Source organism: Bacillus sp. P4_E1, from assembly GCF_056401715.1.
Window position 1 is genome coordinate 1 of the sequence record NZ_JBFUIV010000026.1, and the last position, 56,945, is coordinate 56,945.

At 39.0% G+C, this 56,945-nt stretch carries 72 protein-coding genes, 1 rRNA gene and 2 other annotated features (1 of these 75 running past the window's edge); of the genes, 2 read left to right on the plus strand and 71 right to left on the minus strand.

All coding sequences use genetic code 11. The features are described 5' to 3' along the window. Both AC1DS7_RS25565 and AC1DS7_RS25570 read right to left on the minus strand, forming a co-directional pair. Window positions 1-157: ribosomal RNA gene (locus AC1DS7_RS25565) — 16S ribosomal RNA — on the minus strand; the annotation flags it as partial. A gap of 224 nt (window positions 158-381) precedes the next feature. Further along, a complete protein-coding gene (locus tag AC1DS7_RS25570) occupies window positions 382-600 on the minus strand; it encodes a hypothetical protein (RefSeq protein WP_002139933.1) in 219 nt (72 codons plus the stop codon). A 192-nt stretch (window positions 601-792) separates the two neighbouring features. Here AC1DS7_RS25570 and pdaB point away from each other — a divergent pair, with 192 nt between their 5' ends. After that, window positions 793-1,557 (plus strand): polysaccharide deacetylase family sporulation protein PdaB, encoded by a 765-nt coding sequence (gene pdaB / locus AC1DS7_RS25575; protein WP_002029332.1) that lies wholly within the window; start codon window positions 793-795, stop codon window positions 1,555-1,557. A gap of 124 nt (window positions 1,558-1,681) precedes the next feature. Here the strand turns inward: pdaB and kbaA are convergent, their stop codons facing one another. Next, window positions 1,682-2,293, minus strand: a complete 612-nt coding sequence (gene kbaA, locus AC1DS7_RS25580; RefSeq protein WP_476999288.1) for a KinB signaling pathway activation protein KbaA — start codon at window positions 2,291-2,293, stop codon at window positions 1,682-1,684. Window positions 2,294-2,432: 139 nt separating this feature from the next. On the opposite strand from kbaA, the gene gerD reads away from it, so the two are divergent. Next, window positions 2,433-3,047: a spore germination lipoprotein GerD gene (gene gerD / locus AC1DS7_RS25585; RefSeq protein ID WP_002009716.1), complete on the plus strand. Its 615-nt coding sequence runs from the start codon at window positions 2,433-2,435 to the stop codon at window positions 3,045-3,047. 53 nt (window positions 3,048-3,100) lie between these two features. Here gerD and AC1DS7_RS25590 read toward each other — a convergent pair whose 3' ends face one another. The 68 genes from AC1DS7_RS25590 to AC1DS7_RS25925 all read right to left on the minus strand — a co-directional run. After that, window positions 3,101-4,168: an Mrp/NBP35 family ATP-binding protein gene (locus AC1DS7_RS25590; RefSeq protein WP_002029334.1), complete on the minus strand. Its 1,068-nt coding sequence runs from the start codon at window positions 4,166-4,168 to the stop codon at window positions 3,101-3,103. A 144-nt stretch (window positions 4,169-4,312) separates the two neighbouring features. Further along, complete coding sequence (gene cwlD, locus AC1DS7_RS25595) at window positions 4,313-5,026, minus strand: N-acetylmuramoyl-L-alanine amidase CwlD (protein ID WP_002009721.1); 714 nt, start codon at window positions 5,024-5,026, stop codon at window positions 4,313-4,315. 66 nt (window positions 5,027-5,092) lie between these two features. After that, entirely contained in the window at window positions 5,093-5,521 is a 429-nt protein-coding gene (locus tag AC1DS7_RS25600; RefSeq protein ID WP_002029335.1) for a DUF2521 family protein, read from the minus strand. A gap of 162 nt (window positions 5,522-5,683) precedes the next feature. Further along, window positions 5,684-6,076, minus strand: coding sequence for a 30S ribosomal protein S9 (rpsI, locus tag AC1DS7_RS25605; RefSeq protein WP_002009728.1), 393 nt, complete (start codon window positions 6,074-6,076; stop codon window positions 5,684-5,686). A gap of 21 nt (window positions 6,077-6,097) precedes the next feature. After that, on the minus strand, window positions 6,098-6,535 hold the full coding sequence (gene rplM / locus AC1DS7_RS25610; RefSeq protein ID WP_002029337.1) for a 50S ribosomal protein L13: 438 nt from the start codon (window positions 6,533-6,535) through the stop codon (window positions 6,098-6,100). Window positions 6,536-6,687: 152 nt separating this feature from the next. Next, window positions 6,688-7,431, minus strand: a complete 744-nt coding sequence (gene truA, locus AC1DS7_RS25615) for a tRNA pseudouridine(38-40) synthase TruA (RefSeq protein WP_002139934.1) — start codon at window positions 7,429-7,431, stop codon at window positions 6,688-6,690. 14 nt (window positions 7,432-7,445) lie between these two features. Further along, complete coding sequence (locus AC1DS7_RS25620) at window positions 7,446-8,240, minus strand: energy-coupling factor transporter transmembrane component T family protein (protein WP_002124692.1); 795 nt, start codon at window positions 8,238-8,240, stop codon at window positions 7,446-7,448. Beyond that, window positions 8,228-9,109, minus strand: coding sequence for an energy-coupling factor ABC transporter ATP-binding protein (locus tag AC1DS7_RS25625; protein WP_002124690.1), 882 nt, complete (start codon window positions 9,107-9,109; stop codon window positions 8,228-8,230). The genes AC1DS7_RS25620 and AC1DS7_RS25625 overlap by 13 nt, the downstream gene beginning before the upstream one ends. Beyond that, entirely contained in the window at window positions 9,085-9,927 is an 843-nt protein-coding gene (locus AC1DS7_RS25630) for an energy-coupling factor ABC transporter ATP-binding protein (RefSeq protein WP_016101318.1), read from the minus strand. Before AC1DS7_RS25630 ends, AC1DS7_RS25625 begins: the two co-directional genes overlap by 25 nt. Before the next feature lie 107 nt (window positions 9,928-10,034). Beyond that, window positions 10,035-10,397, minus strand: a complete 363-nt coding sequence (rplQ, locus tag AC1DS7_RS25635) for a 50S ribosomal protein L17 (RefSeq protein ID WP_000331490.1) — start codon at window positions 10,395-10,397, stop codon at window positions 10,035-10,037. 35 nt (window positions 10,398-10,432) lie between these two features. Continuing rightward, the gene (locus tag AC1DS7_RS25640; protein ID WP_002091540.1) at window positions 10,433-11,377 is read right to left on the minus strand and encodes a DNA-directed RNA polymerase subunit alpha; all 945 of its coding nucleotides are present in this window, start codon (window positions 11,375-11,377) and stop codon (window positions 10,433-10,435) included. Between the two features lie 180 nt (window positions 11,378-11,557). Then, entirely contained in the window at window positions 11,558-11,947 is a 390-nt protein-coding gene (gene rpsK, locus AC1DS7_RS25645; protein ID WP_002009745.1) for a 30S ribosomal protein S11, read from the minus strand. A 24-nt stretch (window positions 11,948-11,971) separates the two neighbouring features. Continuing rightward, a complete protein-coding gene (rpsM, locus tag AC1DS7_RS25650; protein ID WP_002091539.1) occupies window positions 11,972-12,337 on the minus strand; it encodes a 30S ribosomal protein S13 in 366 nt (121 codons plus the stop codon). A gap of 21 nt (window positions 12,338-12,358) precedes the next feature. After that, window positions 12,359-12,472, minus strand: a complete 114-nt coding sequence (gene rpmJ, locus AC1DS7_RS25655; RefSeq protein ID WP_000868344.1) for a 50S ribosomal protein L36 — start codon at window positions 12,470-12,472, stop codon at window positions 12,359-12,361. A gap of 35 nt (window positions 12,473-12,507) precedes the next feature. After that, window positions 12,508-12,726: a translation initiation factor IF-1 gene (infA, locus tag AC1DS7_RS25660; protein WP_001029884.1), complete on the minus strand. Its 219-nt coding sequence runs from the start codon at window positions 12,724-12,726 to the stop codon at window positions 12,508-12,510. A 68-nt stretch (window positions 12,727-12,794) separates the two neighbouring features. After that, on the minus strand, window positions 12,795-13,541 hold the full coding sequence (gene map / locus AC1DS7_RS25665) for a type I methionyl aminopeptidase (RefSeq protein ID WP_002139936.1): 747 nt from the start codon (window positions 13,539-13,541) through the stop codon (window positions 12,795-12,797). Beyond that, window positions 13,541-14,191, minus strand: coding sequence for an adenylate kinase (locus AC1DS7_RS25670; RefSeq protein WP_002063428.1), 651 nt, complete (start codon window positions 14,189-14,191; stop codon window positions 13,541-13,543). The genes map and AC1DS7_RS25670 overlap by 1 nt, the downstream gene beginning before the upstream one ends. Window positions 14,192-14,245: 54 nt before the next feature. Continuing rightward, window positions 14,246-15,547, minus strand: coding sequence for a preprotein translocase subunit SecY (secY, locus tag AC1DS7_RS25675; protein WP_002091534.1), 1,302 nt, complete (start codon window positions 15,545-15,547; stop codon window positions 14,246-14,248). Next, window positions 15,547-15,987, minus strand: coding sequence for a 50S ribosomal protein L15 (gene rplO, locus AC1DS7_RS25680; RefSeq protein ID WP_002009754.1), 441 nt, complete (start codon window positions 15,985-15,987; stop codon window positions 15,547-15,549). Before rplO ends, secY begins: the two co-directional genes overlap by 1 nt. A gap of 33 nt (window positions 15,988-16,020) precedes the next feature. Then, on the minus strand, window positions 16,021-16,203 hold the full coding sequence (gene rpmD / locus AC1DS7_RS25685; protein WP_001085231.1) for a 50S ribosomal protein L30: 183 nt from the start codon (window positions 16,201-16,203) through the stop codon (window positions 16,021-16,023). Between the two features lie 13 nt (window positions 16,204-16,216). Further along, window positions 16,217-16,717 (minus strand): 30S ribosomal protein S5, encoded by a 501-nt coding sequence (gene rpsE / locus AC1DS7_RS25690; protein ID WP_002063426.1) that lies wholly within the window; start codon window positions 16,715-16,717, stop codon window positions 16,217-16,219. 21 nt (window positions 16,718-16,738) lie between these two features. Next, complete coding sequence (rplR, locus tag AC1DS7_RS25695; protein ID WP_002009761.1) at window positions 16,739-17,101, minus strand: 50S ribosomal protein L18; 363 nt, start codon at window positions 17,099-17,101, stop codon at window positions 16,739-16,741. Between the two features lie 31 nt (window positions 17,102-17,132). Beyond that, the gene (rplF, locus tag AC1DS7_RS25700) at window positions 17,133-17,672 is read right to left on the minus strand and encodes a 50S ribosomal protein L6 (RefSeq protein WP_002139937.1); all 540 of its coding nucleotides are present in this window, start codon (window positions 17,670-17,672) and stop codon (window positions 17,133-17,135) included. A gap of 32 nt (window positions 17,673-17,704) precedes the next feature. Next, complete coding sequence (rpsH, locus tag AC1DS7_RS25705) at window positions 17,705-18,103, minus strand: 30S ribosomal protein S8 (RefSeq protein ID WP_002091529.1); 399 nt, start codon at window positions 18,101-18,103, stop codon at window positions 17,705-17,707. 29 nt (window positions 18,104-18,132) lie between these two features. After that, window positions 18,133-18,318: a 30S ribosomal protein S14 gene (gene rpsN, locus AC1DS7_RS25710; protein WP_001085700.1), complete on the minus strand. Its 186-nt coding sequence runs from the start codon at window positions 18,316-18,318 to the stop codon at window positions 18,133-18,135. A 33-nt stretch (window positions 18,319-18,351) separates the two neighbouring features. After that, window positions 18,352-18,891: a 50S ribosomal protein L5 gene (gene rplE, locus AC1DS7_RS25715; RefSeq protein ID WP_002091528.1), complete on the minus strand. Its 540-nt coding sequence runs from the start codon at window positions 18,889-18,891 to the stop codon at window positions 18,352-18,354. Window positions 18,892-18,917: 26 nt separating this feature from the next. Continuing rightward, window positions 18,918-19,229: a 50S ribosomal protein L24 gene (rplX, locus tag AC1DS7_RS25720; RefSeq protein ID WP_000558201.1), complete on the minus strand. Its 312-nt coding sequence runs from the start codon at window positions 19,227-19,229 to the stop codon at window positions 18,918-18,920. 38 nt (window positions 19,230-19,267) lie between these two features. After that, on the minus strand, window positions 19,268-19,636 hold the full coding sequence (rplN, locus tag AC1DS7_RS25725) for a 50S ribosomal protein L14 (protein WP_002063420.1): 369 nt from the start codon (window positions 19,634-19,636) through the stop codon (window positions 19,268-19,270). A 43-nt stretch (window positions 19,637-19,679) separates the two neighbouring features. Then, a complete protein-coding gene (gene rpsQ, locus AC1DS7_RS25730) occupies window positions 19,680-19,943 on the minus strand; it encodes a 30S ribosomal protein S17 (protein WP_002091526.1) in 264 nt (87 codons plus the stop codon). A gap of 20 nt (window positions 19,944-19,963) precedes the next feature. Continuing rightward, window positions 19,964-20,164, minus strand: a complete 201-nt coding sequence (gene rpmC / locus AC1DS7_RS25735; RefSeq protein ID WP_002091523.1) for a 50S ribosomal protein L29 — start codon at window positions 20,162-20,164, stop codon at window positions 19,964-19,966. Further along, on the minus strand, window positions 20,154-20,588 hold the full coding sequence (gene rplP / locus AC1DS7_RS25740; protein ID WP_002063419.1) for a 50S ribosomal protein L16: 435 nt from the start codon (window positions 20,586-20,588) through the stop codon (window positions 20,154-20,156). Before rplP ends, rpmC begins: the two co-directional genes overlap by 11 nt. A gap of 1 nt (window position 20,589) precedes the next feature. Beyond that, window positions 20,590-21,249: a 30S ribosomal protein S3 gene (rpsC, locus tag AC1DS7_RS25745; protein ID WP_002009771.1), complete on the minus strand. Its 660-nt coding sequence runs from the start codon at window positions 21,247-21,249 to the stop codon at window positions 20,590-20,592. A 3-nt stretch (window positions 21,250-21,252) separates the two neighbouring features. Beyond that, window positions 21,253-21,594 (minus strand): 50S ribosomal protein L22, encoded by a 342-nt coding sequence (rplV, locus tag AC1DS7_RS25750; RefSeq protein WP_002009773.1) that lies wholly within the window; start codon window positions 21,592-21,594, stop codon window positions 21,253-21,255. A 17-nt stretch (window positions 21,595-21,611) separates the two neighbouring features. Beyond that, window positions 21,612-21,890 (minus strand): 30S ribosomal protein S19, encoded by a 279-nt coding sequence (rpsS, locus tag AC1DS7_RS25755; RefSeq protein WP_000124452.1) that lies wholly within the window; start codon window positions 21,888-21,890, stop codon window positions 21,612-21,614. A gap of 60 nt (window positions 21,891-21,950) precedes the next feature. Continuing rightward, window positions 21,951-22,781, minus strand: a complete 831-nt coding sequence (gene rplB, locus AC1DS7_RS25760) for a 50S ribosomal protein L2 (protein WP_002063418.1) — start codon at window positions 22,779-22,781, stop codon at window positions 21,951-21,953. A 28-nt stretch (window positions 22,782-22,809) separates the two neighbouring features. Next, the gene (gene rplW / locus AC1DS7_RS25765) at window positions 22,810-23,100 is read right to left on the minus strand and encodes a 50S ribosomal protein L23 (protein ID WP_001205557.1); all 291 of its coding nucleotides are present in this window, start codon (window positions 23,098-23,100) and stop codon (window positions 22,810-22,812) included. Continuing rightward, window positions 23,100-23,723 (minus strand): 50S ribosomal protein L4, encoded by a 624-nt coding sequence (gene rplD / locus AC1DS7_RS25770; RefSeq protein ID WP_001127261.1) that lies wholly within the window; start codon window positions 23,721-23,723, stop codon window positions 23,100-23,102. Before rplD ends, rplW begins: the two co-directional genes overlap by 1 nt. Before the next feature lie 25 nt (window positions 23,724-23,748). Then, window positions 23,749-24,381, minus strand: a complete 633-nt coding sequence (rplC, locus tag AC1DS7_RS25775; protein WP_000160209.1) for a 50S ribosomal protein L3 — start codon at window positions 24,379-24,381, stop codon at window positions 23,749-23,751. A 34-nt stretch (window positions 24,382-24,415) separates the two neighbouring features. Beyond that, window positions 24,416-24,724: a 30S ribosomal protein S10 gene (gene rpsJ, locus AC1DS7_RS25780; RefSeq protein WP_001040595.1), complete on the minus strand. Its 309-nt coding sequence runs from the start codon at window positions 24,722-24,724 to the stop codon at window positions 24,416-24,418. Between the two features lie 400 nt (window positions 24,725-25,124). Further along, a complete protein-coding gene (tuf, locus tag AC1DS7_RS25785; RefSeq protein WP_002009778.1) occupies window positions 25,125-26,315 on the minus strand; it encodes an elongation factor Tu in 1,191 nt (396 codons plus the stop codon). A gap of 117 nt (window positions 26,316-26,432) precedes the next feature. Beyond that, window positions 26,433-28,511, minus strand: a complete 2,079-nt coding sequence (gene fusA, locus AC1DS7_RS25790) for an elongation factor G (RefSeq protein WP_002139943.1) — start codon at window positions 28,509-28,511, stop codon at window positions 26,433-26,435. 206 nt (window positions 28,512-28,717) lie between these two features. Next, entirely contained in the window at window positions 28,718-29,188 is a 471-nt protein-coding gene (gene rpsG, locus AC1DS7_RS25795) for a 30S ribosomal protein S7 (RefSeq protein ID WP_002139944.1), read from the minus strand. A 29-nt stretch (window positions 29,189-29,217) separates the two neighbouring features. Next, a complete protein-coding gene (gene rpsL, locus AC1DS7_RS25800; RefSeq protein WP_001142341.1) occupies window positions 29,218-29,640 on the minus strand; it encodes a 30S ribosomal protein S12 in 423 nt (140 codons plus the stop codon). 114 nt (window positions 29,641-29,754) lie between these two features. Further along, window positions 29,755-30,003: a 50S ribosomal protein L7ae-like protein gene (locus AC1DS7_RS25805; protein ID WP_000121833.1), complete on the minus strand. Its 249-nt coding sequence runs from the start codon at window positions 30,001-30,003 to the stop codon at window positions 29,755-29,757. Between the two features lie 113 nt (window positions 30,004-30,116). Then, window positions 30,117-33,728: a DNA-directed RNA polymerase subunit beta' gene (gene rpoC / locus AC1DS7_RS25810; RefSeq protein ID WP_002063415.1), complete on the minus strand. Its 3,612-nt coding sequence runs from the start codon at window positions 33,726-33,728 to the stop codon at window positions 30,117-30,119. Between the two features lie 37 nt (window positions 33,729-33,765). Beyond that, window positions 33,766-37,299, minus strand: a complete 3,534-nt coding sequence (gene rpoB / locus AC1DS7_RS25815; RefSeq protein ID WP_002113316.1) for a DNA-directed RNA polymerase subunit beta — start codon at window positions 37,297-37,299, stop codon at window positions 33,766-33,768. 291 nt (window positions 37,300-37,590) lie between these two features. Continuing rightward, window positions 37,591-38,190, minus strand: coding sequence for a class I SAM-dependent methyltransferase (locus AC1DS7_RS25820; RefSeq protein ID WP_002124684.1), 600 nt, complete (start codon window positions 38,188-38,190; stop codon window positions 37,591-37,593). Between the two features lie 76 nt (window positions 38,191-38,266). Continuing rightward, on the minus strand, window positions 38,267-38,626 hold the full coding sequence (gene rplL, locus AC1DS7_RS25825) for a 50S ribosomal protein L7/L12 (RefSeq protein ID WP_002009788.1): 360 nt from the start codon (window positions 38,624-38,626) through the stop codon (window positions 38,267-38,269). Window positions 38,627-38,693: 67 nt separating this feature from the next. Beyond that, entirely contained in the window at window positions 38,694-39,194 is a 501-nt protein-coding gene (gene rplJ, locus AC1DS7_RS25830) for a 50S ribosomal protein L10 (RefSeq protein ID WP_002009790.1), read from the minus strand. 39 nt (window positions 39,195-39,233) lie between these two features. Further along, window positions 39,234-39,379 (minus strand) — a sequence feature (ribosomal protein L10 leader region). A 49-nt stretch (window positions 39,380-39,428) separates the two neighbouring features. Beyond that, window positions 39,429-40,121 (minus strand): 50S ribosomal protein L1, encoded by a 693-nt coding sequence (gene rplA / locus AC1DS7_RS25835; protein WP_002009792.1) that lies wholly within the window; start codon window positions 40,119-40,121, stop codon window positions 39,429-39,431. A gap of 180 nt (window positions 40,122-40,301) precedes the next feature. After that, entirely contained in the window at window positions 40,302-40,727 is a 426-nt protein-coding gene (rplK, locus tag AC1DS7_RS25840) for a 50S ribosomal protein L11 (protein ID WP_001085872.1), read from the minus strand. A 168-nt stretch (window positions 40,728-40,895) separates the two neighbouring features. Then, complete coding sequence (gene nusG / locus AC1DS7_RS25845; RefSeq protein WP_002009795.1) at window positions 40,896-41,429, minus strand: transcription termination/antitermination protein NusG; 534 nt, start codon at window positions 41,427-41,429, stop codon at window positions 40,896-40,898. Between the two features lie 131 nt (window positions 41,430-41,560). Continuing rightward, window positions 41,561-41,740 carry a preprotein translocase subunit SecE gene (secE, locus tag AC1DS7_RS25850; protein ID WP_002009797.1) on the minus strand — a complete coding sequence of 60 codons (180 nt, stop codon included), beginning with the start codon at window positions 41,738-41,740 and terminating at the stop codon, window positions 41,561-41,563. A gap of 32 nt (window positions 41,741-41,772) precedes the next feature. Further along, window positions 41,773-41,919, minus strand: a complete 147-nt coding sequence (gene rpmG, locus AC1DS7_RS25855) for a 50S ribosomal protein L33 (protein ID WP_012260172.1) — start codon at window positions 41,917-41,919, stop codon at window positions 41,773-41,775. A gap of 128 nt (window positions 41,920-42,047) precedes the next feature. Continuing rightward, window positions 42,048-42,707 carry an RNA polymerase factor sigma-70 gene (locus tag AC1DS7_RS25860; RefSeq protein ID WP_002009799.1) on the minus strand — a complete coding sequence of 220 codons (660 nt, stop codon included), beginning with the start codon at window positions 42,705-42,707 and terminating at the stop codon, window positions 42,048-42,050. Between the two features lie 67 nt (window positions 42,708-42,774). Further along, window positions 42,775-43,287 (minus strand): NYN domain-containing protein, encoded by a 513-nt coding sequence (locus tag AC1DS7_RS25865; RefSeq protein WP_002009801.1) that lies wholly within the window; start codon window positions 43,285-43,287, stop codon window positions 42,775-42,777. 3 nt (window positions 43,288-43,290) lie between these two features. Beyond that, window positions 43,291-44,034 carry a 23S rRNA (guanosine(2251)-2'-O)-methyltransferase RlmB gene (gene rlmB / locus AC1DS7_RS25870; protein ID WP_002091503.1) on the minus strand — a complete coding sequence of 248 codons (744 nt, stop codon included), beginning with the start codon at window positions 44,032-44,034 and terminating at the stop codon, window positions 43,291-43,293. Continuing rightward, complete coding sequence (locus AC1DS7_RS25875; RefSeq protein WP_002009804.1) at window positions 44,031-44,438, minus strand: Mini-ribonuclease 3; 408 nt, start codon at window positions 44,436-44,438, stop codon at window positions 44,031-44,033. The genes rlmB and AC1DS7_RS25875 overlap by 4 nt, the downstream gene beginning before the upstream one ends. A 2-nt stretch (window positions 44,439-44,440) precedes the next feature. Further along, on the minus strand, window positions 44,441-45,838 hold the full coding sequence (cysS, locus tag AC1DS7_RS25880) for a cysteine--tRNA ligase (RefSeq protein ID WP_002091500.1): 1,398 nt from the start codon (window positions 45,836-45,838) through the stop codon (window positions 44,441-44,443). Next, the gene (cysE, locus tag AC1DS7_RS25885) at window positions 45,819-46,484 is read right to left on the minus strand and encodes a serine O-acetyltransferase (RefSeq protein WP_002091498.1); all 666 of its coding nucleotides are present in this window, start codon (window positions 46,482-46,484) and stop codon (window positions 45,819-45,821) included. The genes cysS and cysE overlap by 20 nt, the downstream gene beginning before the upstream one ends. A 137-nt stretch (window positions 46,485-46,621) precedes the next feature. Next, window positions 46,622-46,867: a binding site (T-box leader), on the minus strand. A 47-nt stretch (window positions 46,868-46,914) separates the two neighbouring features. After that, complete coding sequence (gene gltX / locus AC1DS7_RS25890) at window positions 46,915-48,372, minus strand: glutamate--tRNA ligase (protein ID WP_002091496.1); 1,458 nt, start codon at window positions 48,370-48,372, stop codon at window positions 46,915-46,917. Window positions 48,373-48,461: 89 nt separating this feature from the next. Further along, window positions 48,462-48,938, minus strand: coding sequence for a 2-C-methyl-D-erythritol 2,4-cyclodiphosphate synthase (gene ispF, locus AC1DS7_RS25895; protein WP_000488386.1), 477 nt, complete (start codon window positions 48,936-48,938; stop codon window positions 48,462-48,464). Window positions 48,939-49,051: 113 nt separating this feature from the next. Beyond that, a complete protein-coding gene (gene ispD / locus AC1DS7_RS25900; RefSeq protein ID WP_002009811.1) occupies window positions 49,052-49,732 on the minus strand; it encodes a 2-C-methyl-D-erythritol 4-phosphate cytidylyltransferase in 681 nt (226 codons plus the stop codon). Window positions 49,733-49,748: 16 nt separating this feature from the next. Further along, window positions 49,749-50,852 carry a PIN/TRAM domain-containing protein gene (locus AC1DS7_RS25905; RefSeq protein WP_002063406.1) on the minus strand — a complete coding sequence of 368 codons (1,104 nt, stop codon included), beginning with the start codon at window positions 50,850-50,852 and terminating at the stop codon, window positions 49,749-49,751. Window positions 50,853-51,012: 160 nt separating this feature from the next. Beyond that, window positions 51,013-52,086 (minus strand): DNA integrity scanning diadenylate cyclase DisA, encoded by a 1,074-nt coding sequence (gene disA / locus AC1DS7_RS25910; protein ID WP_000392162.1) that lies wholly within the window; start codon window positions 52,084-52,086, stop codon window positions 51,013-51,015. Window positions 52,087-52,089: 3 nt separating this feature from the next. Next, a complete protein-coding gene (radA, locus tag AC1DS7_RS25915) occupies window positions 52,090-53,466 on the minus strand; it encodes a DNA repair protein RadA (RefSeq protein ID WP_002009817.1) in 1,377 nt (458 codons plus the stop codon). Window positions 53,467-53,560: 94 nt separating this feature from the next. Further along, window positions 53,561-55,996 (minus strand): ATP-dependent protease ATP-binding subunit ClpC, encoded by a 2,436-nt coding sequence (gene clpC, locus AC1DS7_RS25920; protein ID WP_002009819.1) that lies wholly within the window; start codon window positions 55,994-55,996, stop codon window positions 53,561-53,563. A 22-nt stretch (window positions 55,997-56,018) separates the two neighbouring features. Then, window positions 56,019-56,945: the 3' portion of a protein arginine kinase gene (locus AC1DS7_RS25925; protein WP_002169332.1), read on the minus strand. 138 nt of this gene lie beyond the right edge of the window; 927 of the gene's 1,065 nt are visible here — the last part of the coding sequence; the start codon falls outside the window, past its right edge — the gene reads right to left on this strand; its stop codon occupies window positions 56,019-56,021.

Below are 56,945 nucleotides of genomic sequence, written 5' to 3' on the forward strand. Positions count from 1 at the left end.
CCGGAGTTATCCCAGTCTTATGGGTAGGTTACCCACGTGTTACTCACCCGTCCGCCGCTAACTTCATAAGAGCAAGCTCTTAATCCATTCGCTCGACTTGCATGTATTAGGCACGCCGCCAGCGTTCATCCTGAGCCAGGATCAAACTCTCCAATAAAGTTAGTTTGTCTAGCATCTAAAAATAAAAATTGACGTTCACGTTGTTTGTTTCGTTCAGTTTTCAAAGAACTACTTAGTCGCTCATTTGCGACTTCCTTATGTTAACATCTTCATTTTTCGATGTCAACTAAGTTTTTTAATTTCTTTTTTGTCGTTTTCTGCGTTTCTGCATCAGCGACGTTTATTAATTTATCATATCCTTACTCTTAGCGTCAACACTTTTTAATAAAAAATTCTTTTTCTTACATAACGAATACATTCTTCCCTATTAGCAACTCTCCGAAATAAACAAAAAATGATTTTATACCTTTCTTCCATCGCCTTTTTTACAACGCTATGTATACGCTCATCTTCAAAATCAAATAAAAGTTCCTCTAACTCTCTCTTCAGTATGTATTCCATTTCTTTTTTCTCTTCCTTCGTCAACATAATCCCAAGCAAATTATCACCTCAATAACTCCTTACGTGTACCGATAAACGCCCCACTCATTTTCAATTATCAATAATGTATCACCAAAAACAAAATTCTATCACTCATTATATCCACCACTTACGATATTAATCCCTTGTTCTCTTTTTTAATTTTAAAGCATATATGTAACTGAAAAGGATTGGACAAAGGGGCGTAATATTATGTTTTTCTTTTTTATTACGAGTAAAAGAACATTTAAACACATTAGCTTAATAGTCGTACTTTCCTTATTTACAGCATGGCTACTCTTTTTAAAAACATATTCACATGAATCTGCTTTTTCAACTGCTACTGGCCCTAAAGTGATTTACAAAGGGGACACTGCAAAAAAACAAGTTGCATTCACGTTTGACATTAGCTGGGGGGACAAAAAAGCTATTCCAATCCTTAATACACTCAAAGAAAGAGAAATTAAGAATGCAACCTTCTTTCTCTCTGCTGCATGGGCTGAAAGACACCCTGATATTGTCGAACGCATCATGAAAGATGGACATGAGATTGGTAGTATGGGCTATAATTACACATCCTACACTTCACTAGAAGCAAATGAAATACGACGAGATCTTTTGCGGGCACAAGATGTTTTTACGAAACTTGGCGTAAAACAAGTCAAGCTATTACGTCCACCTAGTGGCGATTTTAACAAAACAACTCTTAAAATAGCGGAATCACTCGGATACACCATCGTTCATTGGAGTAACAATTCAAATGACTGGAAAAATCCCGGCGTAAATAAAATCATTTCCACAGTCTCTAGCAATTTAAAGGGTGGAGATATCGTCTTATTACATGCTTCTGATTCTGCCCTTCAAACAAATAAGGCTTTACCATTACTCTTACAAAAATTAAAGAGCGACGGATATGAACAAACATCTGTATCACAACTTATTTCCAACACAAGTACAAAAAGTGAAGATATTAAGTAGTTCCTTTCTACACGGTTCTTCACACATAAAAAGCTCTGCTATCTTTTGTTAAGATAGCAGAGCTTTTTTATCCTAGCATTTACAGACGATAAGAATCTGGATAATTAAAAATCCACTCTCCTCATTAAGCTGACTTACTCTTTTGTGCAATTAAACGATGCAATACAAGTAACTGATATGAATTACATAATAAAAGTGGTATCACCATTAAATATAACCAATCTGTATCATTAATCCGGAGCGCTGGTACCCATTCAAGAATTGTTACAACAACCATAAAGAACAGAGCGGGAACAAATGCTTTTTTATTCGTTTCTTTACTCTTTATATAAGCGACAATTGCCCCAAACACAAATAACATCCCAGCAACAAGTATGTTATTCCCTAATGAAACTTCCCCATTTGCAACAAGTACTGACCTTAAATAAACGAAATCAAATAATACGAACGCAATAAAGAACAGTTGCACTGTATTCCATAAAGAAGATGACCGAAACATCCCTAATCCAAAACGATGGATCGTTAAATACGCAAAGAACCCCATTTGACTTATAACACTAAAAATAAATCCTACGCCCATCAACCAAAAGGAAATTGCTAAAATCTCTTTTCCGTCGAAATTTTGAAAAAATTTAGCGTACTTGTCCCACTCTAAAACAAAACCAATAAAGACTGTGCTAATCCCACCAAGAAACAACGTCGTAAAAAATAGTCGTACCCACTTGCGGCTATTCACAACACATCCCCCATTATTCTTATATTTCTAATTAAATTGTAACAATGACAATTTCAAAAAGCTAGCCATGTTAATGTATAAATTCCTTAAAGAGATTTATATTAAAAAAAGAGAACTTTGCTGAAAGGAGCTCCAACTTATGAAACGGATGCTGCTCGTTTTGATTTCTTCTTTTCTATTTATAGCACTAGCGGCATGTGCACAAGAAAAAGAAGCAAAATCCGAACTTGATTATGATCAAACAAAAAAAATGATTGTTGATATTTTAAAAACCGATCAAGGAAAAAAAGCGATCCAAGATGTATTAACTGATGAAAAAATGAAACAAGCACTCATACTAGATGAAACAGTAGTAAAGAAAACGATTGAAGATGCACTGGTATCTGAAAAAGGGCAACAATTCTGGGAAAAGCTCTTTAAAGACCCTGAGTTCTCATCGAAATTTGCTAAAAGTATGGGAAAAGAACAAACAAACTTAATGAAAACTTTACTAAAAGATCCTGAATACCAATCAGGTGTTATAGAGATTATGAAAAATCCTGAAGTAGAGAAAATTATGTTACAAACAATGAAGAGTAAAGAATATCGTCAATATTTACAGCAAGTACTAACTGAAACTGCCGAAAGTCCTCTCTTCCAAGCTAAGATGATTGACATCATTAGTAAAGGTGTACAAAAAGCCGAAAAAGGTGGGTCTGATAAGAAAGGCGCAGGTGGTGAAGGCGGTTCTCAAGATGGGAACAAAGAACAATAATAAAAATTATAGCACTGAGTGGACAATGTATATATTGTCCACTCATTACTACTTTAGTTTTGCGCGACAGCTGTTTTATCAATAACTGTCTCAGCTATCGTACGATAAATGAGACCCGTTGTATGTGTATCTTCATATACTGACGGCGCAAAGTCCTCTTTATTCCAATCAGGTTGTTGAAGTGGAATTCGGCCAAGTATATCCGTTTGGAGTTCCGTAGCCAATTTATCTCCTCCACCTCTTCCAAACACATACTCTTTTTCACCAGTTGCTTTACTTTCAAAATACGCCATATTTTCAACAACACCAAGAATACTATGTTCTGTACGTAAAGCCATGGCTCCAGCGCGCGCTGCTACAAATGCCGCTGTTGGATGCGGCGTTGTTACAATAATCTCTTTACAAGCCGGCAACATCGAATGTACATCTAAAGCAACATCACCCGTACCTGGTGGTAGGTCCAATACTAAGTAATCTAAATCACCCCACTCTACTTCTGTGAAAAAGTGATTTAACATTTTCCCAAGCATCGGTCCTCTCCAAATAACAGGTGCGTTATCTTCTACAAAGAATCCCATTGAGATTACTTTCACGCCTAGACGCTCCACTGGTATTATCTTATCACCTCTTACGATTGGACGTTTTTCTATACCCATCATATCCGGTACACTAAAACCGTAAATATCCGCGTCAATGATACCAACCTTTTTGCCTAAACGAGCTAAAGCAATTGCAAGGTTAACAGAAACAGTTGATTTCCCTACTCCACCTTTTCCACTTGCCACTGCTAAAAATGTTGTATTTGAGTTCGGTGATAATAAGGATTCACTTTTCTCTTCCTCTTGCGGTGGTGCAAACTGAGCTAATTCCTCTTCTGTAAATTCTGCAAAACGAAGTCCAACTGTTGTTGCTCCAAGTTCTTTTACTAACTTTACAATTCCAGACTGCAACTGCATTTGTTCCGCTGTACCCGTCTTTACAATTGCAATTTTAACACTTACATGTTCCTTCTCAGGTTTGACTGTCACCTCTTTAATTGCATTTGTTTCTTTTAACGTTTTATGTATAAACGGATCTACAATCCCTTCCAATGCTTCCACTACCTGCTCTTTTGTTACCATAATTAGCCCAGCCCCCTGTATGAAAAATAACGTATTGTTAATTAAATTTATCTCTCTTTATTTTTGAAATAAATGCGTTTACATTTCCAGTATAACATATTTTCGGAAAACTTCGTTAACGAGAGAAACTCGAAAAAATCCTCCTTATTCTGGAGGATTTCCTTTTTCCGTAAAATAACGTAATATACCACGATATATTGCAGCAGCTACTTTTTGTTGGTATTTCTCCGAATTTAACATATATCTTTCATTCACATTCGATAAAAAGCCAGCCTCAATTAAAGCACCTGGTGTTTTGGCATACTTCAATAAATACACGTGAGGAATTGTTTTAGCAGAACGATTCGTATTTTCTAAGCTTGTTCTCAATTCAGCCTGTATAAATTTCGCAGCCCGTTCATTTTCAATCGAAGAACGATAGTAGAACGTTTGTGCGCCCTTAGATCCACTACTAGTTAGGGCATTTAAATGAATACTCGCAAAAAAGTCTACATCAGGCTTATTAATGATCTCAACACGCTTTTTTAAATCCTCTGCTTTACGTCTACTATATGACTTTGTATCTTTATTAGCTAAATCATAATCTCCTTCACGCGTTAAAATAACTAAAGCACCTTGTTCTTGTAAATAATCTTGTACCTTTTTTGTAATCTCAAGTGTAATATCTTTTTCTACAATATCCTTTCCACCAACAGCCCCTCCGTCTGGCCCACCATGCCCAGCATCTAGTACAATCACTTTCCCTGATAAGGGTAAATTCCAAGCTCGCCACGATTTTGTAATTTGAAATTCTTGTTTAACTAAAAAAAACAAAACAACCGCAGCGAGCGCAAAAGAGATAATTCGAATTCTCTTCATACCTTTCCTCCTCCAGCTAGTCCCTCTAATTACTTATATGGGACAAGAGGAAAGTTTATGCTTGTCTTAGTGTAGCTTTAATCGATATCTTCTTTCGCCTTTTTCATAGCCTTCCTGCCACCACAAGCCGATAAACTGCTGGCAAGATTCAAAAAGCAATTCCTCGTCTTGCAACTTAATTTCACGTATAGTCATACTCGTTAAAAATTGAAATAACGTTTCAGTTAATTGTTGTTCTTCTTCTAAAGCCCTATATTTTACATCAAAGAATGATTCGCCATGATAACCAAATTTACTGTATCTCGCTCCTAATAAATAAGATTCTATCCCTAGTTCAATGCAATAATCTTCATACTGACGATGAAGTTCTTGCATCTGAAAGGCATCACGAATATTTAAACGCAATGTTTTTAATGATAATTCTCGCAGCATCTTCCGCTCGTATTTTAACTGCTTTTCTTTTTGTTTTTCTTGTAAGCTGACAATGACATTCATAGTACTTATAAACCTCCCTAATACGTATTAGTCTAAACTTCTAAAGAAGAAGCATACGTAGGACGGTAGCACTAAAATATTCCAAGCTAAAAAAATTACAAAAGAAGAATTAAACATAAAAAAACCCCAACCAAAATGGTTGGGGTTTGTAGTTCGCAAAAATTAACGTTTTGAGAACTGAGGTGCACGACGTGCGCCTTTAAGACCGTATTTTTTACGCTCTTTCATACGTGCGTCACGAGTTAATAGACCCGCACGTTTTAATGTTAGACGGTATTCTGGATCAGCTTTTAATAAAGCGCGAGAAATACCGTGACGAATAGCACCAGCTTGACCAGTGTATCCACCACCATTTACGTTTACAAGTACATTGTAGTTACCTAAAGTTTCTGTTGCAACTAGAGGTTGTTTCACTACTTCACGTAATGCAGCAAATGGGATATAGTTTTCAAAATCACGACCGTTAATAATAACGCGTCCTTCGCCTGGAACTAGGCGTACGCGCGCTACTGAACTCTTACGACGTCCAGTGCCATAGTATTGAACCTGTGCCAAAGTAAGCCCTCCTTTAATTAATTATCCGCGAAGTTCGTAAACTTCTGGTTGTTGTGCTTGGTGTGGATGCTCTGCTCCAGCATACACGTTTAATTTCTTAGACACTTGACGTCCTAAACGTCCTTTTGGAAGCATGCCTTTAATTGCAAGCTCTAACATTTGTACAGGGTAGTTTGTACGCATTTCTAGAGCTGTTCTTTGCTTAAGTCCACCTGGGTGGTTAGTGTGACGGTAGTAAATTTTATCGTTTAATTTATTACCTGTTAAATGAATTTTCTCAGCGTTAATAATAATTACATGATCACCCGTGTCAACGTGTGGTGTAAATGTTGGTTTGTGTTTACCACGTAAAATGGATGCTACTTCAGTAGATAGGCGACCTAAAGTTTGACCTTCAGCATCAACCACATACCATTTACGCTCAACTTCGTTAGCTTTTGCCATAAAAGTCGTACGCATGTGTTTCCCTCCTCGTTATCTTTTCCATAGAAAAAATCTATTGTTTATCTTAAACACGATTTCCTTCCGGGGCTAATCGTGGTTTTAGAAACAATACCATATGTTATGATATACTTTTGAGTTTCTAATGTCAAGCAAATGTTACACCAGGATTAGTTGTTATAGTTTACCTGCCATAAGTAAAGTCCATGACCTGGAGCCATCTTTCCAGCAAACTGGCGATTTTGTTTCGCTAAAATCTCTGGAATACTATCCGGATCAAGCTTTCCTTGACCTACGCTAAGTAACGTACCAACAATAATTCTGACCATATTATATAAAAATCCATTACCTACAAAGCGAAAAATTAATTCATCGTCTTGCTCAATTAATTCGATTTCATAAATTGTTCGAACTTTATCTTTTTTGTCAGTTTTTGCCGAACAAAAAGAAGTAAAGTCATGCGTTCCAATAAAATAAGGAATCGCTTTTCTTATAGAGTTTATTTCGAGCGGATATGGATATTGATATACGTAATTTCTACGGAATACATCCGCAGTCTTTGATAATAATACACGATAGCGATATTCTTTTTTCTCGACACCGTAACGTGCATGAAATTCTTCTGTTTTCTTCTCTACCTGCCTGATAATAATATCATCCGGCAACATTGTATTTAAAGCATTACTCCATTGCCACTCTTCAAGAGACAAAGGTGTATCAAAGTGTATCACTTGTCCTTTGGCGTGAACGGTAGAATCCGTTCTTCCTGATGCCTGCACACGAACAAGTTCTCCTTTATGCAACTTCTGCAATGCTTTCTCTATTTCTTGTTGAACAGTCCGATGATGTGGTTGAATTTGGTAACCACAAAAATGAATGCCATCATATGCAACTGTACATTTTATTCTTTCCATTTCTCTATTCTCCATTACGACCGCACCCATGCCAAAATACAAGCTAAACAAAGTAAGCTTACAATTGTTACTGTATCACTTATTTTCCAGCGTAGTTGCCTAAATTTAGTACGTCCTTCGCCACTTTTATATCCACGAGATTCCATCGCAATCGCTAAGTCCTCTGCACGCTTAAAAGCACTGATAAATAATGGAACGAGTAGTGAGATAATAGCTTTCATCCTATCTTTTATCGGTCCCCCGGCGAAATCAATGCCACGTGACGCTTGTGCTTTCATAATTTTACTCGTTTCATCCATTAATGTCGGGATAAAACGTAGTGAAATTGACATCATTAATGCGATTTCATGAACAGGAACTTTTATACGCTTGAACGGCTTTAATAACGTCTCCAACCCATCTGTAATTTCAATAGGTGTCGTCGTTAACGTTAATAATGTCGTCATTAAAATAATAACGAAGAATCGTATAGAAATGTATATCCCTTGCTCTAATCCTTTTTCATGTATCGAAAACCAACCAAGCTGGAATAGTACTTCCCCTTCTTTATTTGTAAAAATATGCAGGAAAAATGTAAAAAGAAAAATCCACAGAATTGGTTTTAAGCCCGAAAGTACATAACGAATCGGCACTTTTGCAAAAAATAAAGCAATGAGTGCATATAAAAATAAAAATCCATATGAAATCGCATTATTTGCTAAGAAAACAACAAATACATATAAAAAGACAATCAACAGCTTCGTACGAGGATCAAGTTGATGAATGAGTGACTGACCTGGAATATATCTCCCAATAATCAACTGCTGCATGATTCATGACCACCTTTTCGTAACACCTGTACAACTTCATGAGTAAGATCCTCTAAAGATAAGGTAGCCTTCGAAATTGAAATACCAAACTTCTCTTCAATTGCACGTTTATACTTTAAAGACATTGGAAGATCCACACCGATTTGTTCTAATTCATCAGCATATGAAAATACTTCCTCTGCTCTTCCTTGCAAAAAGACCGTTCCTTTATGCATGACCACTATTTGATCTGCATACTTAGCGGCATCCTCCATATTATGGGTAACAAGAATGACTGTAAGCCCCTGTTCCTTATGCAAATTGTAAAACATCTCCATGAGCTCGTGCTGTCCTTTTGGATCAAGCCCTGCTGTAGGTTCATCTAATACAAGCACTTCGGGTTCCATCGCAAGTACGCCTGCTATTGCAACACGCCTCATTTGCCCACCGCTTAATTCAAACGGAGAACGTGCTAATAACTCTATGTCCAATCCAACAAGCTGGATTGCATCTTTCGCCTTTTGTTTTGCCTCTTCTTCAGATACACCAAAATTAGTAGGTCCAAAACAAATGTCCTTTTCAACTGTTTCTTCAAATAGTTGATGTTCTGGAAACTGAAAGACAACCCCTACTTTTTTTCGTAGCGGCTTAAGTTTTTTCTCTTTCTTCCCTGCTGAAATTAAATGTTCACCAATTTGAACCGTACCATTTGTCGGCTGCAATAAACCATTTAAATGTTGAATCATCGTCGACTTACCTGAACCAGTATGACCGATAATGGCATAATAGCCCCCACTTGGAAACGACACGTCTACATCATAAAGTGCGCGTCTTTCAAATGGAGTTTTATATTGATAACGATGTTCTACTTTTTGGAATGTAATCTCCAAAGTTCGTTCACCAAGCTTTCCATTGTAAGATGCGTATTTTGCAAGTGAATTTCATTTCTTTTTAATAATTCTGCTATTTTCACCGAAAAAGGTACATCTAATCCAATCTCTTGGAGCATATGAGAGGATTTGAAAATTTGCTCTGGAGTACCTTCCTCTAATATTTCTCCCTTGTTCAAAATAATAATACGGTCTGACTGTGCCGCTTCTTCTAAATCGTGCGTAATCGATAACACCGTAATACCCTTTTGATTAACAAGTTGTCTGACCGTTTCTACTACTTCACGTCTCCCCTGAGGGTCTAACATTGAAGTTGCTTCATCTAGTATTAAAATAGATGGCTGAAGTGCTAGAACACCTGCTATTGCGACTCGCTGCTTTTGTCCACCAGATAACGAATGGGGTTCTTCATTTAAAAAATCTTCCATACGGACAAGTTGCAGAGCTTGTTCTAGTCTTTCTATCATCTGCTCCCTTGGCATTCCGATGTTCTCTAGGCCGAATACAACGTCATCTTGTACTGTCGTTCCAACAAATTGATTATCTGGATTTTGAAATACCATCCCAATTTTCTTTCGAACATCCCATACTGTTTCCTCTGATAAAATCATTGTATCATTTAAAGTAATTGTCCCTGATTCCGGTAAAAATAAGCCATTCAATAATTTTGCAAGTGTAGACTTCCCTGAACCATTTTGTCCAATAACAGATACCCATTCTCCTTCATATAAGGAAAACGAAACATCTTTTAATGCATAAGAGGCTGCCCCAGGATATTGAAATGATATATTTTCTGTCCGAAGTTTCTCTTTTTTCAATACAAGGCACCCTTTCTTTCGTCAAGTTAGCCTATCTTTTTATACTTAAAAAAAAAAGGGCCATGACCAGTTACTTGAAAAGAACTGTCCTGCCCTTTTAATCATCATTATACTAACTCGATAATTACCATTGGTGCTGCGTCTCCGCGACGTGGACCAATTTTTGCAATACGAGTGTATCCGCCTTGGCGCTCAGCATAGCGTGGAGCTACATCAGCGAATAATTTTTGAAGTGCATCTTGACCAGTCTCAGCGTTAGCAACCTCATTACGGATGAAAGCTGCTGCTTGACGACGAGCATGAAGATCTCCGCGTTTACCTAAAGTGATCATTTTTTCCACTACAGAACGAAGTTCTTTTGCACGAGTTTCTGTCGTTTGGATGCGCTCGTTGATAATTAAATCAGTAGCTAAATCACGTAACATAGCTTTACGTTGCGCACTTGTACGGCCTAATTTTCTGTATGCCATTCGTAGTTCCCTCCTTTGTTGATGGGTTTAAATCCTCAGTCGTCTTTACGTAAACCTAAACCTAATTCCTCAAGTTTATGTTTAACTTCTTCTAAGGATTTACGTCCTAAGTTACGAACTTTCATCATATCTTCTTCTGTTTTGTTCGCAAGCTCTTGTACAGTATTAATTCCTGCACGTTTTAGGCAATTATAAGAACGAACAGAAAGATCTAGTTCTTCGATAGTCATCTCAAGAACTTTTTCTTTTTGATCTTCTTCCTTCTCGACCATAATCTCAGCATTTTGTGCTTCGTCAGTTAAACCAACAAAGATATTTAAATGCTCAGTTAAGATTTTGGCACCTAAAGAGATAGCTTCTTTTGGCCCGATGCTTCCATCCGTCCATACATCAAGCGTAAGCTTATCATAATTAGCCACTTGTCCGACACGTGTCTTTTCCACTTGGTAAGTCACACGTGATACTGGAGTATAAATAGAATCAATAGGAATTACTCCTATTGGTTGATCTTCGCTTTTATTTGCAACAGCTGGCGTATACCCACGGCCACGCTTTGCAGTTAAACGCATGCGGAAATGCGCATTTTTTGCTAACGTTGCAATGTGTAAATCTGGATTTAAGATTTCAACATCACTATCGTGAGTAATATCAGCAGCTGTGACAATACCTTCGCCCTGTACATCGATTTCCAACGTCTTCTCTTCTTCAGAGTAGATTTTAAGAGCTAACTTTTTCAAGTTTAAGATCATCGTAGTAACATCTTCTACTACGCCCTCAACTGTTGAAAATTCGTGTAAAACGCCATCGATTTGGATAGCAGTTACAGCGGCACCAGGGAGTGAGGATAAAAGAATACGACGTAAGGAGTTACCCAAAGTAGTACCATATCCACGCTCAAGCGGTTCAATCACGAATTTGCCATACTTAGCATCTTCGTTAAGTTCAACCGTTTCGATTTTCGGTTTTTCGATTTCAATCATTAACTAAACCCTCCTTCAAAACGTCGAAACCCCGGTTAAACAAAGGAAGAACCCCTGTTTAACCGAAAGTCCCCCTTAGGCAGTTCCCGATTGTGCACAACAAGCGATGTTTCTGTACGAAATTTCTCGATAATGCATCATATCCATTATAGACAAAAGGGAAAATTCTATACAGAAAAATTACACACGACGACGTTTTGGTGGACGACATCCATTATGAGGAACTGGAGTAACATCTCTAATTGCTGTTACTTCTAGACCTGCCGCTTGAAGAGCACGAATTGCAGCTTCACGACCAGCACCAGGACCTTTAACAGTAACCTCTAAAGTTTTTAAACCATGCTCCATTGCAACTTTAGAAGCAGCTTCAGCAGCCATTTGCGCAGCGAATGGAGTAGATTTACGAGATCCACGGAAACCAAGTGCACCAGCACTAGACCAAGAAAGTGCGTTACCATGAGTATCTGTAAGTGTTACGATTGTGTTGTTGAAAGTAGAACGAATATGAGCTATACCAGCTTCAATATTCTTTTTCACACGTTTTTTACGAGTGTTTGTTTTACGTGCCATTGTTAGTTCAACCTCCTTTACTTATTATTTCTTTTTATTTGCTACTGTACGACGTGGACCTTTACGTGTACGAGCATTGTTTTTAGAGTTTTGACCACGAACTGGTAAACCACGACGGTGACGAAGACCACGGTAAGAACCGATCTCCATTAGACGTTTAATGTTAAGAGATACTTCACGACGAAGGTCTCCCTCAACTTTAATACGATCGATGATATCACGGATACGTCCTAATTCATCTTCCGATAAATCACGAACTCGTGCTTCCGAAGAAATACCAGCTTCTGTAATGATTTTTTCAGCAGTTGGGCGACCAATGCCGAATACGTAAGTTAAAGAAATAACAACGCGCTTGTCACGAGGAATATCTACACCTGCGATACGTGCCATTCTGAATGCACCTCCTTCTGATTAACCTTGTTTTTGTTTATGTTTAGGGTTTTCACAAATAACCATTACTTTTCCACGTCTACGAATAACTTTACATTTTTCGCAGATTGGTTTAACTGACGGTCTTACTTTCATGTCTCGAACCTCCTTAAAGATTACGGAGTGCTATATTATTTAAAACGGTACGTAATACGACCACGATTTAAATCGTACGGAGATAATTCTACCGTAACTTTGTCTCCTGGTAAAATACGAATGAAGTTCATACGGATTTTACCAGAAACGTGAGCCAATACGACATGCCCATTCTCTAATTCTACTTTGAACATAGCATTTGGCAACGTTTCAAGAACGGTACCTTCGACTTCAATTACATCATCTTTAGCCATTCAATAGTTCTCCCTTCTTCAAATCAGTAACATTTTACACTGCTCTGAAATCCCGGAGAGCCAGCTACTTATAAAGTGGTAAGGATTTCGTATCCTGCTTCTGTAAGAGCAATCGTGTGCTCAAAATGGGCACACCATTTACCATCTACCGTTACCACTGTCCAGTCATCAGATAGTGTTTTTACATATCGTCTTCCTTGATTCACCATCGGCTCAACACAGATGACCATTCCCGGCTTTAATCTAGGGCCTCTATTTGGTGGACCATAGTGCGGGATTTGAGGGTCCTCATGTAAGTCTTGCCCGATTCCGTGACCAACATACTCCCTAACGATCGAGAACCCATTCTCTTCAGCATGTGTTTGAACCGCATGCGAGATATTTGATAATCTTTCGCCTGGTTTTACTTGTTCTAGACCAAGATACAACGATTTTTCTGTGACATCAAGTAGCTTTTGAACAGATTCAGAAATGTTTCCAACTGGATACGTCCATGCAGAATCTCCATGGTACCCATTGTATTTCGCACCAATATCGATACTGATGATATCGCCCTCTTCGAGCTTACGCTTCCCTGGAATCCCGTGTACAAGCTCTTCATTTACAGAAGCACAAATGCTCCCCGGAAATCCGTTGTATCCTTTAAAAGATGGCGTAGCACCATATTTTCGAATCGTCTTTTCCGCTATTTGATCGAGCTCTTTCGTTGTAATTCCTGGAGTAATATGTTGTTTCAACTCTTGATGAGTTAAAGCAACGATCCTGCCAGCTTCTCGCATGATTTCTATCTCGCGAGAAGTTTTGCAGATGATCATTAAGCTAAGCCTCCGATGAGAACATCGATATCAGCAAATACTTTATTGATATCTTGCTCACCATTAATGCTTTGTAAGTAGCCAAGCTCCTCGTAGAAATCAAGCAAAGGTTTTGTTTGCTTAATATTTACATCTAAACGATTTGCTACAGTTTCTTCATTGTCATCAGAGCGTTGATATAATTCGCCACCACATTTATCGCACACATCAGCTTTTGCTGGCGGATTGAATTCTAAGTGGTAAGTTGCACCGCATTCTTTACAAATGCGACGACCTGTAAGGCGTGTTAATAACAATCCTGAATCCACATTAATGTTTAAAACATAGTCGATTTTTTTGCCAAGATCTTTCATAATCTCTTCAAGAGCTGATGCTTGTGCAACAGTTCGTGGGAAACCATCTAATAAGAAGCCTTTAATACAGTCTTCTTGGCTTAAACGTTCACGAACAATTCCAATTGTAACTTCATCTGGAACAAGCGCACCTTTATCAATAAAAGATTTTGCTTGTAAACCAAGTTCAGTTTCAGCCTTCATAGCTGCACGGAACATATCTCCTGTTGAGATGTGAGGGATGTTATACTTGGCAACAATCTGTTCGGCTTGTGTACCTTTACCAGCACCAGGAAGCCCCATTAAAATCAAGTTCATCCTTGTTCCCCCTCAGTACATGAGCATGTAGGGAAGACAGTTCTTCCCACTTACTCACTGCTTGATAAACCCTTTGTAATGGCGTTTTACCAATTGGCTTTCTAGCTGCTTCATTGTTTCTAAAGCAACGCCGACAACGATTAACATACTCGTTCCACCAATCTGTGCAGATGGAGGAAGATTTCCCAATTTCGTAAAGATAACTGGTAAGATTGCAATCGCTGCTAGGAAAATTGATCCCACAAAGGTCAAACGATACAAGATTTTTGTTAGATATTGTTCTGTATTCTTACCCGGACGAATACCTGGAACATATCCACCTTGCTTGTTTAGATTCTCTGACATTTGCTCTGGATTAACCTGAACAAATGCATAGAAGTATGTGAAGGCTACAATGAGCGCAACATATATGATCATTCCCACTGGGTGAGAATAGTTAAAGTTTGCAATAATCCACTGCGATACATCATGTTTCGGGAAGAACTGTGCAATAGTTGGAGGCGTAATTAAGAATGAAACAGCAAAAATGACTGGAATAACACCCGCACTATTTACCTTAAGTGGTAAATGAGTGTTTTGTGCTCCAGCATGATTCCCATTCCCTCCTGTTACACGCTTCGCGTATTGAATTGGGATCTTTCTAACAGCCTGTTGAATGAAAATAACACCAACAATAACTGCTAGCACAGCTAGTAAAATCAATGCAACTTTAACGATACTCATGAACAATTGATCTCCGATATTTTGAAACTGTTGTTGATACACTTGAGATATAACACTTGGGATCGCTGCGGCAATACCACCAAAGATAAGAATGGAAATACCATTACCTACACCTTTAGATGTAATCTGTTCACCTAACCACATTAAAAATGCAGTACCAGCAGTCAGTACCGTAGCAATGTATAAATAAGTGCTCCAACCTGGATTCAAAATTAATTGCCCACCTACCATACCGTTAAAACCGATTGACATACCAAACCCCTGAATAAACGCAAGAACAATTGTAAAGTAACGCGTGAATTGCGTTAGTTTACGACGGCCCATTTCGCCTTGCTTCGACCATTCCGAAAATTTAGGAACAACATCCATCTGCAATAATTGCACGATGATGGATGCTGTAATATACGGCATGATTCCCATCGCGAAGATGGAGAAGTTCTTCAAGGCGCCACCGCCAAATGTATTTAGGATACCTAAGGCATTTAATTGATCTTGTGCTTTCAGTACGTCTCCATTTGTAAATGGCACTGGGATAAACGTGCCAATCCTGAATACGACTAACATCGCTAAAGTGAATAATATTTTACGTCTTATCTCAGCAACGCGCATAAAGTTGGAGATTGTACGAAACATTAGATCACCTCAACTGATCCGCCAGCTGCTTCAATTGCTTCTTTAGCACTTGAAGAGAACTTGTGCGCTTTAACAGTTAATTTTTTCTCTACTGCTCCGCTTGCAAGAATTTTAACACCGTCGTTTAACTTGCTGATAACGCCAGTTTCCAGCAATAATTCAGGTGTTACTTCTGTACCATCTTCAAAACGATTTAACGTTGATAAGTTTACAATAGTAAACTCTTTACGGTTAATGTTTGTGAAGCCGCGTTTTGGTAAACGACGGAATAGTGGAGTTTGACCACCTTCGAAGCCAAGACGAACACCGCCGCCAGAACGTGCGTTTTGTCCTTTATGACCTCTACCAGCAGTTTTACCGTTACCAGAACCGATACCACGACCGACACGGTTACGTACTTTACGAGAACCTTCTGCAGGTTTTAATTCATGAAGTTTCATTCCCAGGCACCTCCTTATATTAATGAGTTATCCTTAAGCTTCTTTTACAGTTATAAGGTGAGAAACTTTGTTGATCATACCAAGAATAGCAGGAGTTTCTTCCTTAACTACAGTTGAATTCAACTTTTTAAGACCTAAAGCTTCTACCGTCGCACGTTGATCTTGTGGACGACCAATTACACTACGAGTGAGGGTAATTTCTAACTTTTTCGCCATTTGTTTTCCCTCCTTAACCTAGTAGCTCTTCTACAGATTTACCGCGTAATTTTGCAACATCTTCAGCGCGCTTAAGTTCGCTTAATCCGTTCACAGTAGCGCGAATCATGTTGATTGGTGTGTTAGTACCAAGAGATTTCGAAAGAATATCTTGTACACCAGCTAATTCTAGTACCGCACGAACAGGTCCACCAGCAATAACACCAGTACCCTCAGCAGCAGGTTTTAAGAATACTTCACCAGCTCCAAAATGACCGTTGATTGTATGTGGAATTGTTGTACCAACTAATGGTACTGCGATTAGGTTTTTCTTAGCGTCTTCGATAGCTTTACGGATTGCGTCTGGTACCTCTTGTGCTTTACCAGTACCGAATCCAACATGACCGTTTTTATCGCCAACTACAACTAGTGCAGCAAAGCGGAAACGACGACCACCCTTAACAACTTTCGCGACACGATTTATCGTAACTACACGTTCTTCAAGTTCTAATTTACTTGGGTCAATGCGTTGCATCAATTTTCCCTCCTTTGACCATTAAAATTGTAATCCAGCCTCACGAGCAGCTTCAGCTAGAGCTTTAACACGGCCATGGTATAAGTAACCACCGCGATCAAATACTACTTCTTTAACGCCTTTCTCTACAGCACGCTTAGCAACTGATTCTCCAACTTTCGTAGCAGCTTCAGTATTGCTAGTACCGTTAAGAGCAAGGTCTTTATCAAGAGTAGATGCACTTACTAATGTTACACCATTTACATCATCAATAACTTGAGCGTAAATATGTTGGTTAGAACGGTACACGTTTAAACGTGGACGTTCTGCAGTACCAGTAAGTTTAGCACGTACACGTGCATGTCTTTTCTTACGAGTCGCATTTTTAGCAGCTTTAGTGATCATTCTTGTCACTCCTTTCTTTCACCTAACGGGTTTACTTAGCAGTTTTACCTTCTTTACGACGAACAACTTCGCCTTCGTAACGAATACCTTTACCTTTATATGGCTCAGGAGCACGTACAGCACGGATGTTAGCAGCAAATTCGCCAACACGTTGCTTGTCGATACCTTTAATTACGATTTTAGTTGGTACAGGTACTTCAACTTCAAGTCCTGCTTCTGGAGTCATTTCTACTGGATGAGAATAACCTACGCTTAAAACAAGTTTATCACCTTGTTTTTGAGCACGGTAACCAACACCGACTAATTCAAGTCCGCGTGCAAAACCTGTAGTTACACCTTCAACCATGTTTCCGATTAAAGCACGAGTTGTACCGTGTAATGCACGGTGTTCCTTCTGTTCAGATGGACGCTCAACTGTTAGTGTATTTTCTTCAATTTTGATAGACATATCAGTTTTGAAAGTACGAGTTAATTCACCTTTAGGGCCTTTTACTGTTACAGTATTGTCTTCTGCAATTGTAATAGTAACACCTGCAGGGATTTCAAGAATCTTTTTACCAATACGAGACATGTGGTCACACCTCCGTTCGTTTTAAATATATATTACCAAACGTATGCTACTACTTCTCCACCAGTTTGTAATTGACGAGCATCTTTGTCTGTCATTACTCCCTTAGATGTAGAAACAAGAGCGATACCTAATCCGTTAAGTACACGAGGTACTTCATCAGCTTTTGCGTAAACGCGTAAGCCAGGTTTACTGATACGCTTTAATCCAGTGATTACACGTTCATTGTTTGCACCATATTTCAGGAAAATACGAAGGATACCTTGTTTGTTATCCCCGATGTATTCTACATCACGAATGAAACCTTCACGTTTTAAAAGATCAGCGATCTCTTTTTTGATTTTAGAAGCAGGAACCTCTAATTTCTCATGACGTACCATATTCGCATTACGGATGCGAGTAAGCATGTCTGCAATTGGATCTGTCATCACCATGTGTTTTACCTCCTTCCCATTTGTGGGTTTTACCAACTAGCTTTTTTAACACCAGGAATTTGACCTTTATATGCAAGTTCACGGAAACAAATACGGCAAAGCTTAAATTTGCGGTATACAGAATGCGGACGACCGCAGCGTTCGCAACGTGTATACTCTTGTACTTTAAACTTAGGAGTACGCTTTTGTTTCGCGATCATAGATTTTTTAGCCACGTTTTCGCCTCCTCTACTTAGCGTTGGCTTCCATTATTTTTGGAATGGCATACCGAATTGTGTTAAAAGTTCACGAGCTTCTTCATCAGTTTTCGCTGTAGTAACGATTACGATGTCCATACCTCGGACTTTACTTACTTTATCATAATCAATCTCAGGGAAAATTAGTTGCTCTTTAACACCTAATGTGTAGTTCCCACGACCATCGAATGATTTCTTAGAAACACCACGGAAATCACGTACACGTGGTAAAGAAACTGATACTAATTTGTCGAAGAACTCATACATTTGCTGACCGCGTAAAGTTACTTTCGCACCGATTGGCATACCTTCACGAAGACGGAAACCAGCGATTGATTTTTTAGCGCGAGTTACAACAGGTTTTTGACCTGCGATTTGAGTTAATTCTTCTACTGCATTGTCTAAAGCTTTTGAGTTAGATACCGCGTCACCAACACCAGTGTTGATTACGATCTTTTCGATTTTCGGTACTTCCATCACAGATTTATAGTTAAACTTGCTCATTAGAGCAGGAGTAATTTCCTTTTGGAACTTCTCTTTAAGGCGATTCAATGAAGTGACCTCCTTTCTTAAGAAAATTATTTATCTAATAATTCACCAGATTTTTTTGCAATACGCACTTTTTTACCATCTTCTACTTTGAAGCCTACGCGAGTAGGTTCGCCTGTTTTCGGATCTAATACCATAACATTAGAAACGTGAATAGGTGCTTCTTTCGTAATAATTCCACCTTGTGGATTTAATTGAGATGGCTTAGAGTGTTTTTTAACGATGTTAACACCCTCAACGATAACACGGTTTTGCTTTGGGAAAGCCACAAGGATAACACCTTGTTTTCCTTTGTCTTTACCAGTGATTACCTGAACTTTATCACCTTTTTTTACATGCATCTTAATTCTGCACCTCCTTAGCAAGGCAATACCTTAATTTATAGAACTTCTGGAGCTAAAGAAACGATCTTCATGAAGTTGCTATCACGTAATTCACGAGCTACTGGTCCGAAGATACGAGTACCACGTGGGCTCTTATCGTCTTTGATGATAACCGCTGCGTTTTCATCAAATTTAATGTAAGAACCGTCCGGACGACGAGCTCCGCTCTTCGTACGTACCACTACTGCCTTAACAACGTCACCTTTTTTAACAACGCCACCTGGTGTTGCTTGTTTTACCGTAGCAACGATAATATCACCAATATAAGCATATTTACGACCAGAGCCGCCTAATACTTTAATTGTTAAAAGTTCGCGGGCACCAGAGTTGTCAGCAACTTTCAAACGAGATTCTTGTTGGATCATGTTATGAAACCTCCCTTCGGACTAAAAATTCCGATTCGTCTATTTAGATAACAACCGCTTCTTCAACGATTTCAACTAAACGGAAACGCTTAGTAGCAGAAAGCGGGCGAGTTTCCATGATTTTAACGATATCGCCAAGTTTCGCTTGGTTTTGCTCATCATGGGCTTTATACTTTTTAGAATACTTAACACGTTTTCCGTATAAGGAATGAGTTTTGTAAGTTTCAACTAAAACTGTAATCGTTTTGTCCATTTTGTCAGAAACAACACGACCAGTATAAACTTTGCGTTGGTTACGTTCGCTCACTATGCAAACCTCCCCTCAATTTATCGATTAATTCCGATCTCTCTTTCACAAACTACAGTTTTCATACGAGCAATCGCTTTACGTACTTCACGGATGCGAGTTGGGTTCTCTAATTGTCCTGTAGCAAGTTGGAAGCGAAGATTAAACAACTCTTCCTTTAAAGCTTTAACTTTTGTTTCGATTTCGGCAGTGGTTAATTCACGAATATCATTAGTTTTCATTAGATTCACCACCATTTTCTTCACGTTTTACGAATTTACATTTCACAGGTAACTTGTGAGCTGCAAGACGTAATGCTTCGCGTGCTACCTCTTCAGATACACCCGCAATTTCAAACATAATTTTCCCAGGTTTTACTACTGCTACCCAGCCTTCTGGTGCCCCTTTACCGGAACCCATACGTACTTCTAGAGGTTTTGCAGTGTAAGGTTTAGAAGGGAAAATTTTAATCCATACTTTACCGCCACGTTTCATGTGACGAGTCATTGCACGACGAGCAGCTTCGATTTGACGGTTTGTAATCCATGAAGCAGCTAGTGCTTGTAAACCGAATTCACCAAAAGCGATTTCAGTTCCACCTTTTGCACGACCACGCATTTTACCACGATGCTCTCTACGATATTTTACGCGTTTAGGCATTAACATATTATTTTCCTCCTTCCTCAGAAGCTTTCTTTTTTGTAGGAAGGACTTCTCCACGGTAGATCCATACTTTTACGCCTAATTTACCGTATGTTGTATCAGCTTCAACTGCTGCATAGTCAATATCAGCGCGAAGTGTATGAAGTGGAACAGTTCCTTCACTGTAAGATTCTGCACGAGCGATATCAGCTCCGCCAAGACGACCAGAAACCTGTGTTTTAATACCTTTTGCTCCTGCACGCATAGCACGTTGAATAACTTGCTTTTGTGCACGACGGAATGATACACGGTTTTCTAATTGACGAGCGATGTTTTCGCCTACTAATTTAGCGTTAAGATCAGCTCTCTTAACTTCTAAAATGTTAATGTGTACACGCTTGCCTGTTAATTGGTTAAGAGCTTTACGAAGTGCTTCAACTTCAGTACCACCTTTACCAATTACCATACCAGGTTTTGCAGTGTGAATTGTAACATTTACACGATTTGCTGCACGTTCGATTTCTACTTTAGCAACAGCAGAATCTTTTAAGCGTACAGTAATGTACTCACGGATTTTGATGTCTTCATGTAATAACGTAGCATAATCTTTCTCAGCGAACCAACGAGATTCCCAGTCGCGGATAATACCGACACGAAGACCAATTGGATTAACCTTCTGACCCATCGATTATCCCTCCTTCTTTTCTGATACCACAACTGTGATGTGGCTTGTGCGTTTGTTAATTTGGCTTGCACGACCCATTGCACGTGGACGGAAACGTTTCAACGTTGGACCTTCGTCAACGAAGACTTTTTCAACAACTAGGTTGTTAATATCCATCTCATAATTGTGCTCTGCATTTGCGATTGCAGATTTTAAAACTTTTTCTACAACTGGAGAAGCAGTTTTTGGTGTGTGGTTAAGGATAGCAATCGCTTCACCCACTTGCTTACCTCGGATTAAGTCTACTACTAAACGAACCTTACGAGGAGCAATACGAACTGTTCTCACTACTGCTTTAGCTTGCATTGAAGTGCCTCCTCTCATTATCTTCTAGTTTTCTTATCGTCAGCAAGGTGACCTTTATACGTACGAGTTGGTGCGAATTCACCTAACTTATGGCCAACCATATCCTCAGTGATGTACACAGGTACGTGTTTACGACCATCATATACAGCAATTGTATGTCCGATGAACTGAGGGAAGATTGTTGAACGGCGAGACCAAGTTTTAACAACTTGTTTTTGCTCAGATGCAACTAATTTTTCCATTTTGTTCATTAAGTGATCATCGACAAATGGTCCTTTTTTTAAGCTACGAGCCATTTTGGTGCCTCCCTTCGTGATTGGCGTACGGTTCTTGAAATGAACCGTACTACAATCCCATTATTTTTTACGACGACGAACGATAAATTTATCAGACGCTTTGTTTTTCTTACGAGTCTTGAATCCAAGAGTTGGTTTACCCCATGGAGACATTGGAGACTTACGTCCGATTGGAGAGCGACCTTCACCACCACCGTGTGGGTGATCAACCGGGTTCATTACAGAACCACGAACTGTTGGGCGCTTACCTAACCAGCGAGAGCGACCTGCTTTACCGATTTTGATAAGTTCGTGTTGTTCGTTACCAACTTGACCGATTGAAGCGCGACAAGCAGATAATACTAAACGTACTTCACCAGAAGTTAAACGTACAAGTACGTATTTTCCTTCTTTACCAAGTACTTGAGCAGATGTACCAGCAGAACGAACTAATTGTCCGCCACGACCAGGCTTAAGCTCGATGTTATGAACAACAGTACCTACTGGAATGTTGATTAATGGTAATGCGTTACCGATTTTAATGTCAGATTCAGGACCAGACATAACTTCCATACCTACTTCTAAAGTTTTAGGAGCAAGAATGTAACGTTTTTCACCGTCAACGTAGTTAATTAATGCGATATTCGCAGAGCGGTTTGGATCGTATTCGATCGTAGCAACGCGTCCTGGAATTCCATCTTTGTTACGCTTAAAGTCGATGATACGGTATTGACGCTTATGTCCGCCACCTTGATGACGTACAGTAATTTTACCTTGGTTATTACGACCAGCCTTTTTGCTTAAAGGAGCAAGTAAAGACTTTTCCGGTCTGTCGGTCGTGATTTCAGCGAAATCATTCGTAGTCATGTTACGACGACCGTTAGTAGTTGGATTATACTTTTTAATTCCCATCTCAATTTCCCTCCTTCTTTAGTAAGAATTAAACGCCTTGGAAGATTTCGATTTCTTTGCTGTCAGCAGTTAGCTTAACGATTGCTTTACGACGACGGCTAGTAAAACCAGCGTGACGACCAACACGTTTTGCTTTCGGCTTGTAGTTCATGATATTTACTTTGTCTACATTAACACCAAAGATCGCTTCTATAGCGTCTTTAACCTCTGTTTTATTAGATTTAACGTCCACGTCGAACGTGTATTTTTTTTCAGCCATCATTTCCATAGAACGTTCAGTGATAACTGGGCGCTTAATGATATCACGAGGATCTCTCATTATGCAAGCACCTCCTCTACTTTTTCCACTGCCGCTTTTGTCATGATTAGCTTATCATGATGAAGCACATCTAGCACGTTTACGCCATCAGCAGTGATTACTGTTACTCCAGGGATATTGCGAGCAGATAACTCTACAGATTCGTTTGCATCAGCAGTTACGATAAGAGCTTTCTTCTCAACAGTTAATCCTTTAAGTACTGCTACCATGTCTTTTGTTTTTGGTGCATTTAACACTAGGTCCTCAAGAACTACAATGTTGTTCTCAACTACTTTAGTAGCTAATGCAGATTTGATTGCTAAACGACGAACTTTCTTAGGAAGTTTGTACGCATAGCTTCTTGGTGTAGGTCCGAATACCGTACCACCACCACGCCATTGAGGAGAGCGGATAGAACCTTGACGAGCACGTCCAGTTCCTTTTTGACGCCATGGTTTACGACCACCACCGCGAACTTCAGAGCGAGTTTTTACTTTGTGTGTACCTTGACGTAAAGATGCACGTTGCATCATTACAGCTTCAAATAGTACAGCTTCATTTGGTTCGATACCGAAAATAGCTTCAGCTAATTCGATTTCACCAACCTGTGAACCAGTTTGGTTATATACAGTAACTTTTGGCATTGGAATTCCTCCTTCCTATTGTGAATTATTTGCTAACCTTCACAGCGCCTTGAACAACTACAAGAGATTTCTTAGCACCTGGAACGTTACCTTTTACTAGTAATAAGTTGCGCTCAGTGTCAACTTGAACGATTTCTAAGTTTTGGATAGTAACTTGGTCTCCACCCATACGTCCAGCAAGTTTTTTGCCTTTGAATACACGGTTCGGAGCAACTGGCCCCATTGAACCTGGACGACGGTGATAGCGAGAACCATGAGACATAGGTCCGCGAGATTGTCCGTGGCGTTTAATAACACCTTGGAAACCTTTACCTTTAGAAATTCCTGTTACGTCAACGATTTCACCTGCAGCGAAAACTTCAACTTTTACCTCTTGACCAACCTCTAATCCGTCCACGTCTGCATCGCGGATTTCGCGAATGAAGCGCTTAGGAGTTGTAGATGCTTTAGCAGTGTGGCCTTGTTCAGGTTTGTTAGTTAACTTTTCACGTTTATCTTCAAATCCTAACTGAATTGCGTTGTAGCCATCAGTTTCAGTTGTTTTCTTTTGAAGAACAACGTTTGGATTAGCAGCGATTACCGTTACTGGGATTAACTCACCGTTCTCAGCAAATACTTGAGTCATACCGATCTTTCTTCCTAAGATTCCTTTGGTCATGAGTTACACCTCCTACATTTTTAAGTTATATGAATTATAGTTTGATTTCGATATCTACACCAGATGGTAAATCTAAACGCATTAATGAATCTACTGTTTGCGGAGTAGGACTCACGATGTCGATTAGACGTTTGTGTGTGCGCATTTCGAATTGTTCACGAGAATCTTTGTACTTATGAACAGCACGAAGAATTGTGTAAATAGTCTTCTCAGTTGGTAATGGGATCGGACCAGAAACTGTTGCCCCAGAACGCTTAGCTGTTTCTACAATTTTCTCAGCTGATTGATCAAGAATACGGTGATCATAAGCTTTTAAACGGATACGAATTTTTTCTTTTGCCATTATTTTCCCTCCTTCGTTCGCCTATTTCTAAAATAGACCTTCTCCATGGAAATTTCCCCACACCATGCCATGGCAAAGCGGCCGGGTGTGTCAGCAACCTTCCACTTCATCGCAGTCAAAGACCAACATTGTCTATTATACAATGTTATTCGTCTAGATGCAAGCATCTTTTTGTTCGCATCTGCTTTTCTCTACTTTTGCTATTATACATGGCACTTTAAAGAATATCAAGTTTTCATCTACTCTTATTCACCTTACAGTTTTTGGGTGTTGTTTTCGTTTTATATACTATAGAAGAAACTCATCCGAAGATAGAAAATGCATCTCTTTCTTCTATAGTAATAAGCAATAAAAAAACTCAAGGGAGAATCCCTTGAGTTTTTAATAATCTAATTAAAGACTACTCAGCAACGATTGTAGCAACTACACCGTAACCTACTGTACGTCCACCTTCACGAATAGAGAATTTAGTTCCCTCTTCGATAGCGATTGGAGCGATAAGTTCGATAGTCATTTCGATGTTGTCACCAGGCATTACCATTTCAGTACCTTCTGGTAATTGGATGATACCAGTTACGTCAGTTGTACGGAAGTAGAACTGTGGACGGTAGTTAGCGAAGAATGGAGTGTGACGTCCACCTTCTTCTTTAGATAATACGAAAACCTCAGCTTTGAATTTAGCGTGTGCTTTTACAGAGCCAGTTTTAGCAAGAACTTGTCCACGTTGGATGTCTTCACGAGCAACCCCACGAAGTAAAGCACCGATGTTGTCTCCAGCTTGAGCTTGGTCAAGAAGCTTACGGAACATTTCTACACCAGTTACAGTTGTAGTAGCATTCTCTTCAGCAAGACCGATGATTTCTACTACGTCACCAACTTTAACGATTCCACGCTCAACACGACCAGTTGCAACTGTACCACGACCTGTGATAGAGAATACATCCTCGATAGGCATTAAGAATGGTTTGTCAGTTTCACGTTCTGGAGTTGGGATGTAAGCATCAACTTCAGTCATTAATTCGATGATTTTTTCTTCCCACTCAGCTTCTCCTTGAAGAGCTTTAAGAGCAGAACCTTTAATTACAGGAATATCGTCACCTGGGAATCCGTATTCAGATAATAGGTCGCGAACTTCCATTTCTACTAATTCTAATAATTCTTCGTCATCTACCATGTCGCATTTGTTTAAGAATACAACGATGTAAGGAACACCTACTTGACGAGAAAGAAGGATGTGCTCACGTGTTTGAGGCATTGGACCATCAGCAGCAGATACTACTAAGATACCGCCGTCCATTTGAGCAGCACCAGTGATCATGTTTTTAACATAGTCAGCATGACCTGGGCAGTCAACGTGTGCATAGTGACGAGTTTCAGTTTCGTACTCAACGTGTGCAGTTGAGATTGTGATTCCGCGCTCTCTTTCTTCTGGAGCAGCGTCGATTTGATCGTATCCGCGTGCTTCAGCACCACCAGCTTTTGCAAGAACTGTAGTGATCGCAGCAGTTAATGTAGTTTTACCATGGTCAACGTGGCCGATTGTACCGATGTTAACATGGGGTTTAGAACGTTCGAATTTAGCTTTAGCCATTCTAAATTCCTCCTTAGTTTATATAGGTTATTTTATATTTAGACTAGAAAGTGAAACTTGCGTCTCACTTTCTAAGCTTACATAAGTAGTTATACTTGAACAATCGATAAAAATCAATTATTCACCTTTATTTTTTTTAATAATTTCTTCAGAAACAGACTTCGGTACTTCTTCATAATGATCAAATGTCATTGAGAATGTTCCGCGTCCTTGAGTGTTAGAACGTAATGCCGTTGCATAACCGAACATTTCAGAAAGTGGAACCATAGCGCGAACAACTTGTGCGTTACCGCGAGCTTCCATACCTTCTACACGTCCACGACGAGATGTTACGTCGCCCATAATGTCACCCATGTACTCTTCAGGAATTACAACTTCAACTTTCATCATTGGCTCAAGAATTACTGGGCTACATTTAGAAACCGCAGCTTTAAGCGCCATAGATGCAGCGATTTTGAACGCCATCTCAGATGAATCGACATCATGGTAAGATCCGTCAACTAACGCAGCTTTAATATCAACTAGTGGATAACCAGCTAGTACACCATTTTTAAGTGCGTCTTCAAGACCCGCTCCAACAGCTGGGATGTATTCACGTGGAACTACACCACCGACTACCTTGTTTTGGAATTCGAATCCTTTACCTTCTTCATTAGGTTCAAACTCAATCCAAACGTGACCGAATTGTCCACGACCACCAGATTGACGAGCGAACTTACCTTCAACTTTCGCAGCAGCGCGGAAAGTCTCACGGTATGCTACCTGAGGAGCACCAACGTTTGCTTCTACTTTGAATTCACGGCGCATACGGTCAACAATGATATCAAGGTGAAGTTCACCCATACCAGCGATGATTGTTTGGCCAGTTTCTTGGTCAGTGTGAGCACGGAATGTTGGATCTTCTTCAGAAAGCTTAGATAATGCTGTACCCATTTTATCTTGGTCAGCTTTAGATTTTGGTTCGATAGCTACAGAGATAACTGGTTCTGGGAATTCCATAGACTCAAGGATAACAAGGCTCTTCTCGTCACAAAGAGTATCACCAGTAGTAGTATCTTTTAAACCTACAGCAGCAGCGATATCACCAGCGTAAACTGTTGAAATCTCTTCACGGCTGTTAGCGTGCATTTGTAGGATACGACCTACACGCTCACGCTTACCTTTAGTTGAGTTTTTCACGTATGATCCAGAGTTTAACACACCAGAATATACACGGAAGAACGTTAACTTACCAACATAAGGGTCAGTCATGATTTTGAATGCTAAAGCTGCGAATGGTTCTTCATCGCTAGACTTACGCTCGATAGCTTCCTCCGTATCCGGAAGAGTACCTTTAATAGCAGGTACATCTAATGGAGATGGTAGGTAGTCGATAACTGCGTCTAACAGAATTTGAACACCTTTATTTTTGAATGCAGAACCACAGATTACTGGGAAGAATTCAACAGAAGTTGTAGCCTTACGGATACCAGCTTTAAGCTCTTCTACAGTGATTTCTTCACCTTCTAGGTACTTCATCATCATTTCTTCATCAAGCTCAGCTACCGCTTCAATAAGTTTTCCACGGTATTCTTCAGCTAATTCTTTGTGCTCTTCAGGAATTTCAACACGCTCGATGTCTGTTCCTAAATCGTTACTGTACATGTAAGCACACTCTTCAACAAGGTCAATAATACCATTGAACTCGTCTTCAGCACCGATTGGTAACTGAATTGGATGTGCGTTTGCTTGTAAACGATCGTGGATTGTTCCTACAGAGTATAAGAAATCTGCACCAATCTTATCCATTTTGTTAACGAATACGATACGAGGTACACCATAAGTAGTAGCCTGACGCCAAACAGTTTCTGTTTGTGGTTCTACACCAGATTGTGCATCAAGTACTGCTACTGCGCCATCAAGTACGCGTAAAGAACGTTCTACTTCTACTGTGAAATCTACGTGTCCTGGAGTGTCAATGATATTTACACGGTGACCTTTCCATTGTGCTGTAGTTGCAGCAGAAGTAATTGTGATACCACGTTCTTGCTCTTGCTCCATCCAGTCCATCTGAGATGCACCTTCATGAGTTTCACCGATTTTATGAATACGTCCTGTGTAATACAGAATACGCTCAGTTGCTGTTGTTTTACCAGCATCGATGTGAGCCATGATACCAATATTACGAGTGTTTTCTAAAGAGAACTCTCTAGTCATTTGGTGTCTTGCTCCTTCCATATATGGATTGGATTATTTTATTTTAAGTAGCAAAAAAGCCACTTTATATTGTTACATATGCCAGTGTCCAGTACCCTCATTATGTAAAACGAGCGCCCAACGAAAGGGAGAGGCATTCTCCCTCTCCACACTTCCATAAGCGACAAATAAAGCGGTTTATGCTTACATTTATTTTACGTTGAATCCTACCAACGGTAATGAGCAAATGCTTTGTTAGCTTCTGCCATTTTATGAGTATCTTCACGTTTCTTAACAGCTGCACCAGCGTTGTTAGATGCATCTAAGATTTCGTAAGCTAGACGCTCTTCCATAGTTTTTTCACCACGAAGACGAGAATAGTTTACTAACCAGCGAAGACCTAAAGTTGTACGGCGTTCTGGACGAACCTCAACTGGAACTTGGTAGTTAGCACCACCAACACGACGAGCGCGTACTTCAAGAACAGGCATGATGTTCTTAAGAGCTTGCTCGAATACTTCCATTGGTTCTTTATCTGAACGTTCACGAACGATCTCGAAAGCGTTATAAAGAATTGTTTGAGATTTACCTTTTTTACCGTCAACCATCATTTTGTTGATTAGGCGTGTTACAAGCTTAGAATTGTACATTGGATCTGGTAACACGTCACGTTTCGCAACAGGTCCTTTACGAGGCATATTGAGTTCCTCCTTTCATTATAAATTTATTATTTTTTAGCAGGTTTTGGTCGCTTAGTACCATATTTAGAACGTCCTTGCATACGTTTGTCAACACCAGCTGTATCAAGCGCACCACGAACGATGTGGTAACGTACCCCTGGTAAATCCTTTACTCGACCACCGCGAATTAATACTACGCTATGCTCTTGTAGGTTATGACCGATACCTGGGATGTAAGCTGTAACTTCAATACCATTTGTTAAACGTACACGAGCGTATTTACGTAACGCTGAGTTAGGTTTCTTCGGAGTCATTGTACCAACACGAGTACACACACCACGTTTTTGAGGTGCAGAGATATCAGTTGATTTTTTCTTTAAAGAATTAAAACCTTTGTTTAACGCAGGTGATTTAGACTTCCATACTTTATCAGTACGACCATTTCTCACTAATTGGTTAATAGTAGGCATTTGATTATCCTCCCTTCGCATGTTTGTATGACCACATATCCAGGTGGTTCATTATTAGTTGAAAACAAAGTTTTTGCAAGGAAGAGCAAATGCTCTCTCCTCACAAAAACAGTTTTAACTTATTATTCCTATTGCTGAAGCTCCCACTTGAATCCCCGAAACTTTTCCAAGCTTACGAACTGATTCAACTTTGGTTATGGGTATGTTATGTTGTAAGGCAGTACGAATGATAACATGGGTTAACCGCACATCAGCATCTTCCGCAATAACAACTTCTTTAACTATACCATTTTTGATTGCTTCCAATGTTCGTTTATGACCAACGACTACATTTTCAGCATTTGACACTTTTTGATAAGACATATAAATATCCTCCAAAGCATCATTCAGGAGCAACCTTGATTATAGTAACATTTTGTCTCATACAATGTCAACTAGGATTAGCTGTTTTTATACAAAATTTACGACAGAAAATTTTACTGTTCCACATAAACTTCATCGTTTTCTACATTCATGTTATCTTGTGTTGTTTTTACAAGATCCACTTTGCGATAACGATTCATACCTGTTCCAGCAGGAACAAGCTTACCGATAATAACATTCTCTTTCAATCCTAGAAGCTCATCGCGTTTACCCTTAATTGCTGCATCTGTTAGAACACGAGTTGTTTCTTGGAATGACGCCGCAGATAAGAACGAATCTGTCTCAAGTGAAGCTTTTGTAATACCAAGTAGAACCGGTCTAGCCGTTGCTGGTTGTTTACCTTTCAGTAACACCTTCGCATTCGCATCAGTAAACTGATGGATATCTAGTAATGTTCCTGGTAATACATCTGTTTCACCCGCATCACTCACACGAACTTTACGTAGCATTTGACGTACCATTACTTCTACGTGTTTGTCACCAATTTCTACCCCTTGCATACGGTATACTTTTTGAACTTCACGTAATAAGTATTCTTGAACTGCTGTAATGTCCGTTACTTTTAGTAATTCCTTCGGATCAATAGAACCTTCTGTTAACTCTTTACCGTGGCTAATTGGCTGTCCTAGAGTTACTTTCAGACGAGCACCGTAAGGAATAGCATACGTACGAGCTTCAACTTCACCCTGTACAACTACTTCTTGGCGATCTTTAACATCGTTGATCGCTGCGATAACACCGTCAATTTCACTGATAACTGCCTGACCCTTCGGATTACGAGCTTCGAAGATCTCTTGGATACGAGGTAAACCTTGTGTGATGTCATCTCCGGCAACCCCACCTGTATGGAACGTACGCATCGTTAACTGTGTACCTGGCTCACCGATAGATTGAGCTGCGATAATACCTACCGCTTCTCCTACTTCTACGTCTGTACCAGTTGCTAAGTTACGACCGTAACACTTCTTACATACACCATGGCGAGTATTACACGTAAACGCTGAACGAATGTTTACAGTTTCAACACCCGACTTTTCAACGATATGAGCAATGTCTTCAGTAATTAATTGATTTTCAGCAATTAATACTTCACCTGTTTCAGGATGTTTTACAGTTTTTCTCGCAAAACGTCCAACAAGACGATCATATAGTGACTCAATAACTTCATTACCCTCTTTAATCGCACCAATTAGTAAACCACGATCTGTTCCACAATCATCTTGACGAACAATTACATCTTGTGCAACGTCTACAAGACGACGTGTTAAGTAACCAGAATCGGCAGTTTTAAGTGCTGTATCGGCAAGACCTTTACGCGCACCATGCGTAGAGATGAAGTACTCAAGTACTGTTAAACCTTCACGGAAACTTGATTTGATCGGAAGCTCAATGATACGACCAGATGGATTGGCCATCAGACCACGCATACCAGCAAGCTGAGTAAAGTTCGATGCGTTACCACGGGCACCGGAATCACTCATCATGAAGATTGGATTGCGTTTATTCAAGGATTTCATCAGTTTTCCTTGGATAACATCTTTTGCATTACTCCAAATAGAGATAACGCGATCGTAACGTTCTTCTTCCGTGATTAAACCGCGACGGAATTGTTTAATTACATTATCTACTTTTGCTTGTGCTTCATGGAGAATTTCATTTTTTTCGCCTAATACAAGAATGTCTGATACCCCAACTGTAATACCAGCTTTTGTAGAGTATTTAAATCCTAAGTTTTTCATACGGTCAAGCATGCGAGATGTTTCCGTAATTTGGAAACGCTTGAATACTTCCGCAATAATATTACCAAGGATTTTCTTGCTAAATGGCGCCACTTCTTCGCGACTAGCAATAATTTCTTTAATGTTCGCACCTTTTTCAACGAAATATTCCGCTGGTGTTTCTTTTTCAAGGTTTGAGTTTGTTGGTTCATTAATATAAGGGAACGACTCTGGTAAGATTTCGTTAAATATTAATTTACCAACTGTTGTTAATAGAAGCTTACTCTTTTGCTCTTCAGTAAATGTTACATTATTTACCGAACTCGCAGCAACTGCAACACGTGTGTGCAGATGTACATATCCATTTTGGTATGCAAGTATTGCTTCGTTTGCATCTTTGAAGACCATACCTTCACCGATTGCACCCTCACGCTCAAGTGTTAAGTAATAGTTACCTAATACCATATCCTGAGATGGAGTAACAACTGGTTTTCCGTCTTTTGGATTCAAGATGTTTTGTGCCGCTAACATAAGAATACGAGCTTCTGCTTGTGCCTCTGATGATAACGGAACGTGAACCGCCATTTGGTCACCGTCAAAGTCCGCGTTGTATGCAGTACATACAAGTGGGTGAAGACGGATTGCACGACCTTCTACTAGTGTAGGTTCAAACGCCTGGATACCAAGACGGTGAAGTGTTGGTGCGCGGTTTAGAAGTACTGGATGCTCTTTGATCACAGATTCCAAAACGTCCCAAACTTCAGGGTGTACACGCTCGATTTTACGTTTAGCACTCTTAATGTTGTGTGCTAATCCTTTTCCAACTAACTCTTTCATAACGAAAGGTTTAAACAATTCAAGTGCCATTTCTTTCGGCAATCCACATTGGTACATCTTTAAGTTCGGTCCTACGACGATTACAGAACGGCCAGAGTAGTCAACACGTTTACCTAATAAGTTTTGACGGAAACGTCCTTGTTTACCTTTAAGCATGTGAGATAGTGATTTTAATGGACGGTTACCTGGTCCAGTAACTGGACGGCCACGGCGACCATTATCGATTAATGCGTCTACAGCTTCTTGTAACATACGTTTTTCGTTTTGAACGATGATGCTTGGTGCACCTAAGTCCAATAGACGTTTTAAACGGTTGTTACGGTTAATTACACGACGATATAAGTCGTTTAAGTCAGAAGTAGCAAAACGTCCACCATCTAACTGTACCATTGGGCGTAGTTCTGGTGGGATAACTGGAAGAACCTCTAAGATCATCCAAGATGGGTGATTTCCAGAGTTACGGAATGCTTCTAATACTTCTAGACGTTTAATAGCACGAGTACGGCGTTGTCCTTGTGCTGTTTTTAATTCTTCTTTTAAGAAGTCTACTTCTTTATCTAAATCGATGTCTTGCAGTAATTTTTTAATCGCTTCTGCACCCATAGCAGCATGGAATGTACTGCCATATCGATCACGATATGCACGGTATTCTTTTTCAGAAAGTAATTGCTTCTTATCAAGTGGTGTATCTCCACTTTCTGTTACAACATAAGAAGCGAAATAAATTACTTCTTCAAGCGCGCGAGGGGACATGTCTAAGACAAGTCCCATGCGGCTCGGGATACCTTTGAAATACCAAATATGAGATACAGGAGCAGCTAATTCGATATGACCCATACGTTCACGACGAACTTTTGCACGCGTTACTTCAACGCCACATCGATCACAAACTACACCTTTATAACGTACACGTTTATATTTCCCGCAATGACATTCCCAGTCCTTTTGTGGTCCGAAAATACGCTCACAGAACAAGCCATCTTTTTCAGGCTTTAACGTACGATAGTTAATTGTTTCTGGTTTCTTAACTTCACCGTATGACCAAGAACGAATCTTGTCAGGTGAAGCAAGTCCAATCTTCATATATTCAAAGTTATTTACATCTATCAAGGGGCCTACCTCCCTTTTAGTCTACAGGTTATCCCAATTATTCCTTAGTTGTCTCAACTTCAACATTCAATTTATCTGCTGATTGATGATCATCGTCATCTTCCGTATCACGCATTTCAATTTCTGTATCGTTGATAGACATCATTTTAACGTCCATACCTAAACTTTGCAGTTCTTTAATCAATACTTTGAATGATTCAGGAACGCCTGGTTCTGGAACATTTTCACCTTTAACAATTGCTTCATACGTCTTAACACGTCCAATAACATCATCAGACTTCACTGTTAAGATTTCTTGAAGAGTATAAGCAGCACCATAAGCTTCAAGTGCCCAAACCTCCATCTCACCGAAACGCTGTCCACCGAACTGAGCTTTACCTCCAAGAGGTTGCTGCGTTACAAGTGAGTATGGTCCAGTAGAACGAGCATGAAGTTTATCGTCAACCATGTGCGCAAGTTTGATCATATACATGACACCAACAGATACACGGTTATCGAATGGCTCACCAGTACGTCCGTCATACAGGATTGTTTTCGCGTCATTTGCCATACCAGCTTCTTCAATTGTGCCCCATACATCTTCCTCACGAGCACCATCGAATACCGGTGTTGCAATGTGAATACCAAGGTATCTTGCTGCCATACCAAGATGAAGCTCTAATACCTGACCGATATTCATACGAGATGGTACCCCTAATGGGTTTAACATGATATCGATTGGCGTACCATCTGGTAAGTAAGGCATATCTTCTTCCGGTAAAATACGGGAGATAACACCTTTGTTACCATGACGACCGGCCATTTTGTCACCTTCAGAAATTTTACGCTTTTGAACGATATATGCACGTACAAGTTGATTCACGCCTGGTGGCAATTCATCGCCATCTTCACGGTTAAACACTTTTACGTCTAAGATAATACCGCCACCACCGTGTGGTACACGTAGTGATGTATCACGTACTTCACGTGCTTTTTCACCGAAGATTGCATGTAATAGACGTTCTTCTGCCGTTAATTCTGTTACACCTTTTGGCGTTACTTTACCAACAAGTAGATCTCCATCTTTTACTTCAGCACCGACGCGAATAATACCGCGCTCGTCAAGATTACGAAGTGCATCTTCTCCAACATTCGGGATATCACGTGTAATTTCTTCTGGTCCAAGCTTCGTATCACGAGCTTCTGATTCATATTCTTCAATATGGATAGAAGTGTACACATCATCTTTTACAAGGCGCTCACTCATGATGATCGCATCCTCATAGTTATAACCGTCCCATGTCATAAAGCCAACAAGCACGTTACGTCCAAGCGCCAGTTCACCTAGTTCCATAGAAGGACCATCCGCAAGGATTTCACCTTTTACAACTTGGTCTCCAACACTTACGATTGGACGTTGGTTGTAGCAAGTTCCTTGGTTAGAACGAATGAATTTTTGCATTTTGTAGCGATCTAAGTCGCCTTTTACTGTTTGACCGTCAACGTCTACATAGCGACGTACCCAAACTTCACGTGCTTCTACGCGCTCAACAACACCAGGCTGTTTACAGATTACTGCAGCACCTGAGTCTTTTGCTGATACGTACTCCATACCTGTACCTACAATCGGAGATTCCGGATTTATTAACGGAACCGCCTGACGTTGCATGTTCGCTCCCATAAGTGCGCGGTTAGAGTCATCGTTTTCTAAGAACGGAATACAAGCTGTCGCTGCCGACACTACTTGTTTTGGAGATACATCCATGTAGTCGATGCGTTCTTTATTTGTGACAATGTTTTCACCACGGAAACGAGCTACGATATCTTCATCAAGGAATTCCCCTACTTCAGATAATTTCATATTCGCTTGGGCTACAACATAGTTATCTTCTTCATCTGCTGTTAAATAATCAACCTGCCCTGTTACAAGACCAGTTTCTGGGTCAACACGACGGTATGGCGTTTCAATGAAACCAAACTCATTTACTTTCGCAAACGAAGATAATGAGTTAATCAAACCGATGTTTGGTCCCTCTGGCGTTTCAATTGGACACATACGACCATAGTGAGAGTAGTGAACGTCACGTACTTCAAAGCCTGCGCGCTCACGCGTTAAACCACCGGGTCCTAATGCAGATAGTCTTCGTTTGTGAGTTAACTCTGCTAATGGGTTTGTTTGATCCATGAACTGAGATAACTGAGAACTTCCGAAGAACTCTTTAATAGATGCAATAACCGGGCGAATGTTAATTAACGCTTGTGGTGTAATTGCATTTGTATCTTGAATCGACATTCTCTCACGAACAACACGTTCCATACGAGAAAGACCGATACGGAATTGGTTTTGTAGTAACTCTCCTACAGAACGCAGACGACGATTTCCTAAGTGGTCAATATCATCTGTATCCCCTACTTTATATAGCAAGTTAAAGAAGTAGCTAATAGAAGCAAGAATATCACCTGGTGTGATGTGTTTTATATCACGAGTAATATTTGCATTCCCAATTACGTTTATAGATCGTTCGCCTTCTGATTCTGGAGCATAAATCTTAATAGATTGCAGCTCAACATCGCCTGCTACCACTCCACCCATTGGTTTCGCTGTTTTGAATCCAATGTTTTTCTCTAAGTAAGGTAGAATGCGATCCAGTGTACGACGATCTAAGACTGTTCCTTCTGCCGCTAAAATTTCACCAGTTTCTGGATCCACCAGTGTTTCAGCTAAACGTTGGTTAAACAATCTGTTTTTAATGTGTAGCTTTTTGTTGATCTTATAGCGACCTACATTTGCTAAATCGTAGCGCTTCGGATCAAAGAAACGAGACACAAGTAAGCTCTTTGCATTTTCTACTGTTGGTGGTTCACCAGGGCGTAGACGCTCATAAATTTCAAGCAATGCTTTCTCTGTGCTATCTGTGTTGTCTTTTTCTAACGTATTGCTTAAGTATTCGTTATCACCTAAAAGCTCGGTGATTTCTTGATCAGAGCCAAACCCTAATGCGCGTAACAAAACAGTTACAGGAAGTTTACGCGTACGGTCAATACGCACATATACAACATCCTTAGCATCTGTTTCATACTCTAACCAAGCTCCGCGGTTTGGAATTACAGTAGCAGTAAAACCACGTTTTCCGTTTTTATCCACTTTGCCACTATAGTATACGCTTGGAGAGCGAACTAACTGGGAAACGATAACACGTTCTGCACCGTTAATTACGAATGTTCCAGTCTCTGTCATGAGTGGGAAATCTCCCATGAACACATCTTGTTCTTTTACTTCACCAGTTTCCTTGTTGATTAGACGCACTTTTACACGAAGTGGTGCTGCATACGTCACATCACGCTCTTTGCATTCTTCTACAGAGTATTTAGGTTCACCCAAGCTGTAGTCGATAAATTCAAGCGATAGATTTCCCGTAAAGTCTTCGATCGGAGAAATGTCTTGGAACATTTCTCGCAAACCCTCATCAAGAAACCACTGATAAGAAGAGGTTTGAATTTCGATAAGATTTGGTAACTCTAATACTTCACTAATACGGGCATAACTTCTTCGTTGGCGGTGGCGTCCGTATTGAACTAGTTGACCTGTCAACTGCTTCACCCCTCAAATCATGAGTATTATAAATGCACAAAAAAATTTGTGCAAAATCACAAATAAATACAACTACTGCTATTAGCGTAGTTTTTTTCTCTTAAAGATAGATACGTTGAGTCTTTCTACCTGCTCAAAAAAGAAAAATGGCTTCTATAAGAAAACCATCATTCTGTTTCATAATCTGCTGATTTTACTATCTTTTCCAAGAGAAGCAAAAATATACATCTTTCTCAACGCAGAAAATCATATATTGGCATTGTATAATGTTAACATAGCCAAAAATAACCGTCAACGCTTTTTTGATTTTATGATATAATATCCTTTTTTCTTTTCTACAACTTCAACTTCAGAAAATACTTCTTCTAGTTTTTTCATCGCAGATGGCGCACCTTGTTTCTTTTGAATAACAATCCACAATTCTCCACCTGAAACTAAATACTCCACAGCCTTTTCTAAAATCTCATGCACGATATCTTTACCAGCACGAATTGGAGGATTAGATAGAATAACAGCATACTTGCCATCTACATTTTCATAGACACTACTTTGCAAAATACGTATATTTTCAATTCTGTTATTAGCGGCATTTTCTTTTGCAAGTCCCAAGGCCCTTTCATTCACATCCACCATGTGAATTTCACGATTTTGAAACTCTTTCGCTAACGACAAACCGATTGGACCGTACCCACATCCTACGTCTAACACATTACCTTTAACATCTGGCATTTGAAACGCTTCAATTAAAAGACGAGAACCAAAGTCCACTTCGTTTTTCGAGAACACCCCATGGTCAGATAAAAAAGTAAATCGAGATTCACGAAGTGTAACTTCCCATCGTTTACGATCACTTTTACTAGAAGGGTCGTTAGAAAAATAATGGTCTGCCATATGGCCACCTCTTTTCTTTACAGTTAAAAAAAAAGCTCGCATAAGAGCGAGCTTTTTTTAAAGCACCAAAAGTTAATTACTTAACTTCTACAGCAGCGCCAACTTCTTCAAGTTTAGCTTTCATTTCTTCAGCTTCCTCTTTAGTAACGCCTTCTTTGATTGCTTTTGGAGTGTTGTCAACTAATTCTTTAGCTTCTTTTAAGCCAAGACCAGTGATTTCACGTACAGCTTTGATAACTTTGATTTTTTGAGCGCCAGCACTTGCAAGTACTACGTCAAATTCAGTTTGCTCAGCAGCAGCTTCACCAGCGCCACCAGCTACAGCTACAGGAGCAGCAGCAGTTACGCCGAATTCTTCCTCGATAGCTTTTACTAAGTCGTTAAGTTCTAATACAGTCATAGATTTAACTGCTTCAATGATTTGTTCTTTAGTCATTGTAAATATCCTCCCTTAAATAGGTTTGTATTGTTTTATAGATAACAAGTAATTATCTTTTAAAAAATTAAGCGCCTTGCTCTTCCTTTTGATCTGCAACTGCTTTAGTAGCAAGTGCAAGGTTACGGATTGGAGCTTGAAGAACGCTAAGAAGCATAGAAAGTAAGCCTTCACGTGATGGAAGAGTAGCGATAGCTTTAACCTCATCAAGTGTTACAAGTTTACCTTCGATTACGCCCGCTTTAATTTCTAAAGCTTCATGATTTTTAGCGAAGTCGTTTAATACTTTCGCAGGAGCAACTACATCCTCGTTACTGAACGCGATTGCGTTTGGTCCTGTTAAGAATTCGTTTAACTCAGCCATTTCAGCAGACTCTGCAGCACGACGAGTTAAAGAGTTTTTGTAAACTTTGAACTCAACGCCAGCTTCACGTAAGTTTTTACGTAATTCTGTTGCTTCAGAAACTGTTAAACCACGGTAGTCAACAACAATTGTAGATTTACTCGCGCGAAGTTTTTCAGCGATTTCAGTTACAACTTGTTGTTTAGTTTCGATTACTTTGCTCATGTTATTACACCTCCTGTAGATTATATAGAAGATGTACCGAAAGTGCACTAAAAACCTCCATGCCCAACTTGTAGACATGGAGGCATATAGTCACAGAAAAAAGATTCCGCTTCGTATATTAACACCTAGGTAGGAAATTAAGTCGAATCGACTCCTACTGTCTACGGTACACTATTAAAATTCACAACATAAATGATTATATTAAAACTTCTTTATGAAGTCAACTTCCAATTTTTACGCAAGTGTAGAAACGTCTACGCGTACGCCAGGTCCCATTGTAGAAGCAACAGTTGCGTTCTTCATGTAAGTACCTTTTGCAGCAGCTGGCTTAGCTTTTTGTAGCGTGTCAGCAATTGTTTTGAAGTTTTCTACTAATTTAGCATCTTCGAAAGATACTTTACCGATTGGAACGTGGATGTTACCAGCTTTATCAACGCGGTATTCAACTTTACCAGCTTTGATTTCGTTAACAGCTTTAGTTACATCGAAAGTAACTGTTCCAGTTTTAGGGTTTGGCATTAAACCTTTAGGTCCTAATACACGACCAAGTTTACCAACTTCACCCATCATGTCAGGAGTTGCTACTACTACATCGAAATCAAACCAACCTTTTTGGATTTTACCGATGTAATCAGCATCGCCTACGAATTCAGCGCCAGCAGCTTCAGCTTCTTTTGCTTTTTCGCCTTTAGCGAATACTAATACACGTTGTACTTTACCAGTACCGTGTGGAAGAACAACTGCACCACGAATTTGTTGGTCAGCTTTCTTAGGGTCAACACCTAAACGGAATGCAGCTTCTACAGTTGCATCAAATTTAGCTGTGTTTGTTTTCTTTACTAATTCTACTGCTTCTGTTGCAGAGTAAGCAGATGCACGATCAACAAGCTTCGCAGCTTCAACGTACTTTTTACCTCTTTTAGCCATGTTTGTTTCCTCCTTGAATGTGGTTTTAGCGGAATAACCTCCCACGTTTACGCCTTCATTCCGGGAACCCCCGAGGATGTGCGCCCATCCATTTATTTAAAAATGATGATCATTTACGATAATAAAGGTTGCGAATTGGAATTCCAGACCCGCAACCTTTTTTACAAAAAACAAATCGAATTAGTCTTCGATAACGATGCCCATACTGCGCGCAGTACCTTCAACCATACGCATTGCAGCTTCTACGCTAGCAGCGTTTAGGTCAGGCATTTTAGTTTCAGCGATTTCGCGTACTTTATCACGCTTAACAGTTGCCACTTTATTACGGTTTGGTTCACCAGAACCAGACTCAATACCAGCTACTTTCTTAAGAAGAACAGCAGCAGGAGGAGTTTTAGTAATGAAAGTGAATGAACGGTCCTCAAATACCGTAATTTCAACAGGGATGATAAGACCAGCTTGATCAGCTGTACGAGCGTTAAACTCTTTACAGAAGCCCATGATGTTAACACCTGCTTGTCCTAATGCTGGACCAACCGGCGGAGCTGGATTAGCTTTACCTGCAGGAATCTGAAGTTTTACCATTTTAATTACCTTTTTAGCCACGAGACACACCTCCTTAAGTCCGTGATGTGGTCAATTGGGCAGTGATTTGCCCTCCCACTTCATATTTTATCATAATGATAAAATCTTTTTCAAAAAACGTCTCCGTTACCGAAGACGTACTGACTTAAAAGATATTATCACTTTTTACAATTCATTTCAAGTTTCATTTTATAATTTTTCAATTTGATGGAAATCAAGTTCAACCGGAGTCTCGCGACCGAACATGTCTACAAGCACGCTAACTTTTTTCTTTTCCACATCAATTTCTTCAATCGCACCTGTATAATCCGCGAATGGCCCCTCATTTACACGCACTGTTTCATGAAGTTCAAATTCGAAATCAACCACTTCATTGTCCATTCCCATATGCTTCATGATGGTAACAACTTCCTCTTCTAATAGAGGCGATGGTTTAGATCCTGAACCAGAAGAACCGACAAAGCCTGTTACACCTGGCGTATTACGAACAACATACCAAGAATCATCAGTCATGATTAGTTCTACTAATACGTAACCTGGGAATACTTTTCTTTTCGTTATTTTTTCTTTACCATTTTTCATTTCTACTTCTACTTCTTCCGGGACAACAACACGGAAAATTTTATCTTGCATACCCATTGATTCTACACGTTTCTCTAGGTTTGCTTTTACTTTATTTTCATATCCAGAATAAGTATGGACAACATACCAACTTTTTTCCATTCATTTAGGACGAGCGTCCTTCCCTCCCTGACGTACATTTTTTTGCGCAAATGAAAAAACCCGTTCACCGGGCTTTTACACAGTTCTTATAAATAACATTATATCATGGATAAGTGCTTCTTATTCAAGAATTAACCAAGAATTAACCGAATTAAAGAAGAAATGCCCATATCAACCACTGCGAAGAAAATCGCAAAGAACACAACTGTCGCGATAACAGTCGTTGTTGATCGGAGTAATTCATCTTTTTTAGGCCAACTTACTTTTTTCATTTCGCGACCTACATCGCCGAAAAAGTTCGTTAAACGCATCTACGGGACCTCCAGTTTATTATTTCAATTATTTATTTTGTTTCTTTGTGAACTGTATGCTTATTGCATGTTTTACAAAACTTCTTTATCTCAAGTCGCTCTACTGAGCTCGTATCTTTCATCGTAGAGTAGTTTCGATTTTTACACTCTTCACATGAGAGTACAACTTTTTTCCTCATTAGTTACACCAACCTTGTAACATTGTCCCTAAAAATGTATCATACAACAAAAGACAATGTCAATGTCATGACTTTCACTCTCTTAACAAAAAGAAAACAGGTGAATTATTTTACACCTGCGGCACTTGCTATGAATTTAAAGTTGTGCTCTCTCTCATCTCCATATATCTTTCTAATTTCCTTTTTACACGCTGCAATGCGTTATCAATAGATTTCACGTGCCTGTTTAACTGTTCTGAAATTTCTTGATAGGAACGACCATCTAAGTATAAAGAGAGCACTTTTCTTTCTAAATCGCTTAATAATTCAGATATTTTAGATTCTATGTCTGTATATTCTTCCTGACTTATAATCATCTCTTCTGGATCAGTTACTTTCGATTCCGAAATAACATCTAATAATGTTCGATCAGATTCCTCATCGTAAATTGGCTTATCTAAAGACACATACGAATTTAACGGAATATGTTTTTGCCTTGTTGCTGTTTTAATAGCGGTAATAATTTGTCGAGTGATACACAGTTCAGCAAATGCTTTGAACGAAGACAGCTTGTCCCCTTTATAATCACGAATAGCTTTAAACAATCCAATCATGCCTTCTTGAACAATATCTTCTCGATCGGCACCCACCAAGAAATAAGATCTTGATTTCGCGCGAACAAAGTTCTTATATTTGTGAATTAAATATTCTAGAGCGTCAGTATTACCTTTTCGAACTAACTCAACGATTGCCTCATCCTCTAAATCACGAAATGTAACGTCGCCTACACTTACGAAGCCTGCTTCCACCCTGATCCCTCCGACCGCTATATATTTAGCAATATTATACAGTAAAAAGATAAAGAGCGTCAATGCTTCAACGCTCTCCTCTTCTTAATTTTTCTAATTTTTCTGTAATATCTTCACTAAATATCTTTCGCATGGCGGGTTGCTTTTCTTTCGTGTCTTTTGTACACCTTCTTACTTGTTGTTCCATCGCTTGCACTTCTAACTCTAATTCACGCGCAGATTTTCGAAGTGCACCTTGCGCAAATATAATCCATTGCTCCGTATAATCCGAAGTTGCAACGTATATTTGTGTATTTATATTTCTAAGCTCAATCGCAAGTTGTTCTATCTTTTCATCTGCAGTTTGATTTTTTCTCGTGAATATTACTTCCACCCGTGATTGTTTCATCTTTTTTTCAATACCATAGACTGTATAGGCATCAAAGACAATCATTACCTTTGTGCCTGTATACCCTTGATAATCCGCCATCTTATCAATAAGTGCGTCTCTTGATGACTGTAAATCTACATCCCGCAGTTTCTTCAAGTCTCCCCAAGCCCCGATAATGTTGTAACCGTCAACGATTAAAATATCGTTCATTTTTTATTTACCAATTTCGTGACGTTTACGATATACCTCATACATTAACAAACTTGCGGCTACTGAAGCATTTAAGGATGTAACTTTACCGACCATCGGTAAAGTAATTAGAAAATCACACTTTTCACCAATAATACGACTCATACCTTTTCCTTCACTACCAATTACTAGTCCGATTGGCATATTACCATCTAAATTACGGTAATCTGTTTTCCCTTTGGCATCTGTACCAGCAATCCAAAGTCCACGTTCTTTTAATTCATCAATTGTACGCGATAAATTTGTTACACGTGCAACAGGAATATATTCAATTGCCCCAGTCGACGCTTTCGCAACTGACGCTGTAAGCCCCACAGCTCTTCTTTTTGGAATAATAACCCCATGAGCCCCTGTTGCATCCGCAGTACGCATAATAGAGCCTAAGTTATGTGGGTCTTCAATTTCATCTAAAATCAAGAAGAACGGATCTTCATTGCGTTTTTCTGCTAATTTAAACAAATCCTCTAACTCAGCATATTGATATGCAGCTACTTGAGCAATTACACCTTGATGATTACCCTCAACCAATTGATCTAATTTCTTCTTTGGTGCGTGTTGCAAAATAACCTTATTCTCTTTTGCTAATGCTAGTACAATTTGCACTTGTCCTTTGGCAGCACCTTCCGCTACCAAAATTTTATTAATATCTCTCCCCGCTCTTAAAGCTTCAATTACAGGGTTACGTCCGATAATATATTCACTACTCATGATGATGTGCTCCCTTCCTTTTCTTCCAAAACGTCAATCGCCTTATATACAATCTCGTCCAATCTTTCACGATTATTCAACAAGTGATGATAACCGATTAGTGCTTCAAAGGCTGTACTGTGTCGATATGTTTGTACATCTGTATTTTTTGGAACAGTACCCGAATTTGCATTACGCCCTCTTCTTAATACCGCCTCTTCCTCTTCTGTCAAAAATGCCGTTTCTAATAAATGATAAACAACTTTCGCCTGTGCTTTTGCCGAAACAAAGCCCGTCCCTAAGCGATGTAATTGATTAGGGCGAACTGTCCCCTTTTGAAGGAGGTGATAGCGGATATATTGCTCATATACCGCATCACCCATATATGCTAAAGCTAAGCTGTTTAATTGCTTTGCATCAATCATTCTTATCCTCTTTTCCATCTTGTGCCTTGAGCGGTATCTTCTAAAATAATATTACGTCCTTTTAAATCATCGCGAATTTGATCAGATAGTGCGAAGTCACGATTTTGACGAGCTTCAATACGCTTTTGGATTAGTGCTTCAATTTCTTCATCAAGCAACTCTTCTTGTGCTAATTCTAATCCTAAAATACTAAATAATGTTTCAAGTTGTTTTACATAAGCTTCAATTACAACTTTAGAAGTATGTTCTTCTAACAAATATTGATTTGCGTGATTTGCTACGTTATATAATTCAGTAATCGCATTAGCCGTATTGAAATCATCATCCATCGCTTCTTCGAATGCAACCTGGAACTTTTCCATTTCAGCTAACCATTTTTCATTATGGTCCGTTAAATCCGTACTACTTTCCATACGATGCTTTAAGTTACCGTAAGCTGTTTTAATTCTTTCTAGTCCATTATTAGTACTTTGCAATAAATCCTCGCTAAAGTTAATTGGGTGACGGTAATGTACCGATAGCATAAAGAACCTGATTAACTGTGGATCATATTGTTTAATGATATCGTGAACTAAAATGAAGTTTCCAAGCGACTTAGACATCTTCTCGTTATTAATATTAATATATCCGTTATGCATCCAATAACGTGCAAATGTTTTTCCTGTCAACGCCTCAGACTGCGCAATTTCATTTTCATGATGAGGAAATGCTAAATCTTGACCACCAGCATGAATATCAATTGTATCCCCTAAATATTTACGCGCCATTGCTGAGCATTCAATATGCCACCCTGGGCGTCCTTTCCCCCAAGGGCTTTCCCAGAAGATTTCTCCTTCTTTCGCAGCTTTCCATAAAGCAAAATCAAGAGGGTCTTGTTTCTTTTCTCCTACTTCAATACGTGCACCGTGACGTAAGTCTGCAATCGGTTGATGTGATAATTTACCGTAACCTTCGAATTCTTTCGTTTTAAAGTACACATCACCTTCTGATTCATATGCATACCCTTTATTCACAAGTTCTTGAATAAATTCAATAATGATATCCATATTTTCCGTTACACGTGGATGAACCGTTGCATGTTTGCAACCTAGTGCCGTTACATCTTCAAAGTAAGCTTCAACAAAACGATCTGCAATTGTTGGCACATCTTCACCTAATTCGTTTGCCGCCTTAATTAATTTATCATCCACGTCAGTAAAGTTAGATACATACTGCACATCATATCCTTTATATTCTAAGTAACGGCGTACTGTATCAAACACCATAGGTGGTCTTGCATTCCCAATGTGAATGTAGTTATACACTGTAGGTCCGCACACATACATCTTTACCTTATTTTCTTCTAATGGCATAAACTCTTCTTTTTGACGCGTTAACGTATTATAAATGTGAATAGTCATTTTTATCCTTCCTTCCTACCTTTACCTCAAGTTGCTTTCTCAATTTATCAAGTTCTACTTCCATAACCTTTAATTTATCAAAAATCGGATCCGGAAGATCAGAATGATTTAATTCTTGACCAATTTTTACTCCATTTTGAATAACGACTCGGCCAGGTATACCTACAACTGTAGAATGCGCAGGAACTTCCTTTAACACGACAGATCCTGCTCCAATTTTAGAATTCTCTCCAATAGTAATAGAACCTAGTACTTTAGCACCTGTTGCAATTAATACATTATCCTGAATTGTAGGGTGCCTCTTTCCTTTTTCTTTACCTGTACCACCTAATGTGACACCTTGATAAATTGTTACGTTTTCGCCAATTTCACACGTTTCTCCAATCACAACCCCCATTCCATGATCAATGAAAAAACGACGACCAATAGTTGCTCCTGGATGAATCTCAATGCCAGTAAAAAAACGACTAACTTGCGAAATCCAACGTGCCATAAAGAAAAAATTCCTTTTATAAAAAGCATGTGCAATTCGATGGGCCCAAACTGCATGTAATCCAGAGTAAGTTAAAATGACTTCGAAATAACTTCTTGCCGCTGGATCCTGTTCAAAAACGACTTCAATATCTTCCCGAAGCCTCTTAAACATCGATGTTCCCTCCCCTTTATGGGCTGCTTTTTTCGAGTGAACTAACTCCCCACTTCCCCCTAAATCTTTATACAAGGGGATAAAACTTATACTCACACCATTTACATGGTATAAAAAAAAGACGCCTCTGTCATATAGACAGAGACGCCTTTTAAGCGCGGTTCCACTCTGTTTAGGCTAAAGAAGCCTCAAACTCATCCATGATAACGGTTTACACCGCTTCTGTTTACTTTGCGCCCTAAGACGTTCCGCGAAATACTTCGCTGTTCAACAGAAGACTCGAAGGGGCATTTCAAAAATCCGCTTATAAACCACTTCCAGCCTAAGGGTGGTTCTCTCTGTAAAAAGCCTGATTTTCTACTTCTCCTTCTCGTCGCTTTTCATTATTAGATTTTAGATATACTTATTATATTGCTAAACCTAGAAAATGTTAACCAATTACTTTTTGAATACGATTTAAAACTTTTTCTTTTCCAAGAAGAGCAATAGCGTTAGGAAGCTCTGGACCATGTGTTTGTCCAGTAGTAGCAACACGGATTGGCATAAATAGGTTTTTACCTTTATGTCCTGTTTCTTTTTGAACTGCTTTAATAGCCGCCTTAACTGCCGCTGGCTCCATTGCTTCTAAAGCTTCTAATTGATCGGCAAATGCACGAAGTACTTCAGGTACTTGTTCACCTTTCAATACTTCTTGTCCCTCTTCTTCATGATCAACATGATCTTTAAAGAACATTTCAGAAAGCTCTACAATTTCAGCTCCAAAGCTCATTTGGTCATGATATAAAGCAATTACATCACGAACCCACGCTTGTTCTTGTTCGCTTAAGTTTTCACCTACGCGACCCGCTTTCACTAAATGCGGTAAGCTTAGTTCAACAACCGTATCTAAATCTTGTTTTTTCATATATTGGTTGTTCATCCATTTTAGTTTTTGGGAATCAAATAATGCAGGTGATTTTGATAAACGAGCTGCATCAAACATTTTGATAAACTCATCTTGAGAGAAGACTTCTTCTTCACCTACTGGTGACCAACCTAGTAATGCAATAAAGTTAAAGATTGCTTCTGGAAGATATCCAAGCTCTTTATATTGCTCAATAAATTGAATAATAGATTCGTCACGCTTACTTAGCTTTTTACGGCTTTCGTTTACAATTAAAGTCATATGACCGAACTTCGGGATATCCCAACCGAAAGCTTCGTAAATCATCATTTGTTTTGGCGTGTTTGAAATATGATCATCACCACGAAGTACGTGTGTAATCTCCATTAAGTGATCATCTACCGCTACCGCAAAGTTATAAGTTGGAATTCCATCTTTTTTCACGATAACGAAATCACCAAAATCATTTGAATGGAATGCAACTTCATCTTTTACGAGATCTTTAAACGTGTAGTCGCTATCAGCCGGCACACGGAAGCGAATACTTGGAATACGGCCTTCAGCCTCAAATCCTTTAATTTGCTCCTCAGTTAAATCACGGTGGTTTCCTGCATAACGCGGTGTTTCACCACGAGCGATTTGACCTTCACGCTCTGCTTCTAGCTCTTCTTCTGTCATATAACATTTGTAAGCTAAATCACGCTCTAATAAATCTTTATATAATTTTTTATAAATATCTAAACGCTCTGTTTGACGATATGGTCCAAATTCACCACCAACATCAACACCTTCATCCCAGTCCATACCGAGCCATTTCAAGTATTTTAATTGGCTTTCTTCTCCACCAGCAACATTACGTTTCACATCAGTATCTTCAATACGAATAATAAACTTACCATCTTGATGACGAGCAAATAAATAATTAAATAATGCCGTACGCGCATTTCCGATATGTAAGTGTCCTGTTGGACTTGGCGCATAGCGCACTCTCACTTGCTTTTCCATAGTTGGTACACCTTCCAATCTTAATGTCAACACATTCTATAATTGTACACCAAAAAAACGTGATTATCCATCTTACGAATTAAAAACCACTATTTTTTCTGTAATAAAACAACCGCTTGAGAAGCAATCCCTTCTTCTCTACCTGTAAATCCTAATTTTTCTGTTGTTGTTGCCTTTACATTAATATTATCAATAGACGTTTCTAATAGTTCACTAATGCGTTTACGCATGCTTTCAATATGCGGTGCCATTTTTGGCTTTTGGGCAATAATTGTACAATCTAGGTTCCCTAGCTCATAACCTTGTTCACGCACAAATTCCCAAACCTTTTGTAACAATACAGCTGAATCCGCATCTTTGAAGGCAGGATCTGTATCGGGAAAATGTTTTCCAATATCTCCTGCTGCAATTGCTCCTAGACATGCGTCAGCAATCGTATGTAACAATACATCTGCATCCGAGTGACCGATTAATCCTTTTTCATGAGGAATTGTAATTCCACCGATAATTAATGGTCTACCTTCCGCAAATTCATGTACATCAAAACCTTGTCCAATTCGAAACATTCTTTACATCCTCCTCAATCTAAACTACTTTATGAATTCTATATTATATTGCTATCTCTATAAAGAAAAGCCCGGCAACTGCCGAGCTTTTCTTTACTATAATACCATCACTTCTATTTCTTCTGAACATGAAGGAAACTTTCAGCAATTAGTAAATCCTCTGGAGTCGTCACTTTAATATTATAGTAACTCCCCTCTACTACGCCTACTTTCTTCCCTACACGTTCTACGAGACTTGCGTCATCTGTACCAAGAAAACAACTTTGCTTTGCACTTCTATGAGCTTCTAATAAAAGAGGAACAGAAAATCCTTGCGGTGTTTGAACCGCTTTAAGCTGAGAACGTTCTACCGTTTCAACAACAACACCCTGTTCTACTTTCTTAATGGTATCCTTCACTGGCACCGCACAAATGGAAGCACCATATTTCTCTGCTGCAGTTAATACATCTTGCATCATCTTATTCGTTACGAACGGGCGCGCACCATCGTGTACGAGAACATATTCAACACCACTCACATACTGAAGCGCATTATACACACTATCTTGTCTTTCGGCCCCGCCTTGAATAAATTGCACCTGCTTTTCAACCGGGTACTTCTGCATTAACTCCTCAAAATAAGGGCGTTCCTCTTCGTTAATTGCCATGATAATACGTTTACATGCTTTATCTTTTTCAAAAGCACGTAATGTATGCACAATGATAGGTACTCCATTTATAAGTAAGAACAACTTGTTTTTGCCAGCACCCATCCGTTTCCCTTGACCCGCTGCTGGAATAATTAACGTATACATATTAATAATCCTCTACTTATAATGCTTTTTCTAATAATTTACGTTTTGCGAAAATCATACGACCAGCCGATGTTTGCAACACACTTGTAACTAGTACATTAAGTTGCGAACCGACATATTCTCTACCGTCTTCTACTACAATCATCGTGCCATCATCTAAATATGCCACACCTTGATTTTGTTCTTTACCATCTTTCACAACATAAACACTTAATTCTTCGCCAGGGAGTACGACTGGTTTAATTGCATTTGCTAAATCGTTAATGTTTAATACTGTTACTCCTTGTAATTCAGAAACTTTGTTTAAGTTGAAATCATTTGTTACAACAGTTCCACCAGTGATTTTAGCTAACTTTACAAGCTTGCTATCCACCTCTTGGATATCCTCAAAATCGCCTTCATAAATTTCCACCGGAATTGGTAGCTCTTTTTGAATACGATTTAAAATGTCTAATCCTCTGCGACCACGATTACGCTTTAAAGCATCAGAAGAATCGGCAATATGCTGAAGCTCTTCTAATACGAATTGTGGAATCACAATTGTTCCTTCTAAAAACTTCGTTTGGCAAATATCCGCAATACGTCCATCAATAATTACGCTTGTATCGAGAATTTTCCAATGAGTTGTAGATTTTTCTACCTCTACCTCTTCGTTCTCGCTATTGTTTTTCTTCTTACCTCCACGCTGGGGTAATGTAAATAATCCTAGCAATTCATTTCTCTTTTTAAATCCTACTTGGAATCCTAAATAACCAAGTAAAAGAGTAAAGAACACTTGTAATACTGTACTAATGACTGGAATCGTGAATTCACGAATTGGTATCAAAATTAAATATGCAACAATAAGACCAGAGATCAACCCTAATGTACCAAATAAAACATCCGCTACCGGTGCCTTTACAAGGGCTTCTTCGATATGTTTAATAAGTTGAACAATATAATCCACAAGCCAAAATGTTGTTAAAAATAAAATAATTGCACCAATAATTGCACGAACGTACGATCCCTCAAGCAAAGGAACAGCACCAACGTCCAATACATTAATAACTTTTGGGATTAGAAAAATCCCTAACGCTCCCCCGATCACTAAAAAGAAGAGCTGTACGATCCTTTTTAACATCCAACCACCTCCTACTCATTATTAACCATTGTTTTGCTAATCAAAACGCCGAATGCAAAAGCGGACGTGTTTTTTTGTAAATAGTTTTATTTACCAATATACCATATCATATAACAAAAATGTTCTAGTGTCGTTATATTATGGAATCAATGTAATATTCTTAATTGTGTCTACTCATATAGAGATGCTCTTGAATTCTTTTTAGGCCCTCTCGTATTTTCTTCGCCCTAACTTCCCCAATTCCTTCCACATCATCCAATTCATTAATAGTTGCACGACAAACACCTTGCAATGTTTTAAATCGATTAATTAAATTTTCAATGATAAGTGGTGGAACACGAGAAATTTTGCTTGCGATTCGGTATCCCCTCGGTGTCACGCTTTCTTCTAAGCTCATTTGCCCTGGATAGCCGAGCAATTTAACTAAATCGCTATCCTCTAAAAGCTGTGTATTTGCAAGATCTTGTAACTTTTTCAAAATTTGATGGTGATCCTGCGTTTTTTCTTGATAATAATCCTTAATTAATAACGCTGCCTCTGCTTCTAAGTCAGCTAGTAATTCTGTAAGTTGTAAACGAATTAACCTTCCTTCCGTTCCTAACTCATGAATGTAGCTCACTATTTCATTTTTAATACGCAGTACCATTTCAACACTATGTAAAACGTGAACTACCTCGGACATTGTAACGACCTCTTCAAATTCTAGAATGCCCAAATTCGTAATCCCATCATTCCATACAGCTTTATATTTTTCTAACGTTTGAATAGCTTGGTTTGCCTTTGTTAAAATTACACCTATATCTTTTAGTGTATAACGTAAGTTCCCTTGATATAGTGTAATTACGTTACGTCTTTGTGAAATAGCCACAACAAGGCTAGCCGTCTGCTTTGCTACACGCTCTGCCGTTCGGTGACGCATACCTGTTTCAATAGAATCAATGGATGGATCTGGAACTAATTGTGCATTTGCAATTAAAATTTTGCTCCCAGTTTCATTTAAAATAAGTGCCCCATCCATTTTTGCTAATTCATATAAACTAGCCGGTGAGAATGCACAATTAATGTGAAATCCTCCATCAACAATACTTTTAATCTGCTCATTATACCCAAGAACAATTAGCCCTCCAGTTTGCGCACGAAGTACGTTATCTATCCCTTCGCGTAGTGGTGTTCCTGGGGCAACAAGCTGTAGAATATTAATCATACTTTTGACACGTTGCTTGTTTTCCTCCATAGCCTAGCCTCCTAATGTCAAACGAAGCGCTTCTCCTAAATTAGAAACACCTACTACCTCAATCCCATCTGGAATTGTCCATCCTCCCAAATTTTTTCTAGGAATAATAGCACGTTGAAATCCTAATTTCGCTGCTTCTTGTACACGTTGTTCAATTCTTGATACTCTTCTTATTTCTCCAGTTAGGCCTACTTCTCCTATTACCGCATCGGCTGGTGCAGTAGCTTTATCTCTGAAACTTGAAGCAATACTTAAGGCGACAGCTAGATCGATTGCTGGTTCATCTAATTTCAAGCCACCCGCAACTTTTAAATATGCGTCTTGATTTTGCAACAATAAACCTGTTCTTTTTTCTAGCACTGCCATAATAAGCGAAACGCGGTTATGATCAATTCCCGTCGCCATTCTTCGAGGATTTCCAAAACTAGTAGGGGAGATTAATGCTTGTATTTCTACTAAAACCGGTCTTGTTCCTTCCATTGAAGCAACCACTGTGGATCCTGCAACTCCAACTGGACGTTCCTCAAGGAAAATTTCAGAAGGATTTAGTACTTCTGCAAGACCTAGTTCCTTCATTTCAAAGATACCCATTTCATTTGTGGAACCAAAACGGTTCTTCACAGCTCGCAAAATACGATATGTATGGTGACGATCTCCTTCAAAGTAAAGAACTGCATCAACCATATGTTCTAGCATACGTGGTCCTGCAATTGCCCCTTCTTTTGTCACATGTCCGACGATAAAAATAGGAATCCCTTTCGTCTTTGCAAGTTTCATTAATTCCGCTGTACATTCACGTACTTGCGTTACACTCCCTGGGGCTGACGTCACTTCAGGTAAATGTATCGTCTGAATGGAGTCAATAACAACAAAAGCTGGATTCATCTCTTCAATGTGCGCTGCAATTCTCTGTAAATCAGTCTCTGCTACAACAAATAGATTACTACCCTTTACATGCAAACGATCTGCACGAAGTTTGATCTGCTTTGCTGACTCCTCACCTGATATGTATAGTACATCATATGAAGAATCTGCTAATTGCGATGAAATTTGTAATAACAATGTTGATTTCCCAATCCCAGGGTCTCCACCAATAAGTACTAAAGATCCATCTACAATCCCGCCACCAAGTACACGGTTAAACTCTTGAAATTTCGTTTCAATACGCGCCTCAGACTTTGTTTCTACCTCTGTTAAGCGTCTTGGTTTTGTTACTTCTGATTGAATTGCATTGGCATAATTAAGGCGTCTTGATGATACAACTGGTTCCATCTCTTCAACAAGCGTATTCCATTGACCACATCCAGGACATTTCCCCATATATTTTGGCGACTGATAACCACATTCTTGACATGTAAATTTTGTTTTCTTTTTAGCCATATCTTTTATAGTTCACTTCACTTTCATCTACAAACGTTTATCCTTCTCGTACAAGAAAGAGGGCTATCGCGTAGCCCTCTTTGTTTGTCTATACTTATTTTACCTTTTCCGCACTATGAATGACAAATGATTCTCCTTCTATATCAAAGATAACTTTTTGTCCTTTCTCAATAGCACCTTTTAACAGTTCTTCTGATAGTCTATCTTCTACATGTTTTTGAATTGCTCTACGAAGTGGACGAGCACCATACTCTCGATCAAATCCTTTATCAGCAATTGCTGAAATTGCTCCTTCTGTTAAGTGCAATTCAATCTCTTGTTCTTTTAAGCGTTTCACTAACTGATTCACCATAAGAGTTACAATTTCTTGAATATGTTTTTTCTCAAGCATATGGAACACGATAATTTCATCAATACGGTTTAAGAATTCTGGACGAAATGCTTTTTTCAATTCATCCATTACTTTACCTTTCATATCTGAATAATCGCGGCTCTCATCTTGTACGTTAAATCCAAGATGTTTATTACGTTTTAATGCGTCTGCACCAACATTAGACGTCATAATAACAATTGTATTACGGAAATCAACTGTACGTCCTTTAGAATCTGTTAAACGGCCATCTTCTAATACTTGTAGTAAAATATTAAACACATCAGGATGAGCTTTCTCTACTTCATCTAATAAGACAACTGAATATGGCTTACGACGAACTTTCTCTGTTAATTGTCCACCTTCTTCATATCCAACATATCCTGGAGGAGATCCAACTAAACGAGAAGTAGAATGCTTTTCCATGTACTCAGACATATCGATGCGGATCATTGCATCCTCATCACCGAACATAGATTCTGCTAATGCCCTTGCTAGTTCTGTTTTACCTACACCAGTAGGTCCTAGGAAAATAAATGAGCCAATTGGACGTTTCGGATCTTTTAATCCCGCTCTCGCACGACGAACAGCTTTTGCCACAGCTACAACTGCTTCATCCTGCCCAATTAAACGATCATGTAAAATTGATTCCAAGTTTAATAATTTATCTGTCTCTGTTTGTGCAAGTTTAGAAACTGGAATACGTGTCCATGTGGAAACGACATTTGCAATATCTTCTACTGTTACTTCTGAGTTTTCTTGTCCTTGTTTCTCTTTCCACTGACGCTTTGTATCTTCTAACTTTTCACGTAAACGTTGTTCCATATCACGTAAGGAAGCAGCTTTTTCAAATTCTTGGCTTTGTACAGCTGCATCTTTTTCTTTTCTAATTTCCTCAAGCTTCACTTCAAGCTCTTTTAAGTTTGGCGGTGTTGTATAAGAACGTAAGCGCACTTTTGATGCAGCCTCATCAATTAAATCGATTGCTTTATCAGGTAAAAAACGGTCTGTAATGTAACGATCTGAAAGTTTTACAGCCGCATCGATTGCATCATCTGTAATAGATACGCGGTGATGCGCCTCATAACGGTCACGTAAACCTTTTAAAATTTGAACTGATTCTTCTAAGTTTGGTTCATCAACATGAATTGGTTGGAAACGTCTTTCTAATGCCGCATCCTTTTCAATATATTTACGATATTCGTCTAAAGTTGTTGCACCAATACATTGTAATTCACCACGTGCTAAAGATGGTTTTAAAATATTCGATGCATCAATTGCACCTTCCGCCCCGCCTGCACCAATTAACGTATGAAGCTCATCAATAAATAGAATGATGTTACCAGCTTGGCGAATCTCATCCATCACTTTCTTTAAACGATCCTCAAATTCACCACGATATTTTGTTCCAGCAACAACTGTACCCATATCTAATGTCATAACACGCTTATCTCTTAAAGTTTCAGGAACTTCATTATTTACAATTTGCTGTGCTAATCCTTCCGCAATTGCTGTCTTACCTACACCAGGTTCTCCAATTAATACTGGATTGTTTTTTGTTCTACGGCTTAACACTTCAATTACACGTTGAATTTCTTTACTACGTCCAATAACAGGATCTAAACGATTTTCACGTGCAACAACTGTTAAATCACGTGCTAGACTGTCAAGTGTAGGTGTATTCGCATTTGTTGATGAACCACCCTGGTGACCTGAACTAGCTTCATTACTTCCAAGGAGTTGTAACACTTGTTGTCTTGCTTTATTTAGGCTTACACCTAAATTATTTAAAACGCGTGCTGCTACACCTTCACCTTCACGGATTAAACCAAGTAAAATATGTTCTGTTCCAACGTAGGAATGGCCTAGCTTACGAGCTTCGTCCATAGACAACTCAATAACTTTTTTAGCACGAGGTGTGTAATGTACTGTTTGAGAAGCTTCTGTTCCACGTCCAATTAATGCTTCTACCTCTTTTTGAACTTTCTCTGGACTTAATCCAAGAGCAATTAACGCTTTTGCTGCAATTCCTTCACCTTCGCGTACAAGCCCAAGTAAAATATGTTCTGTTCCAATATTATTATGCCCAATGCGAATTGCTTCCTCTTGAGATAAAGCTAATACTTTCTGTGCTCGTTCTGTAAATCTTCCAAACATCATAGAAATCGCCTCCTACTTGCGCTTAATTTTGTTCAATTCGTAATCGCTCACGGATTAAGGTTGCTCTTCGATAATCTCTTTCTTCTGGTCCTAAAGGTCCTCCTGCATATTGTTGCAAAATGCCTGGCTGAGTAAGAACCATTAACTCAGTTAAAATATTTCTCGATATACCTTGTATATATCCTAAGTCAATACCAAGCCGTACATCTGATAAGCAAGTGGCTGCTTCTGCAGATTGAATTAAACGACTGTTAGCTAGTATTCCGTAAGAACGATATACTTTATCTTCAAGCTCAATGCTTGAATTTTGTACAATTAATTCTCTAGCCGTTTTTTCTTGATGGATGATTTGTTGAATGACACTCTTTAAATCTGCAATAATATCTTCTTCTGATTTCCCTAGTGTCATTTGATTTGACACTTGAAATATATTACCTAACGCTTCGCTACCTTCACCGTATATTCCTCTTACTACTAACCCTAATTTTTGAATTACTTGTATAATACGGTTAATTCTTTTCGTTAAAACCAGTCCCGGCAAATGAATCATTACCGAAGCCCTTAATCCTGTACCGACGTTAGTGGGGCAACTCGTAATATATCCAAGCGATTCATCAAAAGCATATTCAACCTGCTCCTCGATCCAATTATCTATTTGATTGGCACTTTGAAGCGCCTCTGATAACTGTAAACCTGAAAATAGGCACTGAATCCTAACATGATCCTCTTCATTAAGCATGATACTTATATGTTCACTTTCTGATAGTAGGCATGCTCCGTATTCTGTTCCTGCAAGATTTGGACTAATTAAATGCTTCTCAACTAAAACTCTCCTTTGAAGAGGATTTAATTCATTCATTTTTAATAGTTCAAACTCCCCAAAAGGTTCTACAGGTTTTTTTATAAACTTCTTCTTAAATAACTCATGAATCTGCTTAGCTTCTTCCTC

Coding starts and splice junctions, on each gene's coding strand:
- rplX (WP_000558201.1), bottom strand. CDS start 19,229: ATGCATGTAAAAAAAGGTGATAAAGTTCAGGTAATCACTGGTAAAGAC.
- secE (WP_002009797.1), bottom strand. CDS start 41,740: ATGCGTTTAACGAACTTTTTCGGCGATGTAGGTCGCGAAATGAAAAAA.
- fusA (WP_002139943.1), bottom strand. CDS start 28,511: ATGACTAGAGAGTTCTCTTTAGAAAACACTCGTAATATTGGTATCATG.
- AC1DS7_RS25905 (WP_002063406.1), bottom strand. CDS start 50,852: ATGTTAAAAAGGATCGTACAGCTCTTCTTTTTAGTGATCGGGGGAGCG.
- AC1DS7_RS25640 (WP_002091540.1), bottom strand. CDS start 11,377: ATGATTGAAATCGAAAAACCGAAAATCGAAACGGTTGAACTTAACGAA.
- cysE (WP_002091498.1), bottom strand. CDS start 46,484: ATGTTTAAGAGGCTTCGGGAAGATATTGAAGTCGTTTTTGAACAGGAT.
- rpmD (WP_001085231.1), bottom strand. CDS start 16,203: ATGGCGAAAAAGTTAGAAATTACCCTCACTCGTAGTGTAATTGGTCGT.
- rplA (WP_002009792.1), bottom strand. CDS start 40,121: ATGGCTAAAAGAGGTAAAAAGTACGTTGAAGCTGCGAAGCTTGTTGAT.
- clpC (WP_002009819.1), bottom strand. CDS start 55,996: ATGATGTTTGGAAGATTTACAGAACGAGCACAGAAAGTATTAGCTTTA.
- rpsE (WP_002063426.1), bottom strand. CDS start 16,717: ATGCAACGCATTGACCCAAGTAAATTAGAACTTGAAGAACGTGTAGTT.
- AC1DS7_RS25600 (WP_002029335.1), bottom strand. CDS start 5,521: ATGAATGTCATTGTCAGCTTACAAGAAAAACAAAAAGAAAAGCAGTTA.
- AC1DS7_RS25805 (WP_000121833.1), bottom strand. CDS start 30,003: ATGTCTTATCAAAAAGTGTCAAATGCTGAAAATGTAGTCGTTGGTCAT.
- rpsM (WP_002091539.1), bottom strand. CDS start 12,337: ATGGCACGTATCGCAGGTGTAGATATTCCTCGTGACAAGCGCGTTGTT.
- rpsC (WP_002009771.1), bottom strand. CDS start 21,249: ATGGGTCAGAAGGTTAATCCAATTGGTCTTCGTGTCGGTATTATCCGC.
- cwlD (WP_002009721.1), bottom strand. CDS start 5,026: ATGAAGAGAATTCGAATTATCTCTTTTGCGCTCGCTGCGGTTGTTTTG.
- tuf (WP_002009778.1), bottom strand. CDS start 26,315: ATGGCTAAAGCTAAATTCGAACGTTCTAAACCCCATGTTAACATCGGT.
- rpsK (WP_002009745.1), bottom strand. CDS start 11,947: ATGGCACGTAAAACAAACACTCGTAAAAAACGTGTGAAAAAGAATATT.
- rplD (WP_001127261.1), bottom strand. CDS start 23,723: ATGCCAAAAGTTACTGTATATAACCAAACTGGTTCACAGGTTGGTGAA.
- rpsS (WP_000124452.1), bottom strand. CDS start 21,890: ATGGCTCGTAGCTTAAAAAAAGGACCATTTGTCGATGATCACTTAATG.
- rplQ (WP_000331490.1), bottom strand. CDS start 10,397: ATGGCATACAGAAAATTAGGCCGTACAAGTGCGCAACGTAAAGCTATG.
- truA (WP_002139934.1), bottom strand. CDS start 7,431: ATGGAAAGAATAAAATGTACAGTTGCATATGATGGCATTCATTTTTGT.
- AC1DS7_RS25620 (WP_002124692.1), bottom strand. CDS start 8,240: ATGCAGCAGTTGATTATTGGGAGATATATTCCAGGTCAGTCACTCATT.
- rlmB (WP_002091503.1), bottom strand. CDS start 44,034: ATGAGTAGTGAATATATTATCGGACGTAACCCTGTAATTGAAGCTTTA.
- rplC (WP_000160209.1), bottom strand. CDS start 24,381: ATGACCAAAGGAATCTTAGGAAGAAAGATCGGTATGACTCAAGTATTT.
- disA (WP_000392162.1), bottom strand. CDS start 52,086: ATGGAGGAAAACAAGCAACGTGTCAAAAGTATGATTAATATTCTACAG.
- rplV (WP_002009773.1), bottom strand. CDS start 21,594: ATGCAAGCTAAAGCAGTAGTGAGAACAGTTCGTATTGCTCCTCGTAAG.
- AC1DS7_RS25590 (WP_002029334.1), bottom strand. CDS start 4,168: ATGGTAACAAAAGAGCAGGTAGTGGAAGCATTGGAAGGGATTGTAGAT.
- infA (WP_001029884.1), bottom strand. CDS start 12,726: ATGGCTAAAGATGATGTAATTGAAGTCGAAGGTACCGTTCTTGAAACG.
- rplB (WP_002063418.1), bottom strand. CDS start 22,781: ATGGGAATTAAAAAGTATAATCCAACTACTAACGGTCGTCGTAACATG.
- rplL (WP_002009788.1), bottom strand. CDS start 38,626: ATGACTAAAGAACAAATCATTGAAGCAGTTAAATCTATGACTGTATTA.
- ispF (WP_000488386.1), bottom strand. CDS start 48,938: ATGTTTCGAATTGGACAAGGTTTTGATGTACATGAATTTGCGGAAGGT.
- rpmG (WP_012260172.1), bottom strand. CDS start 41,919: ATGAGGAAAAAAGTTGTACTCTCATGTGAAGAGTGTAAAAATCGAAAC.
- AC1DS7_RS25670 (WP_002063428.1), bottom strand. CDS start 14,191: ATGAACTTGATTTTAATGGGGCTTCCTGGTGCTGGTAAAGGTACACAA.
- rpsG (WP_002139944.1), bottom strand. CDS start 29,188: ATGCCTCGTAAAGGACCTGTTGCGAAACGTGACGTGTTACCAGATCCA.
- rpmC (WP_002091523.1), bottom strand. CDS start 20,164: ATGAAAACTAATGATATTCGTGAATTAACCACTGCCGAAATCGAAACA.
- rplP (WP_002063419.1), bottom strand. CDS start 20,588: ATGTTAATGCCTAAACGCGTAAAATATCGTAGAGAGCATCGTGGTAAA.
- pdaB (WP_002029332.1), top strand. CDS start 793: ATGTTTTTCTTTTTTATTACGAGTAAAAGAACATTTAAACACATTAGC.
- rplJ (WP_002009790.1), bottom strand. CDS start 39,194: ATGAGCAAAGTAATCGAAACTAAACAACAAGTTGTAACTGAAATCGCT.
- radA (WP_002009817.1), bottom strand. CDS start 53,466: ATGGCTAAAAAGAAAACAAAATTTACATGTCAAGAATGTGGTTATCAG.
- AC1DS7_RS25875 (WP_002009804.1), bottom strand. CDS start 44,438: ATGATTGATGCAAAGCAATTAAACAGCTTAGCTTTAGCATATATGGGT.
- rplW (WP_001205557.1), bottom strand. CDS start 23,100: ATGAGAGATCCTCGTGATATCATTAAGCGCCCAGTTATCACTGAACGT.
- rplM (WP_002029337.1), bottom strand. CDS start 6,535: ATGCGTACGACTTTTATGGCAAAAGCTAACGAAGTTGAGCGTAAATGG.
- secY (WP_002091534.1), bottom strand. CDS start 15,547: ATGTTTCGTACAATCTCCAACTTTATGCGCGTTGCTGAGATAAGACGT.
- rpsJ (WP_001040595.1), bottom strand. CDS start 24,724: ATGGCAAAAGAAAAAATTCGTATCCGTTTAAAAGCTTATGATCACCGT.
- map (WP_002139936.1), bottom strand. CDS start 13,541: ATGATCATCTGCAAAACTTCTCGCGAGATAGAAATCATGCGAGAAGCT.
- gltX (WP_002091496.1), bottom strand. CDS start 48,372: ATGGAAAAGCAAGTGAGAGTGCGCTATGCGCCAAGTCCAACAGGACAC.
- rpsH (WP_002091529.1), bottom strand. CDS start 18,103: ATGGTGATGACAGATCCAATTGCAGACATGCTTACTCGCATCCGTAAT.
- AC1DS7_RS25820 (WP_002124684.1), bottom strand. CDS start 38,190: ATGGCAGACCATTATTTTTCTAACGACCCTTCTAGTAAAAGTGATCGT.
- ispD (WP_002009811.1), bottom strand. CDS start 49,732: ATGTATACGTTAATTATTCCAGCAGCGGGTCAAGGGAAACGGATGGGT.
- rplN (WP_002063420.1), bottom strand. CDS start 19,636: ATGATCCAACAAGAATCTCGTTTGAAAGTTGCTGACAACTCTGGTGCC.
- rpmJ (WP_000868344.1), bottom strand. CDS start 12,472: ATGAAAGTAAGACCGTCAGTTAAACCAATCTGCGAAAAATGTAAAGTT.
- cysS (WP_002091500.1), bottom strand. CDS start 45,838: ATGACTATTCACATTTATAATACGTTAACGCGTCAAAAAGAAGAGTTT.
- AC1DS7_RS25865 (WP_002009801.1), bottom strand. CDS start 43,287: ATGAACGATATTTTAATCGTTGACGGTTACAACATTATCGGGGCTTGG.
- rplF (WP_002139937.1), bottom strand. CDS start 17,672: ATGTCTCGTATTGGTAAAAAGATTCTTGAAATCCCTGCAGGTGTTACT.
- rpsL (WP_001142341.1), bottom strand. CDS start 29,640: ATGCCTACTATTAACCAATTAGTGAGAAATGGTCGTACTGATAAAGTA.
- rplO (WP_002009754.1), bottom strand. CDS start 15,987: ATGAAACTTCATGAATTAAAACCTGCAGAAGGTTCTCGTAAAGTACGT.
- nusG (WP_002009795.1), bottom strand. CDS start 41,429: ATGGAAAAAAGTTGGTATGTTGTCCATACTTATTCTGGATATGAAAAT.
- rplR (WP_002009761.1), bottom strand. CDS start 17,101: ATGATCACTAAAGCTGCTAAAAATGCGACTCGTAAGAAAAGACATGCA.
- gerD (WP_002009716.1), top strand. CDS start 2,433: ATGAAACGGATGCTGCTCGTTTTGATTTCTTCTTTTCTATTTATAGCA.